The sequence below is a fragment of the Ramlibacter sp. P4_H7 genome (assembly GCF_056400765.1).
In genome coordinates, this window is sequence record NZ_JBFUKP010000002.1 from 332,301 (window position 1) to 387,200 (window position 54,900).

Annotated in this window: 54 protein-coding genes and 1 riboswitch (2 of these 55 running past the window's edge); of the genes, 22 read left to right on the top strand and 32 right to left on the bottom strand. The window is 69.5% G+C overall.

Going from position 1 to position 54,900, the window contains the following annotated elements:
- The 4 genes in view from AC1DSA_RS04795 to AC1DSA_RS04810 are tightly spaced (at most 49 nt apart) and all read left to right on the top strand, a layout consistent with a single transcriptional unit that may run on beyond the window.
- Positions 1-97, top strand: partial view of a 2,5-dihydroxypyridine 5,6-dioxygenase NicX family protein gene (locus AC1DSA_RS04795; protein ID WP_477886580.1) — the 3' portion only. The gene continues 941 nt to the left of window position 1, outside the view; 97 of the gene's 1,038 nt are visible here — the last part of the coding sequence; the start codon falls outside the window, past its left edge; its stop codon occupies positions 95-97.
- A complete protein-coding gene (locus AC1DSA_RS04800; protein WP_477886582.1) occupies positions 94-882 on the top strand; it encodes an alpha/beta fold hydrolase in 789 nt (262 codons plus the stop codon). Before AC1DSA_RS04795 ends, AC1DSA_RS04800 begins: the two co-directional genes overlap by 4 nt.
- A gap of 22 nt (positions 883-904) precedes the next feature.
- On the top strand, positions 905-2,161 hold the full coding sequence (locus AC1DSA_RS04805) for an acyl-CoA dehydrogenase family protein (protein WP_477886584.1): 1,257 nt from the start codon (positions 905-907) through the stop codon (positions 2,159-2,161).
- A gap of 49 nt (positions 2,162-2,210) precedes the next feature.
- Positions 2,211-4,538, top strand: coding sequence for a xanthine dehydrogenase family protein molybdopterin-binding subunit (locus AC1DSA_RS04810; RefSeq protein ID WP_477886586.1), 2,328 nt, complete (start codon positions 2,211-2,213; stop codon positions 4,536-4,538).
- Positions 4,539-4,708: 170 nt separating this feature from the next.
- On the opposite strand, the gene AC1DSA_RS04815 is transcribed toward AC1DSA_RS04810, so the two are convergent.
- Positions 4,709-6,043 carry a D-amino acid dehydrogenase gene (locus AC1DSA_RS04815; protein WP_477886588.1) on the bottom strand — a complete coding sequence of 445 codons (1,335 nt, stop codon included), beginning with the start codon at positions 6,041-6,043 and terminating at the stop codon, positions 4,709-4,711.
- Positions 6,044-6,125: 82 nt separating this feature from the next.
- Between AC1DSA_RS04815 and AC1DSA_RS04820 the strand changes: the two genes are divergently transcribed.
- Positions 6,126-7,040 carry a LysR family transcriptional regulator ArgP gene (locus AC1DSA_RS04820; protein ID WP_477886590.1) on the top strand — a complete coding sequence of 305 codons (915 nt, stop codon included), beginning with the start codon at positions 6,126-6,128 and terminating at the stop codon, positions 7,038-7,040.
- A gap of 3 nt (positions 7,041-7,043) precedes the next feature.
- On the opposite strand, the gene AC1DSA_RS04825 is transcribed toward AC1DSA_RS04820, so the two are convergent.
- The 7 genes from AC1DSA_RS04825 to AC1DSA_RS04855 form a co-directional block, all read right to left on the bottom strand.
- Positions 7,044-7,187 carry a hypothetical protein gene (locus AC1DSA_RS04825; protein WP_477886591.1) on the bottom strand — a complete coding sequence of 48 codons (144 nt, stop codon included), beginning with the start codon at positions 7,185-7,187 and terminating at the stop codon, positions 7,044-7,046.
- Positions 7,188-7,326: 139 nt separating this feature from the next.
- Positions 7,327-8,163, bottom strand: a complete 837-nt coding sequence (locus AC1DSA_RS04830; RefSeq protein ID WP_477886593.1) for a metallophosphoesterase — start codon at positions 8,161-8,163, stop codon at positions 7,327-7,329.
- A 35-nt stretch (positions 8,164-8,198) separates the two neighbouring features.
- Positions 8,199-8,633 (bottom strand): globin family protein, encoded by a 435-nt coding sequence (locus AC1DSA_RS04835; RefSeq protein ID WP_477886595.1) that lies wholly within the window; start codon positions 8,631-8,633, stop codon positions 8,199-8,201.
- 193 nt (positions 8,634-8,826) lie between these two features.
- Positions 8,827-10,179, bottom strand: coding sequence for a sigma 54-interacting transcriptional regulator (locus AC1DSA_RS04840; RefSeq protein WP_477886597.1), 1,353 nt, complete (start codon positions 10,177-10,179; stop codon positions 8,827-8,829).
- Entirely contained in the window at positions 10,179-11,747 is a 1,569-nt protein-coding gene (locus tag AC1DSA_RS04845) for a sensor histidine kinase (RefSeq protein WP_477886599.1), read from the bottom strand. Before AC1DSA_RS04845 ends, AC1DSA_RS04840 begins: the two co-directional genes overlap by 1 nt.
- Before the next feature lie 7 nt (positions 11,748-11,754).
- Positions 11,755-12,735 carry a Bug family tripartite tricarboxylate transporter substrate binding protein gene (locus AC1DSA_RS04850; protein ID WP_477886601.1) on the bottom strand — a complete coding sequence of 327 codons (981 nt, stop codon included), beginning with the start codon at positions 12,733-12,735 and terminating at the stop codon, positions 11,755-11,757.
- Between the two features lie 76 nt (positions 12,736-12,811).
- Positions 12,812-13,777 (bottom strand): LysR family transcriptional regulator, encoded by a 966-nt coding sequence (locus tag AC1DSA_RS04855; RefSeq protein ID WP_477886603.1) that lies wholly within the window; start codon positions 13,775-13,777, stop codon positions 12,812-12,814.
- A 132-nt stretch (positions 13,778-13,909) separates the two neighbouring features.
- Between AC1DSA_RS04855 and AC1DSA_RS04860 the strand changes: the two genes are divergently transcribed.
- Together AC1DSA_RS04860 and AC1DSA_RS04865 are read left to right on the top strand one after the other, a co-directional pair.
- Positions 13,910-14,200, top strand: coding sequence for a hypothetical protein (locus tag AC1DSA_RS04860; protein WP_477886605.1), 291 nt, complete (start codon positions 13,910-13,912; stop codon positions 14,198-14,200).
- Positions 14,201-14,213: 13 nt separating this feature from the next.
- Complete coding sequence (locus tag AC1DSA_RS04865; RefSeq protein WP_477886607.1) at positions 14,214-14,411, top strand: hypothetical protein; 198 nt, start codon at positions 14,214-14,216, stop codon at positions 14,409-14,411.
- Between the two features lie 84 nt (positions 14,412-14,495).
- Here the strand turns inward: AC1DSA_RS04865 and AC1DSA_RS04870 are convergent, their stop codons facing one another.
- The 4 genes from AC1DSA_RS04870 to AC1DSA_RS04885 all read right to left on the bottom strand — a co-directional run bounded on the left by AC1DSA_RS04870 (position 14,496) and on the right by AC1DSA_RS04885 (position 18,448).
- Positions 14,496-16,346: a phosphoenolpyruvate carboxykinase (GTP) gene (locus tag AC1DSA_RS04870; RefSeq protein ID WP_477886609.1), complete on the bottom strand. Its 1,851-nt coding sequence runs from the start codon at positions 16,344-16,346 to the stop codon at positions 14,496-14,498.
- Positions 16,347-16,627: 281 nt separating this feature from the next.
- Positions 16,628-16,780 (bottom strand): hypothetical protein, encoded by a 153-nt coding sequence (locus AC1DSA_RS04875; protein WP_477886611.1) that lies wholly within the window; start codon positions 16,778-16,780, stop codon positions 16,628-16,630.
- Positions 16,781-16,844: 64 nt separating this feature from the next.
- Positions 16,845-17,249 carry a PaaI family thioesterase gene (locus tag AC1DSA_RS04880; protein WP_477886613.1) on the bottom strand — a complete coding sequence of 135 codons (405 nt, stop codon included), beginning with the start codon at positions 17,247-17,249 and terminating at the stop codon, positions 16,845-16,847.
- Positions 17,249-18,448, bottom strand: coding sequence for a threonine ammonia-lyase (locus tag AC1DSA_RS04885; protein ID WP_477886615.1), 1,200 nt, complete (start codon positions 18,446-18,448; stop codon positions 17,249-17,251). Before AC1DSA_RS04885 ends, AC1DSA_RS04880 begins: the two co-directional genes overlap by 1 nt.
- Positions 18,449-18,541: 93 nt before the next feature.
- On the opposite strand from AC1DSA_RS04885, the gene AC1DSA_RS04890 reads away from it, so the two are divergent.
- Positions 18,542-20,842, top strand: coding sequence for an ATP-binding protein (locus tag AC1DSA_RS04890; RefSeq protein ID WP_477886617.1), 2,301 nt, complete (start codon positions 18,542-18,544; stop codon positions 20,840-20,842).
- A 24-nt stretch (positions 20,843-20,866) separates the two neighbouring features.
- Here the strand turns inward: AC1DSA_RS04890 and recQ are convergent, their stop codons facing one another.
- On the bottom strand, positions 20,867-22,726 hold the full coding sequence (recQ, locus tag AC1DSA_RS04895; protein WP_477886619.1) for a DNA helicase RecQ: 1,860 nt from the start codon (positions 22,724-22,726) through the stop codon (positions 20,867-20,869).
- 49 nt (positions 22,727-22,775) lie between these two features.
- Between recQ and AC1DSA_RS04900 the strand changes: the two genes are divergently transcribed.
- Positions 22,776-23,852, top strand: coding sequence for a homocysteine S-methyltransferase family protein (locus tag AC1DSA_RS04900; RefSeq protein WP_477886621.1), 1,077 nt, complete (start codon positions 22,776-22,778; stop codon positions 23,850-23,852).
- 43 nt (positions 23,853-23,895) lie between these two features.
- On the opposite strand, the gene AC1DSA_RS04905 is transcribed toward AC1DSA_RS04900, so the two are convergent.
- Entirely contained in the window at positions 23,896-24,879 is a 984-nt protein-coding gene (locus AC1DSA_RS04905) for a S1C family serine protease (RefSeq protein ID WP_477886623.1), read from the bottom strand.
- A gap of 247 nt (positions 24,880-25,126) precedes the next feature.
- On the opposite strand from AC1DSA_RS04905, the gene AC1DSA_RS04910 reads away from it, so the two are divergent.
- Positions 25,127-25,576: an Lrp/AsnC family transcriptional regulator gene (locus AC1DSA_RS04910; protein ID WP_477886625.1), complete on the top strand. Its 450-nt coding sequence runs from the start codon at positions 25,127-25,129 to the stop codon at positions 25,574-25,576.
- 10 nt (positions 25,577-25,586) lie between these two features.
- Here AC1DSA_RS04910 and AC1DSA_RS04915 read toward each other — a convergent pair whose 3' ends face one another.
- Positions 25,587-26,420 (bottom strand): ChbG/HpnK family deacetylase, encoded by an 834-nt coding sequence (locus AC1DSA_RS04915; RefSeq protein WP_477886627.1) that lies wholly within the window; start codon positions 26,418-26,420, stop codon positions 25,587-25,589.
- A 20-nt stretch (positions 26,421-26,440) separates the two neighbouring features.
- Between AC1DSA_RS04915 and AC1DSA_RS04920 the strand changes: the two genes are divergently transcribed.
- Positions 26,441-26,833 (top strand): GtrA family protein, encoded by a 393-nt coding sequence (locus tag AC1DSA_RS04920; RefSeq protein ID WP_477886629.1) that lies wholly within the window; start codon positions 26,441-26,443, stop codon positions 26,831-26,833.
- Here the strand turns inward: AC1DSA_RS04920 and AC1DSA_RS04925 are convergent.
- Both AC1DSA_RS04925 and AC1DSA_RS04930 read right to left on the bottom strand, forming a co-directional pair.
- A complete protein-coding gene (locus AC1DSA_RS04925) occupies positions 26,778-28,325 on the bottom strand; it encodes an ArnT family glycosyltransferase (RefSeq protein WP_477886631.1) in 1,548 nt (515 codons plus the stop codon). The genes AC1DSA_RS04920 and AC1DSA_RS04925 overlap by 56 nt on opposite strands.
- Complete coding sequence (locus AC1DSA_RS04930; RefSeq protein WP_477886633.1) at positions 28,322-29,347, bottom strand: glycosyltransferase family 2 protein; 1,026 nt, start codon at positions 29,345-29,347, stop codon at positions 28,322-28,324. The genes AC1DSA_RS04925 and AC1DSA_RS04930 overlap by 4 nt, the downstream gene beginning before the upstream one ends.
- 73 nt (positions 29,348-29,420) lie before the next feature.
- Positions 29,421-29,524: riboswitch (S-adenosyl-L-homocysteine riboswitch) on the top strand.
- Here AC1DSA_RS04930 and metH point away from each other — a divergent pair.
- The 3 genes from metH (at position 29,503) to AC1DSA_RS04945 (ending at position 33,837) form a co-directional block, all read left to right on the top strand.
- Positions 29,503-32,265 carry a methionine synthase gene (metH, locus tag AC1DSA_RS04935; RefSeq protein ID WP_477886759.1) on the top strand — a complete coding sequence of 921 codons (2,763 nt, stop codon included), beginning with the start codon at positions 29,503-29,505 and terminating at the stop codon, positions 32,263-32,265. It overlaps the preceding riboswitch by 22 nt.
- Before the next feature lie 80 nt (positions 32,266-32,345).
- Entirely contained in the window at positions 32,346-32,798 is a 453-nt protein-coding gene (locus AC1DSA_RS04940) for a glycine zipper 2TM domain-containing protein (protein WP_477886635.1), read from the top strand.
- Between the two features lie 91 nt (positions 32,799-32,889).
- The gene (locus tag AC1DSA_RS04945; protein ID WP_477886637.1) at positions 32,890-33,837 is read left to right on the top strand and encodes a YihY/virulence factor BrkB family protein; all 948 of its coding nucleotides are present in this window, start codon (positions 32,890-32,892) and stop codon (positions 33,835-33,837) included.
- A 6-nt stretch (positions 33,838-33,843) separates the two neighbouring features.
- On the opposite strand, the gene AC1DSA_RS04950 is transcribed toward AC1DSA_RS04945, so the two are convergent.
- Both AC1DSA_RS04950 and AC1DSA_RS04955 read right to left on the bottom strand, forming a co-directional pair.
- On the bottom strand, positions 33,844-35,031 hold the full coding sequence (locus AC1DSA_RS04950) for an MFS transporter (RefSeq protein ID WP_477886639.1): 1,188 nt from the start codon (positions 35,029-35,031) through the stop codon (positions 33,844-33,846).
- Positions 35,032-35,035: 4 nt separating this feature from the next.
- Positions 35,036-36,577 (bottom strand): YifB family Mg chelatase-like AAA ATPase, encoded by a 1,542-nt coding sequence (locus AC1DSA_RS04955; protein ID WP_477886641.1) that lies wholly within the window; start codon positions 36,575-36,577, stop codon positions 35,036-35,038.
- A gap of 220 nt (positions 36,578-36,797) precedes the next feature.
- On the opposite strand from AC1DSA_RS04955, the gene AC1DSA_RS04960 reads away from it, so the two are divergent.
- From AC1DSA_RS04960 to glcF, 7 genes are all read left to right on the top strand, one after another.
- The gene (locus tag AC1DSA_RS04960; protein WP_477886643.1) at positions 36,798-37,538 is read left to right on the top strand and encodes a TorF family putative porin; all 741 of its coding nucleotides are present in this window, start codon (positions 36,798-36,800) and stop codon (positions 37,536-37,538) included.
- A 21-nt stretch (positions 37,539-37,559) separates the two neighbouring features.
- Positions 37,560-37,898: a P-II family nitrogen regulator gene (glnK, locus tag AC1DSA_RS04965; RefSeq protein WP_477886645.1), complete on the top strand. Its 339-nt coding sequence runs from the start codon at positions 37,560-37,562 to the stop codon at positions 37,896-37,898.
- 30 nt (positions 37,899-37,928) lie between these two features.
- Entirely contained in the window at positions 37,929-39,455 is a 1,527-nt protein-coding gene (locus tag AC1DSA_RS04970; RefSeq protein WP_477886647.1) for an ammonium transporter, read from the top strand.
- A gap of 143 nt (positions 39,456-39,598) precedes the next feature.
- On the top strand, positions 39,599-40,450 hold the full coding sequence (locus AC1DSA_RS04975; protein WP_477886649.1) for an aldose 1-epimerase: 852 nt from the start codon (positions 39,599-39,601) through the stop codon (positions 40,448-40,450).
- Complete coding sequence (locus tag AC1DSA_RS04980) at positions 40,447-41,370, top strand: SMP-30/gluconolactonase/LRE family protein (protein ID WP_477886650.1); 924 nt, start codon at positions 40,447-40,449, stop codon at positions 41,368-41,370. The genes AC1DSA_RS04975 and AC1DSA_RS04980 overlap by 4 nt, the downstream gene beginning before the upstream one ends.
- A 64-nt stretch (positions 41,371-41,434) precedes the next feature.
- On the top strand, positions 41,435-42,523 hold the full coding sequence (glcE, locus tag AC1DSA_RS04985) for a glycolate oxidase subunit GlcE (RefSeq protein WP_477886652.1): 1,089 nt from the start codon (positions 41,435-41,437) through the stop codon (positions 42,521-42,523).
- Positions 42,523-43,746 carry a glycolate oxidase subunit GlcF gene (gene glcF, locus AC1DSA_RS04990; protein ID WP_477886654.1) on the top strand — a complete coding sequence of 408 codons (1,224 nt, stop codon included), beginning with the start codon at positions 42,523-42,525 and terminating at the stop codon, positions 43,744-43,746. The genes glcE and glcF overlap by 1 nt, the downstream gene beginning before the upstream one ends.
- Here the strand turns inward: glcF and AC1DSA_RS04995 are convergent.
- Genes AC1DSA_RS04995 through lplT form a run of 4 tightly spaced genes read right to left on the bottom strand, consistent with a single transcriptional unit; the run spans position 43,743 to position 46,810 of the window.
- Positions 43,743-44,135: a VOC family protein gene (locus AC1DSA_RS04995; protein ID WP_477886656.1), complete on the bottom strand. Its 393-nt coding sequence runs from the start codon at positions 44,133-44,135 to the stop codon at positions 43,743-43,745. The genes glcF and AC1DSA_RS04995 overlap by 4 nt on opposite strands.
- 5 nt (positions 44,136-44,140) lie before the next feature.
- Positions 44,141-44,626: a glutathione peroxidase gene (locus tag AC1DSA_RS05000; protein ID WP_477886658.1), complete on the bottom strand. Its 486-nt coding sequence runs from the start codon at positions 44,624-44,626 to the stop codon at positions 44,141-44,143.
- 5 nt (positions 44,627-44,631) lie between these two features.
- Entirely contained in the window at positions 44,632-45,534 is a 903-nt protein-coding gene (locus AC1DSA_RS05005) for a DMT family transporter (RefSeq protein WP_477886660.1), read from the bottom strand.
- A complete protein-coding gene (gene lplT / locus AC1DSA_RS05010) occupies positions 45,527-46,810 on the bottom strand; it encodes a lysophospholipid transporter LplT (RefSeq protein WP_477886662.1) in 1,284 nt (427 codons plus the stop codon). Before lplT ends, AC1DSA_RS05005 begins: the two co-directional genes overlap by 8 nt.
- A gap of 117 nt (positions 46,811-46,927) precedes the next feature.
- On the opposite strand from lplT, the gene alr reads away from it, so the two are divergent.
- Entirely contained in the window at positions 46,928-48,025 is a 1,098-nt protein-coding gene (gene alr / locus AC1DSA_RS05015; RefSeq protein ID WP_477886664.1) for an alanine racemase, read from the top strand.
- A gap of 9 nt (positions 48,026-48,034) precedes the next feature.
- Here alr and AC1DSA_RS05020 read toward each other — a convergent pair whose 3' ends face one another.
- From AC1DSA_RS05020 to hpaE, 9 genes are all read right to left on the bottom strand, one after another.
- On the bottom strand, positions 48,035-48,238 hold the full coding sequence (locus AC1DSA_RS05020; protein ID WP_477886666.1) for a type II toxin-antitoxin system RelB family antitoxin: 204 nt from the start codon (positions 48,236-48,238) through the stop codon (positions 48,035-48,037).
- Between the two features lie 94 nt (positions 48,239-48,332).
- Positions 48,333-49,247: an EamA family transporter gene (locus AC1DSA_RS05025; RefSeq protein ID WP_477886668.1), complete on the bottom strand. Its 915-nt coding sequence runs from the start codon at positions 49,245-49,247 to the stop codon at positions 48,333-48,335.
- 4 nt (positions 49,248-49,251) lie between these two features.
- Complete coding sequence (locus AC1DSA_RS05030; protein WP_477886670.1) at positions 49,252-50,226, bottom strand: 2-dehydropantoate 2-reductase; 975 nt, start codon at positions 50,224-50,226, stop codon at positions 49,252-49,254.
- A 76-nt stretch (positions 50,227-50,302) separates the two neighbouring features.
- A complete protein-coding gene (locus AC1DSA_RS05035; RefSeq protein ID WP_477886672.1) occupies positions 50,303-51,085 on the bottom strand; it encodes a class II aldolase/adducin family protein in 783 nt (260 codons plus the stop codon).
- A gap of 10 nt (positions 51,086-51,095) precedes the next feature.
- The gene (locus AC1DSA_RS05040; RefSeq protein WP_477886674.1) at positions 51,096-51,914 is read right to left on the bottom strand and encodes an HpcH/HpaI aldolase family protein; all 819 of its coding nucleotides are present in this window, start codon (positions 51,912-51,914) and stop codon (positions 51,096-51,098) included.
- Between the two features lie 12 nt (positions 51,915-51,926).
- Positions 51,927-52,727 carry a 2-oxo-hept-4-ene-1,7-dioate hydratase gene (gene hpaH / locus AC1DSA_RS05045; RefSeq protein ID WP_477886676.1) on the bottom strand — a complete coding sequence of 267 codons (801 nt, stop codon included), beginning with the start codon at positions 52,725-52,727 and terminating at the stop codon, positions 51,927-51,929.
- Positions 52,728-52,731: 4 nt separating this feature from the next.
- Positions 52,732-53,136, bottom strand: coding sequence for a 5-carboxymethyl-2-hydroxymuconate isomerase (locus AC1DSA_RS05050; RefSeq protein ID WP_477886678.1), 405 nt, complete (start codon positions 53,134-53,136; stop codon positions 52,732-52,734).
- A gap of 1 nt (position 53,137) precedes the next feature.
- Complete coding sequence (gene hpaD, locus AC1DSA_RS05055; RefSeq protein ID WP_477886680.1) at positions 53,138-54,064, bottom strand: 3,4-dihydroxyphenylacetate 2,3-dioxygenase; 927 nt, start codon at positions 54,062-54,064, stop codon at positions 53,138-53,140.
- A 2-nt stretch (positions 54,065-54,066) separates the two neighbouring features.
- On the bottom strand, positions 54,067-54,900 hold the 3' portion of the coding sequence (hpaE, locus tag AC1DSA_RS05060) for a 5-carboxymethyl-2-hydroxymuconate semialdehyde dehydrogenase (protein WP_477886682.1). The gene runs 624 nt beyond the window's last position; only the last 834 of its 1,458 coding nucleotides appear in the window; its start codon lies beyond the right edge, outside the window; the stop codon is at positions 54,067-54,069.

Consider the following 54,900-nt stretch of genomic DNA (forward strand, 5'->3'; position numbering starts at 1 on the left):
ACGGCACACCCTGGGCCACTTCGACCTGCCGCTGCGCCACTGCACCATCCGCCTCGACGGCGCCACCGTCGTGGAGGCGGGGCAGCTCCTGGCATGACGTCCGTTCCCGCGTTCACCACGCTCGGCGGCGGACCCACCGTACTGATGCTGCATGGCATCGGCGGCGGCCACCTCGCCTTCGCGCCGCAAGTGGAGACGCTGGCCACGGCCGGCTACCGCGCCGTCGCCTGGGACATGCCCGGCTACGGCCACAGCGCGCCGATCGAGCCCTACACCTTCAAGGGGCTGGCGCAAAGCTGCATCCAGCTGATCGAAAGCCTCAAGTGCGAGCAGGTGATCCTGCTCGGGCACAGCATGGGCGGCATGGTCGCGCAGGAAGTGGTGGCACGCAGGCCCGACCTGGTCAAGCGGCTCGTGCTGTGCGGCACCTCGCCGGCCTTCGGCAAGCCCGATGGCGACTGGCAGCGCGAGTTCATCGCGCAGCGCACGGCGCCCCTGGACGCGGGCCAGAGCATGGTGGACCTCGCCCAGACGCTGGTGCCGCAGATGGTGGGGCCCGGGTCGTTGCCGGAGGGCGTGCGGCTGGCCACGCACTGCATGGGCCTGGTGCCTGCCGCCACCTACCGCCGGGCCCTGGAGTGCATCGTCACCTTCGACCGGCGCGCCAACTTGCCGAACATCCTGGTGCCCACGCTGCTGATCGCCGGCGAGCACGACCGCAACGCGCCGCCGGCCGTGATGAAGAAGATGGCCGATGCGATCGCGCACAGCACCTTCATCGAGATGAAGGGCGTGGGCCACCTGCTGAACCTCGAAGCCCCCGACGACTTCGACGCCCTGCTGCTCAACTTCCTCGACCTGCCCGAACCGCTGCTGCACTGAGCGGCCCACCCAAGGAGACGCCATGGACGCGCTGCCCGGCCTGGACTTCACGCCCGCCGTGGGCGACCACGCCTTCACTGCCAAGCAGCGATCGCTGCTCGCCCTGGCGAACGAACTCGGGCGCACCCACTTCGCGCCGCGTGCCGCACAGTGGGACGAGGAGGCCAGCTTTCCGTTCGCCAACTACGAGGACCTGCGCCGCGCGGGCCTGCTGAAGCTGTGCGTCCCCGAAAGCCATGGCGGCCTCGGCGCGGACTACGCCACCTACATGATGGTCGCCGCGGAGATCGGCCGCTTCTGCGGCGCCACCGCGCTCACCTACAACATGCACATCTGCTCGACGATGTGGACCGGCGTGCTGGCCGACGGCATCCCCATGAACGAGACCCAGCGGGCGGAGCATGCGCAGCGCCGCGAGCTGCACTTCCGCCGCGTCGTGCGGGACGGCGCCCTCTATGCGCAGCCCTTCTCCGAGGGCAGTGCGGCCGCGGCAGGCCGTGCCCCCTTCGGCACGACGGCGCGCAAGGTGGACGGCGGCTGGCTGGTCAACGGCCGCAAGATCTTCGCCTCGCTCTCCGGCGCGGCCGACTACTACGGCGTTCTGTGCACCGAGGACAAGGGCGACCAGCATCCCGACGCGCGCGACACCCTGTACCTGGCGGTGCCGGCCACGAGCGAGGGCTTCGCCATCAGCGGCGACTGGAACCCGCTGGGCATGCGCGGCACGGTCAGCCGCAACCTCACGTTCAAGGACGTGTTCGTCAGCGACGACGAGCAGCTGATGCCGCGCGGCGTCTACTTCAAGGGTGCGCAGACCTGGCCGGCGATGTTCTTCACGCTCGCGCCGACCTACCTGGGGGTGGCCAACGCGGCCTACGACTTCACCGTGCAGTACCTGCGCGGCGAGGTGCCCGGCGAGCCACCGGTCAAGCGGCGCATGTACCCGACCAAGCAGATCGCGGTGGCGCAGATGCGCATCCAGCTGGAGCAGATGCGCAGCATCTTCCTGCGTGCGGTGCTGGAGGCACGGCCGAATCCGTCGAAGGACGAGCGCATGCGCCTCTATGCGGCGCAGTACACGGTGATGGAAGGGGCAAACGACATCGCGCGGCTGGCGATCCGCACCTGCGGCGGCCAGAGCATGATGAAGCACCTGCCGCTGGAGCGGCTGTACCGCGACAGCCGCTGCGGTGCGCTGATGCTGCCGTGGACCGCGGAACTCGTGCTCGACCGCATGGGCCGCGAAACCTTGTACGAGGCCGGCGAGAAGGACGACTGAGGCGCGGGTTGGCTGCAGGCGCGCCGGAAATCGGCGAGACTTGCCCACCATGACCACAGACACCCTGGACAACCCCATGCGCTTCGGCAGCGGCCGGGCCGTCAAGCGCATCGAGGACGAGGGCCTGCTCAAGGGCCTGGGGCAGTACACCGACGACCTGGCACCGGCCGGGCAATTGCGCGCGGTGTTCGTGCGCTCGCCTTATCCGCATGCGCGCATCGTGGCCATCGACAAGGCGAATGCCGAGGCGATCCCGGGCGTGGTCAAGGTCAGCACCGGCGCCGAGCTGGTGCAGGCCGGCGTCCAGCCGATTCCCACCAACCCGGCGTTCAAGCGCGCTGACGGTTCGCCCGCGGCGACGGCGCCGCGGCGGGCGCTGGCGCATGAGCGCGTGCGCTACGTCGGCGAGCCGGTGGCGCTGGTGGTGGCCGAAACGCTGCAGGCGGCGCGCGATGCCGCCGAGGCGGTGTGGGTGGAGTACGAAGAGCTGCCGCACGTGGTGGAGCTGGACGCCGCGATCGCACCCGGCGCGCCCGCTCTCTCCGACGCGCCGGACAACATCGCCGCGGAGATGCGCTTCGGCGATGCGAAGAAGACGGCGGAGGCCTTCGCGGGCGCCGCGCACGTGGTCCAGGTGACCGTCGTCAACCAGCGCGTCGCCGCCGTGTCGATCGAGCCGCGTTCGGTGCTGGCCTGGGTCGCGGAAGACGGCCGCCTGACGCTGCGCATGAGCAGCCAGATGCCTTCCGGCGTGCGCAACTCGCTCGCCAACGACATCCTGGGCATCGGGCGCGACCAGGTGCGTGTGACGGTCGGCGACGTCGGCGGCGGCTTCGGCATGAAGACCGGCATCTATCCGGAAGACGCGGCGGCCGCGTGGGCGGCCTGGACGCTCAAGCGGCCGGTGAAGTGGATCGCGGACCGCAGCGAGGAATTCCTCTCCTCCTTCCACGGCCGCGACCAGAAGGCGCAGGCCGAACTGGCGCTCGATGCCACCGGCCGCATCCTGGCGCTGCGCCTGCGCACGCTGGCCAACGTGGGTGCCTACGCGACGGCCACCGGCATGACCATCCCGATGGTGGTGGGCCCCTGGGTGCAGACCAGCGTGTACGACGTGCCGCTGATCGACTTCCAGATCCGCTGCGTGCTGACCAACACCGCGTCGACGGCCGCCTACCGCGGTGCCGGCCGGCCGGAGGCGATTTTCATCATGGAGCGGCTGATGGACGAGGCGGCGCGCCAGACCGGCATCGACCGCATCCAGCTGCGCCGGCGCAACTTCGTGCGGCCCGAACAGATGCCCTACAAGAACGCGATGGGACAGGTCTACGACGTGGGCGAGTTCGAGAAGATCATGGACGAGGGCCTGGACCTCGCCGACTGGAGCGGCTTCGAGCAGCGCTACGCGCAGAGCAAGGCCAACGGCAAGCTGCGCGGGCTGGGCATCGCGACCTTCCTGGAGTGGACCAGCGGGATGGCCTTCGAGGAACGGGTGACGGTGGAGGTGAAGGCCGACGGCATGATCGAAGTCTTCTCGGCCGTGAACCAGATGGGGCAGGGCATCGCGACCACGCTCGCGCAGCTGGTGGTGGACGTGTTCGGAGTGCCCATCGACAAGGTGCGGGTGGTGCTGGGCGATACCGACCGCGGGGACGGATTCGGCAGCGCGGGCTCGCGTTCGCTGTTCGCCGGCGGCTCGGCGCTGCATCGCGGATCCGAAGAGACACTGGAGACCGCGCGCAATCTCGCGGCCCGTTCGCTGGAAGCCTCGGCGGACGACCTGGAGTACACGGCCGCGCGGTTCTCGGTGAAGGGCACGGATGTCGGCATCAGCCTGTTCGAGCTGGCCGCGCAGCAGCCGGGCCAGCACATCTTCACCGAGCACACGAGTGCGGTCGCCGGGCCGAGCTGGCCCAACGGCTGCCATGTCAGCGAGGTCGAGATCGACCCGCAGACCGGCAGCGTGCAGGTGGTGCGCTACGCCAGCGTCAACGACATCGGCCGCGTGGTGAATCCCATGATCGTTCGCGGCCAGCTCGACGGCGGCGCCGTGCAGGGCATCGGCCAGGCGCTGATGGAACACATGGCCTACGACCGCGAAAGCGGGCAGCCGGTCAGCGGCAGCCTGATGGACTATGCGGCGCCGCGCTCCGATGTCATGGCCTGCGAGTTCGTGACGGAAATGAACGAGACCGTGCCCTGCAAGAACAATCCGCTGGGGGCCAAGGGCGTGGGTGAACTCGGCACCATCGGCGCCGCGCCGAGCGTGGTGAACGCGGTGGCCGATGCGCTGGCGCGCGCAGGTCGCAAGGACGCCGCGCGTCAGCTGCAGATGCCGCTGACGCCGGCGAAGGTGTGGGAGCTGTTGAACGGCTGAGCACCGCCGCGCTGGGGTTCGCCTTCGGGCTCACCGCCAGCCTACGGGGGCGCAGCGGTCCGACGGGGCCCAGCGGTCCGATGGGGCGCAGCGGTCCGACGGTCTGCGTAGGCTGGCGGTGAGCGGCGAAGCCCGAACCCCAGCAACGGCTAGCCCGCGCTCCCAGTTCCTCACCGCAGCGACAGCTCGCCCTCGGCCGCATACCCTGGCCGCGCCGGCTCGAAGCCGTAGAACCGGAATTCCATGCGCGGCTGCCGGCCGCTGATCAGCTCGGCCATCGCCTTACCCGACCCCGCGCCATGCGTCCAGCCCAGCGTGCCGTGACCGGCGTTGACCCACAGCCCCTGCACGCGCGTGCGGCCGATGTAGGGGATGTTGGTCGGCGTCGCGGGACGCAGGCCGGTCCAGAACTGGGGATTGCCGCCTTCTTCCGGCAAGCGCGTGTCGCACACGCCCGGCAGCACCTTCTCGATGCGCTGCGCCAGCATGCGGCAGCGGTCCTGCGCCAGCCTTGAATCCAGCGTCGCGTCGTAGCCGGACAGCTCGATCGTGCCCGCCACCCGCAGCTCGTCCCCCAGCCGGCTCATCGCGACCTTCACTTCGTCGTCGATGCTGCTCACGAAGGGCGCATCCGCCGGCTTCTTCAGCTTGAAGGTGGCGCTGTAGCCCTTGCCGGGATAGATCGGCAGGTCCACGCCCACCTGGCGCAGCAGCGGCGCGGTGTAGGAGCCGCAGGCGACGACGACGTCGTCGGCGACCAGGCGCTGCACGATGCCGGTCGCGCGATCGCGGACGCGCACGGCCTCGATGGCACGGCCGGAAGTCTCCAGCCGCTCGACGTCGTGGCCGAACAGGAACTGCACGCCGCGCGCGGCGCACAGCTGCGCCAGCTTCTGGGTGAACACGCGGGCATCGCCGCTTTCGTCGCTGGCGGTGTAGGTGCCGCCGACGATGCGGTCGAAGTTGCGGAAGGACGGTTCGATGGCCAGCAGCTCCTCGCGGCTCACGACCTTGCGGTCCACGCCGTACTTCTGCATCAGCTCGGCGGCGACGCCGGCATCGTCGAAGGCCTTGGTGTCGGTGTAGAAGTGGGCGATGCCACGCTCGAGCCGGTGGTAGTCGATGCCCGTGGCAGCCACCACGTCCTTCAGCGCCGCGTGGCTGTACGCGCCCAGGGCGACAAGCTGCTGCACGTTGCGTTCGAAGGCCGCGTCGTTGCACTGGGCCAGGAACTGCAGGCCCCAGCGCCATTGCTGCCAGTCCAGCTGCGGCCGGAACAGCAGCGGCGCGTCGTTGCGGAACATCCACTTGAGCATCTTGGCTGGCGCGTGCCGGTTGGCCCAGGGCTCGCAATAACTCACCGAAATCTGCGCCGCGTTGGCGAAGCTCGTCTCCAGGGCGGCGTCCGGCTGGCGGTCCACCACGATGACTTCGTGGCCGCGTTCGCTGAGGTGCCACGCGGTGCTGATGCCGATGATGCCGGCGCCGAGGACGAGGGTTTTCATAGGCAGGCAGTGTCGCGCCGGTGGACGATTTTCAAAAGCCGAATTAAATTAACAGCCCCCGGATCAGAAACGCTTATCGACCATGTCCAGCTTCGACCCCGCCGCCCTGGAAGCACTCGCCGCGATCGTGGAAGAGGGGGGCTTCGAGCGCGCGGCGCAGCGCCTGCACATCACGCAGTCCGCGGTGTCGCAACGACTGCGTGCGCTGGAAGCCCAGGTGGGCACGGTACTGATCGTGCGCAGCCGGCCGCTGAAGCCGACGTCCGCCGGCCACCTGCTGCTCAAGCATACGAAGCAGCTGAGATTGCTGCAGACCGACCTGGAGCGCGACCTGCGCGACCTGGCGCCCAGCTCCACCAGCGGTGCGCGCGACGAGGACCGCATCCCGCTGGCGATCAACGCGGACAGCATCGCCACCTGGGCGCTACCCGCGCTCAATCCGCTGGCGACCCAGGGTCTGCCGCTGGAGATCGTCACCGACGACCAGGACTTCACGCACGAGTGGCTGCGCGAAGGGCACGTGCTGGGCTGCGTCACCACGGTGAAGCAGGCGCTGCGCGGCTGCAAGGTGGTGCCGCTGGGAGCGATGAACTACATCGCGGTGGCCGAGGCAGGCTATGCGCGCGAACACCTGCCGCAAGGCCTCACGGCGCACAACTTTCGCGGCGTCCCTTTCATTTCGTTCAACCGCAAGGACGACATGCAGGCGGAGTTCGTGGGCAAGGCGTTCCGGCTGCAGCGCGTGTCGCTGCACCAGATCTTCGTGCCGAGCTCGGAGGGCCAGGTGCGCGCGGTGCTGGCGGGATGGGGCGCGAGCGTCGTGCCGGAACTGCTCACGCGCGGGTTGATCGAGCAGGGCCGCTTGGTCAACGTGGCGCCGAAGGCCGTGGTGCCGGTGCAGCTGTACTGGCACTGCTGGAACCTCGCGTCCGCCATGCTGGACCAGCTGACGGCGGCATTGACACAGGCAGCCGGCAAGGCGCTGAGCCCCGCCTGAGTTTCAGCGCGGCGTGCCCGCGCCCTGCGGGGCAAAGACTTCGTGGTCGAAGGAAATGCCCATGCCGTCCGGATTCGCAAGCGCCAGCAGGACTGCTGCCAGAACGGCGGCGATCCAGGCGAGGGTCTGGGCCCATAGCGGCTTCATTGCGAACTCCCTGCGCACACGAAGTGCGCTTGAATGGAAGTGTGCGCCGCCAACGCGAAGACTGCGCGTCGCGGATGTAAAGTCCCTGACGTAAATGTGCTGGTGTGCTGACGCCAACCTGAAGGCGCGTACCTTCGAATCAATCGCGCGCGTGCGCCGTGGCGAGATCCAGCACCAGGTCTTCGCGAAAACCGTCCTGCTCTCCCTTGCGTGCATAGCCGAGCGTGTTGGCGACCACGCGGCAACCGGCCTCCACGTAATCGTGCTGGCAATGCAGGTGACCGTGCAGCCACCACTGCGCCTGCGCGAGCAGGTCCTCCATCGAATTGCAGAAGCCGGCGGTGGCCGGTGTCAGGCCGTAACGCGGATCGGCGCTGCGCAGGCTCGGCGCGAAGTGCGTCACGACCACCGTGGTGCCGTCGAACGGATGCGCCAGCGCCGCGCGCAGCCACGCCTGGCACACGAGTGCCTGCTCGCGCCAGCCTTCCGCGAGCATCAGTTCCCCATGGCGTTGGGCGGCCGCTTTTTCCAGGTAGAAGTTCGCCGCGCGAAACGCCTTCTGCCTTTGCTTAAGCAGTTCATCTAGGGTCGGCTCGGGCTCGCCCGGTCGCAGCAGCAAGGCATCGAAGTCGGCCCACAGCGTGGTGCCGACGAAGCGGACCCTGCCAAACACGCGCTCCTCGCGCTCCAGCCAGGTGATGCCCAGCCGTTCGCAGGTTTCGCGCAGGCGCGCATGCGTCTCGTCGAAGTCGAGCAGGTCGTACTCGTGGTTGCCGGGAACGTAGAGCACCGGCACCGGCCAGCCATGGCGCGGCGAAAAGCGCGCGAGGCCGAAGTCGGCGTCCTGCAACTGGCTGCGGCGCTGGTAGGACCCGATGTCCCCCGCCAGCACGAGCAGTTCGGCGCCCGGGGCGGGGCGGGGGACGAAGGCGGGTTGGCCTTCCAGGTGCAGGTCGGACATCAGCTGGATCTTCACCGCCCTATGGTACGGGGCGATCCGCGATCGTGGGTTCAGGCGATCGCCGTCGCCTGCTGGGCTTCCATTGCGCCGGACTGCATCACGTGCGACAGCAGGCCGTAGGCGGCCGCCCAGGCGTCGTGTGTTTCCGGCGTGAAGTCGTCGGCCAGGCCTTGCTTCAGCGTCCACAGCAGCGCACCGCCGACGGTGGCGTAGTGCTCTGTCTTCACGCCGTAGCCGGCATGGCGCGCACCCAGCTGGCGCACGACGGGCGTCAACGCCTCCAGGTTGCGCAGTCCGGCGACGGCCGCGCCGATCATGGACATCAGCATCTGGCCCTGCCTGGCCAGGTCGCCGCCCCGGAACATGGGACGCAGCGCGGGGTCCATCTGGAACAGGCGCTCGTAGAACAGCGCCGCGGCGGTGGCGGCGATCGGCTTGACCTTGGCGAAGCTTTGCTGGACCAGGGCGATCTGTTGCGGGCTCATGGAGGCACTCCTCGGGTGGTGGTCTCCCTGCTTCTCAAGTCCCGTGCCAGCGTGGCCCGCCATGCAGATCAAGGACTTGCGCGCGCAGCGGGCACGGCCCCTGTCGGTGCATCCCGACACGAATGCGGCGCGAGGGCGCGTTTCGCTCGCGCCGGGCTGTCGGTGCGTCCCGACAGGTGCGCCCGTGCGGATGTCACGAACCGGGCTTGAAGGCCGCCGGCTCCAGCTGGTGACGGCCGAGCAGGGCGTAGAAGTCGGTGCGGTTGCGATGCGCGAGCCGCGCGGCCTGGCTCACGTTGCCCGCCGTCATCTTCAGCAGCTGGACCAGGTAGTCGCGCTCGAACAGCCGGCGCGCCTCGTCCAGCGGCAGCATCTCGCCGGCGTGGTGCGCCAGCGCGCCCTGCACCAGCGCGGCCGACACCAGCGGCGCCGTCGACAGCACCACGCACTTCTCCACCACGTTCTGCAGCTGCCGGACGTTGCCGGGCCAGGAGGCAGCGACCAGCAGCTCCATCGCTCCCGGCGCGAATCCCGCCACCGGGCGCGCATACCGCTGGGCCAGGCTGGCCACGAAGTGCTGCGCAAGCAGCGGGACGTCTTCGCGCCGCTCGGCCAGGGCCGGCAGTTCCAGGCCCACCACGTGCAGCCGGTAGAACAGGTCCTCGCGGAAGCGGCCGGCCGCCACCTCGTCCTGCAACTTGCGGTGCGAGGCGGAGATCACGCGCACGTCGGTCTTGAGGGCGCGGTCGCCGCCGACCGGACGCACCTCGCCCTCCTGCAGCACGCGCAGCAGCTTCACCTGCGCCGGCAGCGGCAGGTCGGCCACCTCGTCCAGGAACAGCGTCCCGCCGCGCGCCTCGGCAAAGAGGCCGGCGCGGTCGCGCATCGCGCCGGTGAAGGCGCCCTTCACGTGGCCGAACAGCTCGGACTCCACCAGGTTCTCGGGGATCGCACCGCAGTTGACCGCCACCAGCGGGCGCAATGCGCGCGGGCTTGCCGCATGGATCGCGCGCGCCAGCAGTTCCTTGCCGGACCCGCTCGGTCCCTGGATCACGACGGCAGCGTCGCTTTGCGCCACCAGGCGCGCCTCGGCCAGCACCTGCTCCATGCGGGGGCTGCGGGTGAGGATCGCCTCGCGCCACGCCTCGCCCGGCACCTCGCCCGGCATGTCCGCGCCCAGCGCCTGCGCCGCCGCGAGCGCGCGCCGCACCTCGGCCATCAGCTCCTGCGCCTCGAAGGGCTTGGGCAGGTAGCCGAACACGCCCTTTTGCAGCGCGCGCACCGCATCGGGAATCGTGCCGTGCGCCGTGAGGATCAGCACCGGCAGCAGCGGATGGCGCCGGTGCACGGCGTCGAAGAGCTGCAGGCCGTCCATGCCGCCCATGCGCAGGTCCGTGATCAGCAGCTGCGGCAGCGCCTGGTCCAGCTGGGCCAGCGCTGCCTCGCCGCTGGCGGCGGCGATCGCCTCGTGGCCCTCCTCGCGCAGGCGCAGCGAGAGCAGGCGCAGCAGCGCGGGATCGTCGTCGACGATGAGGATGCGGGCCATCAGCCGGCCCTCGGTGCGTGCAGGTCCACGCGGAACAGCGTTCCCCGCCCCGGCGCGCTGTCCACGGCGATGGTCCCCCGGTGCAGGTCCACACACTGCTTGACCACGTGCAAGCCGATGCCGGTTCCCGGCACGTTGCCCACGTTGGCGCCGCGGTGGAAGCTCTGGAACAGGCTGGACCGGTCGGCGTCCGGGATGCCGATGCCTTCGTCCTGCACCTGCAGGTGCAGCCGCTCGCCCTCGACATGCGCGCGGCAGTGAACCGGCCGGTCGGCCGGCGAGTACTTCAGCGCATTGCTCAGCAGATTGACCAGGATGTGGCGCACCAGCTGCGCGTCGAGCAGGCGCTCGTGCTCGACACGGCTGCAGTCCACGGCGATGCGCGAGGCCTGCCGGCCCGCCTGCTCCATCTCGCTGGCCACCTGCGCCAGCAGCGCGGGCACGGCGGCGGGCCGCGGCTGGAACACGAAGCTGCCGGACTCCAGCTTGCTCGTCATCAGCACCTGCTCGATCATCCCGTTCATGCGGTGCACGGCGCCCTTGATGAGCCCCAGGATCTCGTGCTGCTCCGACATCGGCAATCGGTCGCCGTAGTCTTCGATCAACTCGACCGACGACAGGATGGCCGACAGGGGCGTGCGGAACTCGTGCGAGGCCACGGCGACGAAGCGCGACTTCATCTCCGACAGCTCGCGTTCGCGCTCCAGCGCGTGGCGCATGTCGTCCTCCGCCTGCCGGCGCTGCGTCACGTCGGTGAGGAAATTGAGCGTGGCCGGCGCACCCTGCCACTCCAGCAGCACCGCGGAAATCTCCAGCCAGCGCGGGCTGCCGTCGCGATGGATCACGCGGAACTGGTAATGGTTCTCCACCGCCTCACCGCGCATGCGGCGCAGGTGGTTGTTGATGACGCGCTCCCGGTCCTCGGGATGGATGAACTCGACGAAAGGCCGCGACAGCGCCGTGGCTTCGTCCTGGCCGGAGAGCGCCAGGGCGCGCGGGTTGGCGTAAAGGATGCGGCCGTTGGCGCTGACCAGGATGCCCTCGTCCACGTTCTCCACCACCTTGCGGTACTTGGCTTCGGACTCCTCCAGCGCGCGCGCGGCGGCCTTGCGGCGCGAGATGTCGCGCACGAACGAGCTGAACGTCAGGCCCGCGACCGTCTGCACCGGCCACACCGACAGTTCCACGTCGAAGCGTTCGCCGTCGCGGCGCACGGCCTGGGTCTCGACGCGCCGGTTCAGGATGTGGGCCGCGCCGCCGCCGAGGTAGCGCTGCAGTCCGGCCGTGTGGGCCGCGTGCTGGTCGCGCGGCACGATCAGCTCGGTGAGCGGCCGCCCGAGCGCCTCCTGCCGGCCGTAGCCGAACATGCGCTCCGCCGCGTGGTTCCAGTCGATCACCGCGCTGGCGGTGTCGATGGTGATCACCGCATCGCTCGCCGTGGCGAGCAGGGCCTGCAGCCGCGCGGTCGCGTCGGCCAGGCCGCGCTCCGCGTCCGCGCGGCGGGCGATCTCGGCGCGCAACTGCGCCTCGATGCTCGCGCCCGGCGGGACGGAGGTGGGCCGGTCCACGGCAGGGTCAGAGCTTGACGCCGGCGCCCTTCACGGTGGGCGCCAGCTGGGCCACCTGCTCCTTCACGAAGCCGGCGAAGGCCTGCTGGCTCACGGGCGACGCCGAGATGCCCAGTTCCACCATCTTCCGCTTGATCTCCGCGCCGGCGAGGATCTCGTTGACGGCGGTGTTCAGCCGGGTGACCACATCGGCCGGCATCTTCGCGGGCCCGGACAGGCCGAAGAAGTTGTCCAGCACCAGCTTGCGGTGGCCGGTCTCCACGACGCTGGGCACGTCCGGCGCCAGCGGCGAACGGTTGGCCGAGGTCACGGCCAGCGGCACGATCTGGCCGGCCTTGAAGTAGGGCACGAAGGCCGTGATGACGTCGATGCCCACCGGCACGATGCCGGCGATCAGGTCCGTGGTCATGGGCGCGCCGCCGCGGTAAGGCACGTGCACCATGTTCAGGGCCAGCTCCTTCTTCATCAGCTCGCCGTAGATGTGGCCGATGGAGGCGGGGCCGCCGGAGCCGAAGTCGAGCCGGCCCGCCTTCTTGGCCATGGCTTCCAGGTCGTTCAGGTTCTTGAGGCCTGATTTCGGATTGGCCATCACGACGCAGGGTGCCGTGCCGATCATCGCGATGTGCGTGAAGTCGTCCACCGGGTTGTACGGCTGCTTCTCCAGCGCGAACGGGCCGATCGAGATCGGCGTGGAGTTCGACAGCATCAGGGTGTAGCCGTCGGCCGGCGCCTGCGCCACGACCAGTCCGCCGACGCTGCCACCGGCGCCCGGCCGGTTGTCCACCACCACCGGCTGCCCCAGCTTGCCCGTGAGCTGCTCGCCCAGCAGGCGGGCGACGATGTCGCTGGCGCCGCCGGCCGGGAAGGTGACCACGAGCTTGATCGGCCTGTCGGGCCAGGCGGCGAAGGCGGGCAGCGCGGTGCTCGCGGCGCCGGCGGACACCACCTGCAGGAAACGGCGGCGGGTGGGACGGGGGGTGCGGGTCATGAAGGCTCCTTCGGTTTCGGCAAAGGCCGGCGGCGGACGGCACGCAAGCAACATGCCCGCGATGCGGACGAAAGCGCTAGCGTACGCCAGCGCCGAAGCCTTTCCTAGCCGCGGTCGCGACGACCTGCCGCAGCCATGCGTGCTCGGGTCGCTGTGCCTGCCTGCGATGCCAAAGCGCGTCGACGTGCACCGGCGGCACATCGAACGGCAGGTCGCGCTGCTCCAGCTGCGCCGAGCGGCCGGTGGCGCTGATGAAGTGCCGTGGCAGGACCGTCAGCAGGTCCGAGTTCTCCACCACCAGGCCCGCCGTGAAGAACTGGTTGACCGTGAGCACCACCCGCCGATGCCGGCCGCGGGAGGCGAGCGCCTCGTCGATGAATCCGAAGGGGCGGCCCGAGAAGCTCACGAGCATGTGGCGAGCGTCGCAGAAGCGGTCCAGCGTCAGCGGCTTCTTCGCCAGCGCATGGCCCTTGCGCATGACGCAAACGTACTGGCCGTCGTACAGGCGCTCGTGCTGGAAGCCGGGCAGGCTGCCCCCTTGCGCCTGCGCGGTCAGGTCGGCCAGCACCGCAGGGAAGAAGCCCAGCGCCAGGTCCACCGTGCCCTCGTCCAGCAGGCGGCGCGGGTCGCGCGTGGTGAGCGGCACCATGCGGATGGAGATGCCGGGTGCATCGCGCTCCAGGATCTCGACCAGCCCGGGCACGACTTCCGCGGCCGTGGCGTCGGCCATGGCCAGGGTGAAGGAGTTGGTGGCCTGCGCCGCCACGAAGTCCCGGGGCGCCAGCGAGCTTTCCAGCTGGCGCAGGGCGTCGCTCACCGCCGGCCACAGCCCCAGGGCCCGGGGCGTCGGCTCCACGCCGTAGCCGCTGCGCACCACCAGCCGGTCGCCCAGGGCGTCGCGCAGCCGGGCCAGGGCGTTGCTCACGGCCGGCTGGGTCATGGCCAGGTTGCGGGCGGCACGGGTCAGGTTGCGTTCGGCCATGACCTGGTCGAACACCCGCAGCAGGTTCAGGTCCAGGGTCCGGAAGTTGGTGTCTTTCATATGATCCGTGAATGATATGAATCACTATTCAAAAGTAGGAACATATCAGTGATAACCCTAATATGTGGCTCACGCATCGGGCAATCACGCCGTGCGACCGGCGCCACAAGCGCCAGAAGGGAAAGAAACAAAATGGCTCGCTTCGTCCACATCGACTACCCGGTTCAGCATGGGGGTGTCACCCGCGTCACGCGGGGCCTGGAAGCCCTTCGCAGTTTCAACCTCGTCCGCGGTGGCCTCCACGCGCTGGCCGTCATCGGCGCCCCGCTCACCCGCGCCCTGACCACCTGGGCCGCTGCCCGCAAGCAGCGCGCCGACGACGAGAAGCTGTGGAACCTCGCGCTCACCGACGCGCGCATCATGGCCGACCTGTCCCGCGCCATGAGCCAGGACGCCCTGCGCGACGCGCGCGGGTACTACTGAAAGGACTGACGTCGTGGGAGCGACTCTTCATTCCTCTCTGGTCAGCCAGATCGTGCAGCACCTGCCCCGGCCGCTCCTGAGCGTGCTGGACCGCTGGTCGCAAGGCGTGGCGCGCCGCCGCTGGCAACAGCGACAGCGCAAATGGCTGCAGCGCAAGGCCGCCCTGGCCGAAAGCCAGGCCGCGTACCACTTGAAGCCCTGGCGGGATTAAGCCCACCCGCCGCGGGCAACAAAAAAGCCACCGCGAGGTGGCTTTTTCTTTGGAACGGTCCCCGGTGCGCCGGGGACGCCGGCTTCAGCTGGCCAGGCGCTTCTCGATCCGCGCCTTGGTCTGCTTCAGCTCGACCGGAAGGCGGTGCTCCAGCTGCTGGAACAGCTCGTGGTGCAGTTCCAGTTCCTTTTCCCAGGCGGGCAGGTCGATGTCGATCACCTGGCGGAACTGCTCCTGGGTGAAAGGCAGGCCTTCCCAGTTGAGTTCCTGGTAGCTCGGGCTGATGCCGAAGGCGTGCTTGTCGCCGGCCACCTTGCCCTCGATGCGGTCGATCATCCACTTGAGCACTCGCATGTTCTCGCCGTAGCCCGGCCAGACGAACTTGCCGTCCTCGCCCTTGCGGAACCAGTTGGTCGTGAAGATCTTGGGCAGGCGGGCGCCGGAGGCTTCCAGCTTGCGGCCCAGGTTCAGCCAGTGCTGGAAGTAGTCGCTCATGTTGTAGCCGGTGAAGGGCAGCATGGCGAAGGGGTCGCGGCGCACGACGCCGACCTGGCCGACGATGGCGGCCGTGGTCTCGGAGCCCATGGTCGCGGCCATGTAGACGCCTTCGACCCAGTCGTTCGCCTCGGTCACCAGCGGCACGGTGGTGGAACGGCGGCCGCCGAAGATGAAGGCGTCGATCGGCACGCCGGCCGGATCGTCCCAGGCGGGATCGAGCGCCGGGTTGTTGGTGGCGGCCACCGTGAAGCGGGAGTTCGGGTGCGCGGCCTTGGTCCCGGTTTCCTTGGCGATCTGGGGCGTCCAGTCCTTGCCCTGCCAGTCGATGGCGTGGGCCGGCGGCTCGCTCATGCCTTCCCACCACACGTCGCCGTCGTCGGTCAGCGCGACGTTGGTGAAGATCACGTCCTTGTCCAGGCTGGCCATGCAGTTCGGGTTGGTCAGCGTGTTGGTGCCGGGGGCGACGCCGAAGTAGCCGGCTTCCGGGTTGATCGCGTACAGGCGGCCGTCGGCATTGGGCTTGATCCAGGCGATGTCGTCGCCGATGGTGGTGACCTTCCAGCCGTCGAAGCCCTTGGGCGGGATCAGCATCGCGAAGTTGGTCTTGCCGCAGGCCGAGGGGAACGCGGCGGCGACGTGATACTTCTTGCCCTCGGGCGAGGTCACGCCCAGGATGAGCATGTGCTCGGCCAGCCAGCCCTGCTCGCGGCCCATGTTGGAGGCGATGCGCAGCGCGAAGCACTTCTTGCCCAGCAGTGCGTTGCCGCCGTAGCCGGAGCCATAGGACCAGATCTCGCGCGTCTCGGGGTAGTGGACGATGTACTTGGTCTTGTTGTTCGGCCAGGCGACGTCCTTCTGGCCCGGCTCCAGCGGCGCGCCGACGGTGTGCAGGCAGGGCACGAACTCGCCGTTGACGCCCAGCACCTCGTGCACCGCCTTGCCCATGCGGGTCATGATCCGCATGTTGACCGCCACGTACGGGCTGTCGGACAGCTCGATGCCGATGTGGGCGATGGGCGAACCGAGCGGGCCCATGGAGAACGGCACGACGTACATGGTGCGGCCGCGCATGCAGCCGTCGAACAGCGGCTGCAGCGTCTGGCGCATCTCGGCCGGCTCGACCCAGTTGTTGGTGGGGCCGGCGTCTTCCTTCTTGCGCGAGCAGATGAAGGTGCGGTCTTCCACGCGGGCCACGTCGCCCGGATCCGACCAGGCGAGGTAGGAGCCGGGGCGCTTGGCCGGGTTCAGCTTCTTGAAGGTGCCCTTGTCCACCAGCAGCTGGCACAGGCGGTCGTATTCCTCCTTGCTGCCGTCGCACCAATAGACATCGTCCGGTTTGCACAGCGCCACCATGTCGGCGACCCAGGCGATCAGCTTGGCGTTCTTGACGAAAGAGGGGGCCTTCAGGTTCAGGCCCTGCATGACGGGAGAGTTCATCCTCGTAGCTCCAAAGTTGAAAAGCGTGTTTCCAAAAGGAGCAGGGGCCGCCGCTGTGCGCCCTTTCAAAACAGGCTTTGGCTCAGTCGGCTGCGGGTCGTCCACCGCTGGGTCGGCTGTGAGGGGCCCATTTTAGGGAGCGGCGCTGGGGCCGAGCGCTTGTCCGATCGCGATTCCATGCAAAGGATGCATGGGTTTATGCCGACGCCACCGTCGAGCTGAAAAGCGAGAAGCCCCGCGGCATCGCTGCCGGGGGCTTCTTGTCGGGACGGGCTGGCGGGTCAGGCCATGTAGATGGCGATGAAGGCCAGCAGGAACATCAGCGCCGCGCCGACCATGGGCAGCACGATCGGAATGGCCGGGACCACCGCTTCGACGGCGTCCTGCGGTTCGAAGTCGTGGCCATGCTTGGCCGGCTCGTTCGGGCTCGTCATGATTTCCTCTGGATCTCGTGGAATCCTGCAATTCTAACTGGCGGGCCGAGGCCGGCTTGCCGGTTCAGAGCAGGGCGTAGGTCGTGCTGGCCCGGCAGGCGCTCTTGCCATCGACGGCGCCGCGGATGTCGATCTCGCCGAAGGCCAGGGCCTTGCCCGCCCGGACGATGCGCGCCTGCACCAGCGCGTCCTGGCCGGACAGCGGCTTGAGGAAGCTGGTGTTCATCTGCACCGTGGTGCAGGGGCGAAAGCCGCCGAACTGGTTGATGAGGGCCAGCACCATGGCCGTGTCGGCCGCGGCCATCATCGCCTGGCCGCACAGCATGCCGCCGACCCGCGACAGACTGGGGTCCTGCGGCAGGCGCAGGGTCACGCTGTCGCCGTCGAAGGCCTCGACCCGCAAGCCGAGCGCCTGCACCCACGGCGCGAAGTACTCGGGCAGCGCGCCCTGCAGGGTGGCCTGGTCCATCATTGTTCCTCCGCCTCGAAATCGGCCGCCCGCAGCGCCTCCAGCAGCGACTGCACGTGGGCCCGCCCGCGCGTCTGCACCACCAGTTCGATCTCCACGTTCTGCGCCGCCAGGATGGTGAAGGCGCGCTGGTGGTGGACCTCGTCGATGTTGGCGCCCGCCTCGCTCACCACCGCCGTGATCCGGGCCAGCGAGCCCGGCACGTCCCGGGCGCACACCCGCAGCCGGGCGAGTCGGCCGGCTCGCACCATCCCGCGGTGGATGATGGCGGCCAGCAGCATGGGATCGATGTTGCCGCCGCCCAGCACCAGCCCGGCCTTGCAGCCGGCAAAGCGCTCCGGATCCTTGTTCAGGGCGGCCAGTGGCGCCGCCCCGGCGCCCTCGACCAGGGTCTTTTCGATCTCCAGCAGCATCACGATCGCCTGCTCGACGTCGCCCTCGTCGACCAGCACGATGTCGTCGACGTAGCGTTCCACGAGGGCCTGGGTGAGGTGGCCGGGCCGGCCGACGGCGATGCCTTCGGCGATCGTCGAGCCGCCCTGGGGCAGGGCCAGGTGCTTGACCGCGTTGTACATGTTGGGAAAGCGCAGCGTCTGCACCCCGATCACCCGGATCCCCGGCTTCAGCGCCTTGGCCGCGGCCGCGATCCCGCCGATCAGGCCGCCGCCGCCGATCGCCACCACCAGCGTGTCCAGCTGCGGCACCGCTTCCAGCATCTCCAGCGCCACCGTGCCCTGGCCGGCGATGATCGCCTCGTCGTCGTAGGGGTGCACGAAGATCAGCTGCCGCTCCTGCGCGAGTTCCAGCGCATGGCTGCGCGACTCCTCCAGGGTGTCGCCGTGCAGCACCACCTCGGCGCCGAATTCGCGGGTGCGTTCCACCTTCACCATGGGGGTGAAGCGCGGCATGACGATCACGGCGTGGATGCCCAGGCGCTGTGCGTGGTACGCCACACCCTGGGCATGGTTGCCCGCGCTCATGGCGATGACGCCACGCTGCCGCTCGTCCTGGCTGAGCTGTGTCAGCTTGTTGCAGGCGCCCCGCTCCTTGAAGGAGGCGGTGAACTGCAGGTTCTCGAACTTCAGGAACACCTGGCAGCCGGTCACCTGGGACAGCATGCGCGATTCCACGCAGGGCGTCGTCAGGATCTGCCCGTGCAGGCGCGCGGCGGCTTGGCGGATGTCGGGCAGGCCAATCATGCGGCCATTGTGCCGGGAGACCCGGATGGGCGGCTTCCATGTAGCATCATCCCGCGCTATCCGCTATCGTAAGGCGCACCCCCCGGAGGTTGATTGGCCAAGCGTTCGCTCGATCTGCAGCTGCTGCCCTCACCAGGACTGAAGGACGCGCCCGTCCTGGACCTGATGTGCTCGCACTTCGTGCTGACGCTTGCCGCCAAGCAGGGCGCGAAGTTCAACGTGCGCCGCGACCTCAACGGCCTGCTGTCGCTGGCCGGCCGCCACCTGGTGTGGCCCGCGCCCTCGCTGGAGCGCCTGCGCGAATTCCTGGGTCGCCGCTGCAAGGACAACGAGTTCTGGCGCGGCCACGAGCTGCTGTCCCCGCGTGAATTCCTCGATCGGCATGGCGTCTGGCGCGGCCCCTATGAAGAAGGCACGCTCTTCTTCTACCTGGACGAATACGCCAAGGACCAGCCCAAGGACCTGCTGTCGGTCCTCGCCGTCACCGGCGACTGGCTGACGCATGCGCTGAAGAAGCACTCCACGCTGGTGGAGAAGAACATCGACGCGCTGGCCAGCCTGCTGCAGTTGAACAAGGCCGAACGGGCGCTGCTGCTGTACGGAACCCTGGCCCGCTACCAGCGCGACCTGCGCAGCCTGCTGGTGGAGTTCAAGGTGAACAACGCGCCGGAGGCCTATGCCGCCATCGCCGAGGTCGCGGGCGTCAACGCCGCCGACGTGGGCGAGGCGCTGCGCGCCGGCTCGCGGCTGGAGCGCATCGGCCTGGTCGAGAACCTGATCTCCGAGCACAACATCACCGACCTGGCCGACCTGATGAAGGTCAGCGAGAAGCTGCCGCCGGTGCTGATGCGCGAGTACCGCGACCAGAACGAGCTGATGGCGGTGTTCACGCGGCCCTCCGCCAAGAGCACGCTGGTGCTGGACGACTTCTCCTTCGTGGCCGAGGACGCACGGGTGCTGTGCGCGCTGCTGCGCAACGCGATCGACCGCAAGGAGCCCGGTGTGAACGTGCTGCTGTACGGGCCGCCCGGCACCGGCAAGACCGAGCTGGCCAAGGTGGTGGCCCAGGCTGCCGGGCTGGAATTGTTCGAGGTGGAATACGCCGACCGCGACGGCAACTCGCTGTCGGGCCGCGACCGCTACCGCTCGCTGCAGATCGCGCAGGTGTTCCTGAAAGGCAGCGCGCAGGCGGCGCTGCTGTTCGACGAGGTCGAGGACGTGTTCCCGCCGATCTCCAGCGAGGCCGCCCAGCTGATGGCGCGGGCCGAACAGGTGGTGGCGCCGCCCTCCGGCAGCGTCAGCGGCAAGGCCTGGGTGAACCAGATCCTGGAGTCCAACCCGGTCCCCACCGTCTGGATCACCAACCGCATCGAGCAGATCGATCCGGCGTTCCGGCGCCGCTTCGCCTACCACCTGGAGCTGAAGTCGCCGCCGCCCGGTGCGCGCGAGCAGATCGTGCTCAAGACGCTGGAAGGCGTCGAGGTGTCGCCGGGGTTCATCGCCAAGCTCACCGAGCGCAAGGGCCTGACGCCGGCGCAGATCCGCACCGCCGTGCGCTTCTCCGCGCTGGCTGCTGCCGAAGGCGTCGGCCCGGAAGAGCTGATCGAGCGCCAGCTGCGCAACGCCGACCGCGCGCTCGGCACCCGCGGCGGCGAGTCGGGCGCCCGGCGCAGCGTCACCACGTACGACCTCGACATGCTGAACGTGGAGTCGCGCTTCGAGGTGCCGCGCATCGTCGAGGCGCTGAAGGCGCGCGGCCACGGCACGCTGTGCTTCTACGGGGCGCCCGGCACCGGCAAGACGGCGCTGGCGGAGCACATCGCACGCAGCCTCGACCAGCCGCTGCTGATCAAGCAGGCCAGCGACCTCATGAGCAAGTTCGTCGGCGAGACCGAGCAGAACATGGCCGCCATGTTCCGCGAGGCGGAGGCCGAGAAGGCCGTGCTGCTGCTGGACGAGGCGGACAGCTTCCTGCAGGACCGGCGCGGCGCGCAGCGCACCTACGAGGTCACCGAGGTGAACGAGATGCTGCAGGGCATGGAGCGCTTCGCCGGCATCTTCGTCTGCACCACCAACCTGATGGACCGCATCGACCAGGCGGCGCTGCGGCGCTTCGCCTTCAAGATCCGGTTCAAGCAGCTCACGGCCGTCCAGCGCGAAAAGATGTTCGTCACCGAGGCCCTGGCCGGCGAGTCGGGGCGACTGTCGGCGGAAATGGCCGCGCGGCTCGCCAAGCTGGAGCACCTGTGCCCCGGGGACTTCGCCGCCGTCAAGCGCCAGGTGGAGATTCTGGCGACCGAGCTCGCGGCCGAGGAATTCCTCGAGCAGCTGGAGGCCGAGCACCGCATCAAGCCGGAGGTGCGCGAGGCACGGCCGATCGGCTTCCTGCCCTGAGCTCCGTCGAATTGCTGCGCGGCCCTAGGCCATCGCCTGCAGCACGTCCATCACCTGCGGCCCGTAGGTCTCCAGCTTCTTCGCGCCGATCCCGCTGACGCCTTCCAGGTCGCGCAGCGAGCGCGGGCCCATGGCGGCGATCGCCGCCAGCGTCGCGTCGTGGAAGATCACGTAGGCCGGCAGGTTGTGCGCGCGCGCCACCTCCGCCCGCCACGCCTTGAGCGCCGCGAAGCGCTGCTGGGCGCCGGAGTCGAGTCCGGCGGCCACCGCGGGTGTCCCCTTGCTGCCGCGGTCCCGCCGCGCGCGGCCCGCCGGCTGGTTGATGGACTCGCGCAGCAGGACCTGCCGCTCGTCCTTCAGCACCGCCCTTGATCCGTCGGTGAGATGCAGCGTGTTGAAGGCGGAAGCGTCCACCGCCAGCGCGCCGGTGGCGATCAGCTGGCGCAGCACGCCGCGCAGCTGCTGCTCCGAGAAGTGCGCGCCGATGCCGAAGGTGGACAGCTGCGCGTGCCGGAACTGGGTCACCTTTTCGGTGATCTTGCCGCGCAGGATGTCCATCACGTGGCCGGTGCCGAAGTGCAGGCCGCTCGCCTGCTGCACGCGGTAGATGGTGGACAGCAGCATGCGCGCGGCTTCGGTGCCGTCCCACACCGCCGGCGGATTCAGGCAGTTGTCGCAGTTGCCGCAGGGCTCGGAGTGCTCGCCGAAGTAGGACAGCAGGCGCACGCGCCGGCAGTCGATCGCCTCGGCCAGCGCCAGCAGCGCATCGAGCTTGCCGCGCAGCACCTGCTTGAATTCCTCGGCCGCGGGGCTCTCGTCGATCATGCGGCGCTGGTTCACCACGTCCTGCAGGCCGTAGGTCATCCAGGCGTCCGAGGGCAGGCCGTCGCGGCCGGCGCGGCCGGTCTCCTGGTAGTAGCCCTCGATGTTCTTGGGCAGGTCCAGGTGCGCCACGAAGCGCACGTCCGGCTTGTCGATGCCCATGCCGAAGGCGATGGTGGCGGTCATGATCACGCCGTCGTCGCGCAGGAAGCGGTCCTGGTTGCGCTGGCGGACCTCCACGTCGAGCCCCGCGTGGTAGGGCAGGGCGTCCATGCCTTCCCGGCACAGGACTTCCGCGATCTCCTCCACCCGCTTGCGCGACTGGCAGTACACGATGCCCGCTTCGCCGGCGTGCTCGTTTTCGATGAATCGCAGCAGCTGCAGCGTCGGGTCCTTCTTCTCGACGATGCCGTAGCGGATGTTCGGCCGGTCGAAGCTGCTCACGAACTGGCGCGCCTCTTCCAGCTGCAGGTGCTGCACGATGTCCGCGCGCGTCGTGGCGTCGGCGGTGGCGGTGAGCGCGATGCGCGGCACCTCCGGAAAGCGCTCGTGGAACACGGCGAGCGCGCGGTACTCCGGCCGGAAGTCGTGGCCCCACTGGCTCACGCAGTGCGCCTCGTCGATCGCGAACAGCGCGAGCTGCCGCTTCTGGTACAGGCTGTCAAGCAGCGAGAGGAAGCGCGGCGTGGCGACGCGCTCGGGCGCCGCATAGAGCAGCGTGATCTCCCCGCGCAGCAGGCGTCTTTCGACGGCGTTCGCTTCCTCGCCGCTCAAGGTGGAGTTGAGGAAGGCCGCGGCCACGCCCAGCTCGTCCAGCGCACCGACCTGGTCGTGCATCAGCGCGATCAGGGGCGAGACGACGATGGTGATGCCCTGGCCCGCCTGCTGGCGCGCCAGCGCCGGGATCTGGTAGCACAGCGACTTGCCGCCGCCAGTGGGCATGAGCACCAGGGCGTCGCCGCCTTCGATGACGTGGCCGATGATCTCGGCCTGTGCGCCGCGGAAGGCGCCGTAACCGAAAACGTTCTTGAGGAGAGTGAGTGCGTTGCCCAAGCGCGCCATTGTCCCGGAGTCTGAAGGCCCAACGCGGCTTCCCTACAATTGGCCGACCATGAAACCTGTGATCTATACCCGTGGCCAGGCCCTGCCGGAACTGCTGAAGCAGCGCATCCTGATCCTGGACGGCGCCATGGGAACCATGATCCAGCGCTTCAAGCTCACCGAAGACGATTTCCGCGGCAATGGCGCGGCGGCCCCCGAGGCGATCCGCGGCCGGCTCAAGGACCATCCCAAGGACCTGAAGAACAACAGCGACCTGCTGGTGCTCACGCGGCCCGACGTGATCCGCGACATCCACGAGGGTTACCTGGCCGCCGGCGCCGACCTCATCGAGACCAACACCTTCGGCGCCAACCGCATCGCCCAGGACGACTACGCGCTGGGCGATTACGCGCGCGACATGAACCTCGCGGCGGCCAGCCTGGCGCGCGCGGCGGCCGACAAGTTCTCCACGCCGGACCGGCCGCGCTTCGTGGCCGGCGCCCTCGGCCCGACGCCGCGCACCGCCAGCATCAGCCCCGACGTGAACGACCCGGGCGCGCGCAACGTCGACTTCGAGCAGCTGCGCGCGGCCTACCACGAGCAGGTGGAGGCCCTGCTGGAAGGCGGCGTCGACCTGCTGCTGGTGGAAACCATCTTCGACACGCTCAACGCCAAGGCCGCGCTGTTCGCGATCGACGAGGTATTCGCGCAAACCGGGCAACGCGTCCCCCTGGTGATCAGCGGCACCGTGACCGACGCGTCCGGCCGCATCCTCAGCGGCCAGACCGTCACCGCGTTCTGGCACAGCGTGCGGCATGCGCAGCCGCTGGCGATCGGCCTGAACTGCGCGCTGGGCGCGGCGCTGATGCGCCCCTATATCCAGGAACTGCACAAGGTGGCGGCCGACACCTTCATCAGCTGCTACCCCAACGCGGGCCTCCCCAACCCGATGAGCGAGACCGGGTTCGACGAGAAGCCGGAAGACACCTCGCGGCTGCTGCGCGAGTTCGCGGCCGAGGGCCTGGTGAACATCGTCGGCGGCTGCTGCGGCACGACGCCGGAGCACATCGCGGCGATCCGGCGAGAGGTGGAGCCGCTGCCGGCGCGCCCTTTGCAGCGCGCGTTCTTCTACAAGGAAGCGGCCTAGACCGGCCTTCCCCGTCCTTCCCTTGGCAGGAGGACCGGGCCGGTCAGCCCTCGCTGGCTTCCAGCGGCCGCACCGTGAGGTACAGCTGCTGCGTGCCGCCCGGACGCAGCAGCTTCACCACCGAATCGCGGCCGACGCGCTCCGGCCGCAGCGCCTGGTACAGCGCGTCGACCGACGCGATGTCCTGCCCGTCCATGCCCAGCAGCAAATCGCCCGGCCGCAGACCGGCATGGTCGGCCGGACTGCCTGCTTCCACCGACAGCACGTGGACGGCGTGCGTCTGCTGCAGTCCGAGCGACACGACGATGCGCCGGTCCAGCACCATCGTGCTGCCGCCCACGCCGAGATAACCGCGCCGCACGCGGCCGTGCCGCAAGAGTTCCGGTATCACCACCGTGGCGATGTCCACCGCCACCGCGAAGCAGATCGCCTGCGCCTGCGCGATGATGGCCGTGTTCACGCCGATCACTTCGCCGCGCGCATTGAGCAGCGGTCCTCCGGAGTTGCCCGGGTTGAGCGCCGCGTCGGTCTGGATCACGTCGGGGATCAGGCGGCCGGTGGAAGCGCGCATGCTGCGTCCGAGCGCACTGACGATGCCGGCGGTGACGGTGTGCTCGAAGCCGAGCGGGTTGCCGATGGCCACCGCGATCTCGCCGCGGCGCACGTCGGCAGAGCGTCCCAGCGCCGCCGGCATCAGGGCGCCCTGCGACAGGCCGTCCACCTGCAATAGTGCGAGGTCCGTGTGCGGATCGTCGCCAACCCAGCGCGCCACGAAGCGGCGGCCGTCGCTGAAGGAAGCGTGGAAGCGGCGCGACGCGTCGGGCCGCTGGGCGCGGCCGGCGCGCACCACATGCGAATTGGTCAGCAGGTAGCCGTCGGCGGTGAACAGGAAACCGGAGCCGCTGCCGGCCGGCTTGTCGTGACGGTCGAGCACCTGCACGGCGGCCACGCTGGGGCCGACCTGCTCGGCGACCTGCGTCACCGTCCGTGAATAGCTGTCGAGGAGGTCGAGATCGCGTGCACCCATGGCTGGCTCCAAGGGCCACAGATGGGGCGCGGGCGCGGCAAAACAAGCGTCGGCGCGAGCCGGCGGGGCGGCACGTCGGGCGGTAACCCGCCGGCCCCTCGCCGTGGGACTTGGCCGGTAAGCGGTCGGCCCACAACCCATACTGTGCGCGGCGGAAGCCGGAAAGTCTTGCTGTTTTTCGGGTGTTTTGCGAAGTTGGCAGAAAAGTCATCTGCCAACGCAGGGTGTCGCAGATAACATGGAGCCCATGGACGCCATCGACCGGAAAATTCTCCAGGTTCTCCAGCAGGACGCCCGCGCCAGCCTGCAGCAGATCGGACAGACCGTGGGCCTGTCGGCCTCGCCCTGCTGGGAGCGCATCAAGAAGATGGAGCTGGCCGGCGTGATCGAGGGTTACACCGTGCGGCTGAACCCGCAGGCGCTGGACCTCAACGACACGGTGCTGGTGCAGGTGACGCTGGACAGCCACTCCGACAACACGCTGGACAAGTTCGGCGAAACGCTGGCGGCGATTCCCGAGGTGATCGAGGCCTACCTGGTCTCCGGCGAATACGACTACCTGCTGCGCGTGGCGGTGCGCGACACCCGCGACTACGAACGCTTGCTGCGCGAGCGCCTGTACAAGATCAAGGGCATCCGCCACAGCAAGTCGAGCTTCGTGCTGCGGACGCTGAAGAAGGCGGACCTGCCGCTGTGAACGACGCCCTTCAGGACAGCGCCATGCGGCTCAGGGGCTGCACGCGCACGCCGGCGTCGCGCAGCATCGCGCCCAGCTCGGGACTGGCCAGCACCTGGTACTCGGCGATGCGCGCAGGCGCGATCGCATCGCCCGGCGCCGTGGCGGTGGCGGGATGGCACATCCACAGGTCGCCTGGGCTGGCATCGCGCAGCCAGCCGCGCACCAGCGCAAGATAGCGCCGCCCGTCCGCGTCAAAATCCCACACTCCCAGCAAATGCCTGTTCTGTACCCACCCCTCCGCGCGGGCCAGCCGCCGCAAGCCGCCGGCGCCCAGGGCCGCGATCAGCCGCGGCTTGCCGCCGGACCAACCCGTTCCGGCGGGTGCTTCGGTGTTGCGCAGCCAGGGCCGCGCGCCGCGGTAGCGGGCGGCGAGCGCCGCCAGCAGTTCCTCGCGGATCCCGGGCAGCTGGTGGATGTGGCGATGGCCGTCCACGTGCGCGGGAGCGCGGCCCATTCCCTGCTCGAAGGCATCGAGCTGTGCCTCGATCTCGCGCCGCACGGCGGCGCGCAGCCGCGGGAGCATCGCCGCGCCCAGCAGCCACTGCGGCAGCGGGCGGCGCACGGCGGGATCCAGCGGGTGCTCGGTGAGGTCCAGGTGCAGGCCCACGTCCACGGCTTCCGGCGACAGCCCGCGCAGGGCGGACAGGCCTTCGGCCCAGGCCGGAGCACCCACCATGGCGCTGATCGCGCTCACGCGGCCGGCGCCTGCCAGCGCAATGGCGGCCACGTTCACGCCGGCGTGCAGGCCGTAGTCGTCGACGCAGACGGCCAGCGGCAGTTCGCGCGGTGTGGGGGGCGTCACCTCAGCGCTCCTCTCGTCGCATGACGGCGCTGCGCCGCATCGCGTTCTTCATCGCAGTGGGCTGCGCGGCGGGGGCCGTGCATTTCGCCACCGTGGTGCTGCTGGTCGAGGGGCTGGCTGCCGCCCCCCTGCTCGCCAACGTGGGCGGCTGGCTGCTGGCGTTCGTCGTGTCCTTCACGGGCCAGTGGCGACTGACCTTCCGCAGCCACGACACGCCGTGGAGCGTGGCACTGCCGCGGTACTTTTTCCTGTCGCTCTCCGGCTTCCTGTTGAACGAGGCCGGATACGCCCTGCTGCTGCACTGGACGGCGCTGCCGTATGACCTTGCGCTCGGCCTGGTGCTGGTGGGTGTGGCCGTCATGACCTATCTGCTGGGGTCGAAGTGGGCCTTCCGCCGCAACCCGGCGCCGTGAAGCCCGGCACGCGCCAGAGCACCAGGTCCCGCTGCACCGCCACGACGGTGGCGGACTGCAGCACGGCATAGCGCTCACCCATGTCGCGGTGACCCACCGCCCACCAGGGCGCCACCTCGCAGGAGACGGCCGGCACGTCGGAACGCAGGCGCAGCAGGCGGCGCGCCTGCTGCGGATCGAACACGCCGGCATCGGCGAGCTCCTTGCGCCAGTTGTCGCGCGTCGTCAGGGTCGCATCGTTCCAGTCCTCCACGACCTCCACCGGGCCCTGCCAGCGGGCGTAGAAGGGCAGGTCGAAGTAGTAGGCATGCAGGAACACCAGCCGCTCGCCCGGCGAAGCGAGCGGCCGCAGCGCCTGGCCCAGTTCGCGCGCGGACTGCCGCGGCAGCAATGCGGCCGCCGTCACGCCGATCATGCAGGCGCTGACGGCAGTGATGGCGCCGGCGCGCCACCAGCGTTGCGCGCGCAGGCTCCCGGCCTGGCCGGCGAAGGCCTGCGCCACCAGCAGCGCCAGCGGTGGCGTCGCCGGCAGGATGTACCCGATCAGCTTGGAGGCGGGCAGGGAGAAGAAGACCAGCACGACACCCAGCCACAGCCATCCCAGTTGCACGAGCGGCCGGGCCTGCGGCTCGAAGGGGCGCCGGGCATGACGGGACAGCAGCCAGGCGGACCAGGGCAGCGCCAGCAAGGCCAGCACCACGCCCAGGAACCAGAACGGCTGCTGGTTGTTGAAGCCGCCCTGGGCGTAGCGCGAGAAATGCTGCACCACGAAGAAGTAGTGGGCGAAGCCGGGAAAGTGCAGCTGCATGGCGACGAACCACGGCGCACCGATGGCCAGGAACAGCAGGATGCCGGGCAGCCACAGCAGGCGCCACAGCACCCGCCACTGCCGGCGCAGCAGCAACCAGCCGACGATGACCAGGGCCGGCAGCACGATGCCGATCAGCCCTTTGGCCAACAGGCCCAGCGCGACGAAGGTGTAGCCCACCGCCAGGCCGCTGTGGGAACGCTGGCCGGCCTCCTCGCTCAGGGCCGCGTGGGCGAAGCCGAGCACCGCCGCCGTGATGCAGCCGGCCACCAGCATGTCGAGGTTGGCGAACTGTCCGCCGAGGTAGAACAGCGGCTGCGTCGCCAGCGCCAGCAGCGACCAGCGCGCGGGCCGCTCGCCCTGCCAGCGGCGCAGGAACAGGTACAAGGCCGTCATGGCCGCGATCGCGCCCAGCAGCGGCGCGGCGCGCGCCGCCCACTCCGACGGCCCCCACAGCGACAGCGAGCCGGCGGTGATCCAGTAGAACAGCGGCGGCTTGTGGAAGTAGGGCAGGCCGTCCAGCCGCGGCACCAGCCAGTCGCCGGAGCCGAGCATGTTCCAGGCCACGCCGACGTAGCGGCCTTCGTCCGGGATCGCCAGCGGTCGGGCCCAGGCCGTGGCGACCAGCCAGGCGATGGCGGCGAGCAGCGGAACCCAGGGGTGCCGTGACAGCGGACGGGTCACGGCGTGGTCCGCTGCGCCAGGCCCTGGCCGCTTTCGCGCTTGACCAGGTAGAGCGGCCGCTCCTTCACCTCTTCGTACACCCGCGCCAGGTACTCGCCGATGACGCCCAGGAAGATCATCTGCGCACCGAAGAAGAACGCGAGCAGCACCACGATGGTGGTCCAGCCGGACACAGGGTGACCGTACAGCATGTAGTCGAGCACGAGGACGCCGCCATAGGCGAACGAGGCCAGCGCCAGCAGCATGCCGAGGGGCGCGACCACCCGCAGCGGCCAGTTGGCGAAGGCGGTCAGCCCGTCGAGGGACAGGCGCAGCAGTCGTCCGACATTGAACTGGCTGCGGCCGTGCGCACGCGGCGCCGGCACGTAGGGCAGCGCCACCGCGTCGAACCCGATCCAGGCGTACAGGCCCTTCATGAAGCGGTTGCGCTCCGGCAGCGACAGCAGCGCGTCGACGGCCCGGCGATCGAGCAGGCGGAAGTCACCGGCGCCCTCCGGCACCTTGACCCGGTCGAAGCGGTTCAGAAGCTGGTAGAACCAGTGCGTGCCGATCCGCTTGAACAGCGATTCGTCGGCCCGGTGGATGCGCTGCGCATACACCACGTCGGCGCCCTGGCGCCAGTTGCTGACCATGTCGGCGATGAGGGCCGGCGGATGCTGGAGGTCGGCGTCCATCATCACCACCACCTGACCTTGGGCTGACTTCAGGCCGGCGGTGAGCGCCGCTTCCTTGCCGAAGTTGCGGGACAGTTCGATGGCGCGGAAGCCGGGCAGTTCGCTCCAGTCGCGCATCACGGCGGCCGTCCGGTCGGAGCTGCCGTCGTCGACGAGGATCACTTCCCACCCATCGGCCAGGCGCGGCAGCAGCTGCACCAGCTGGGGCAGCAGCAGGTCGAGATTGCGCGCCTCGTTGTGGCAGGGAACGATGCACGAGAGGCTGGCAGGGCGTGGCCGGCCGGCGGGTGGTGTCGCGCGCAGCACCTGCTGGAGGGCTGCCGGCAATGGCTCTCGAACGGTCTGCATGGAACACCTCCTGTCAGACGGAGTGTCGACACGGGACCTTAAGCTCGACTTAAGCACCCCCTTACAATGGCACCTGCTCAAGGAGCGCTGCAGCGTGGGAGCCCAGCGTCGGAACGATGTCCCGGCGCGCAGGCTTCCCGTCAGGCTTGAGATGGATCCCAACCGCGCTCACCCGGACCGCCAACGAGGTGAGTGAGATGCAGCCCCAAGAAGTCCCCCCCATGAAGCTCTCCGGCCTGGAGCCCGTCTCCATCGGCCCTGGGTCCCTGTTCGTCAACATCGGCGAACGCACCAACGTCACCGGCTCGAAGGCCTTCGCGCGGATGATCCTGGCCGGCGAGTTCGAGCATGCGCTGGCCGTGGCGCGGCAGCAAGTCGAAAACGGCGCACAAGTGATCGACATCAACATGGACGAGGCCATGCTGGACAGCAAGGCCGCCATGGTGCGCTTCCTGAACCTGATCGCCAGCGAGCCGGACATCGCCCGGGTGCCGATCATGATCGACTCCTCCAAGTGGGAGGTGATCGAGGCCGGCCTGCGCTGCATCCAGGGCAAGGGCATCGTCAACTCGATCTCGATGAAGGAAGGCGAGGCCGAATTCCGGCGCCAGGCCACGCTGGTGCGGCGCTACGGCGCGGCGGCGGTGGTGATGGCCTTCGACGAAAAGGGCCAGGCCGACACCTACCAGCGCAAGACCGAGATCTGCGAACGCGCGTACCGCCTGCTGGTGGACGAAGTGGGCTTCCCGCCGGAAGACATCATCTTCGATCCCAACATCTTCGCGATCGCGACGGGCATCGAGGAGCACAACAACTACGCCGTCGATTTCATCGAGGCGACGAAATGGATCAAGGCGAACCTGCCGGGCGCGAAGGTGTCGGGCGGGGTCTCCAACGTCAGCTTCTCCTTCCGCGGCAACGACCCGGTGCGCGAGGCGATCCACACCGTGTTCCTGTACCACGCGATCCAGGCGGGCATGGACATGGGCATCGTCAACGCCGGCATGGTCGGCGTGTACGACGAGGTCGAGCCGCAGCTGCGCGAGCGCGTGGAGGACGTGGTGCTGAACCGCCGTCCCGACGCGGGCGAGCGCCTGGTGGAGATCGCCGAACAGGCCAAGGGCGCCGCCCGCGACGACGGCAAGAAGAACGAATGGCGCGCGCTGGCCGTGGAACAGCGCCTGTCGCACGCGCTGGTGCACGGCATCACCGACCACATCGTGGCCGACACGGAGGAGATGTACCAGAAGGTGCTTGCGAACAAGGGCCGGCCGCTGCACGTCATCGAAGGCCCGCTCATGGACGGCATGAACATCGTGGGCGACCTGTTCGGCGCCGGCAAGATGTTCCTGCCGCAGGTGGTGAAGTCCGCGCGCGTGATGAAGCAGGCGGTGGCGCATCTCATCCCCTACATCGAGGAAGAGAAGAAGCAGCAGGAAGCGGCCGGCGAGGACGTGCGCGCCAAGGGCAAGATCGTCATCGCGACGGTGAAGGGCGACGTGCACGACATCGGCAAGAACATCGTCACGGTGGTCCTGCAGTGCAACAACTTCGAGGTCGTCAACATGGGCGTGATGGTCCCCTGCCACGAGATCCTGGCGAAGGCCAAGGTCGAGGGCGCGGACATCGTCGGCCTGTCGGGGCTGATCACGCCTTCGCTGGAGGAGATGCAGTACGTCGCCAGCGAGATGCAGAAGGACGCGCACTTCCGAGTCAAGAAGATCCCGCTGCTGATCGGCGGCGCCACCACCAGCCGCGTGCACACGGCCGTCAAGATCGCACCGCACTACGAAGGCCCGGTGGTCTACGTGCCGGATGCGTCGCGCAGCGTGAGCGTCGCGCAGAGCCTGCTGTCGGACCAGGCGACCAGGTACATCGCCGACATCAACGCCGACTACAAGAAGGTGCGCGAGCTGCACGCCAGCAAGAAGCAGGTGCCCCTGTGGCCGCTGGCCAAGGCGCGCGCCAACAAGACGCCGGTGGACTGGACCCACTACACGCCGCCCAAGCCCAAGTTCATCGGCCGCCGCGTCTTCAAGAACTACGACCTGGCGGAACTGGCGCGCTTCATCGATTGGGGCCCGTTCTTCCAGACCTGGGACCTGGCTGGGCGCTTCCCGGACATCCTGAAGGACGAGGTCGTCGGCGCCGAAGCGGTGCGCGTCCTGTCCGACGGCCAGCGCATGCTCAAGCGCCTCACCGAAAACCGGTGGCTCACGGCCAATGCGGTGATGGGCTTCTGGCCGGCCAACACCGTCAACGACGACGACATCCAGCTGTACGCGGACGAGGGCCGCACGCAGCCGATGCTGACCTGGTACGGCCTGCGCCAGCAGGCGGAGAAGCAGGCCATCGACGGCGTGATGCGCCCGAGCCGCTGCCTGGCGGATTTCGTCGCGCCCAAGGGCGTGCGCGACGACTATGTCGGCGTGTTCGCGGTCACCGCGGGCCTGGGTGTCGACAAGAAGGAGCAGTACTTCCTGGCCGACCACGACGACTATTCCGCGATCATGCTGAAGGCGCTGGCCGACCGGCTCGCCGAAGCCCTGGCGGAAGCACTGCACGAACGCGTGCGCAAGGACCTGTGGGGCTACGCGGCCGACGAGACGCTGTCCAACGAGCAGCTGATCGGCGAGAAGTACCGCGGCATCCGCCCGGCGCCGGGCTACCCCGCGTGCCCGGACCACAGCGTCAAGCGCGACATGTTCGCGCTGCTGCACCCGGAGGAGATCGGCATGGGACTCACCGAAAGCATGGCGATGTCGCCGGCGGCCAGCGTGAGCGGCTTCTACCTGAGCCATCCGGACAGCCAGTACTTCAACGTCGGGCGGATCGGCGAGGACCAGCTCGTGGACCAGGTGCAACGCCGCGGGGCCGACCGCGCCGAGCTGCAACGTTTGCTTGCACCCAATCTGTGATGGTTTCCACGAAAGCCGGCGGAGCTTGTGCTCCGCGGTGCCGGCTCGGCCGTTCAATGACGGTTCAGAAGGAGAAACCCATGAAGAAGTTCGTCGTTGCGACCCTGATTTCCATCGCTGCCGCCGGCGCCATCGCCGACAACCCGCACGGCCTGCCCCCGGGCATCGCCAAGAAGATGCATGCATCCGAGTGCCGTGACTGCGGCACCGTGCAGGCCGTCAAGCTGGAAAAGCGCAAGGGTGAGGGCGGCGCGGTCGGCATCGTCGGCGGTGCGGTGGCCGGCGGCCTGATCGGCAACCAGTTCGGCAAGGGCGACGGCAAGACCCTCGCCACCGTGGGCGGCGCCGTCGCCGGCGGCTTCGTCGGCAATGAGGTGCAGAAGCGCGTGACGACCAAGGATGTCTGGATCACGCAGGTCAAGATGCGCGATGGTTCCCTGCGCACCTTCGAGCACGAGGCGCAGCCCGGCTGGAAGACCGGGCAGGTGGTGAAGGTGCAGGGCACGACGGTCAGCATCGTCGCCGGTTCCTGAGTCGGCCCCGGCTGGGCGTAGTCAGCCTCCTACTGCTGACGCAAAGCCGCGCCGATAGGCGCGGCCGCCCCGCCCCGCCATGCTCTGCGGCATGGCGCTCACCGACCACATCCCCGAAAGACTCAGGCGCGCAGTCCGCCCGGCCTATCCGCTGGCGCGCGCGCTCGACCTCTGGAGCGGCGCCGGCGGCATGCGCATGAGCGCCGCCATGTCGTTCTACGGCGTCCTGAGTCTCGCGCCCTTGCTGCTGGCCATCGTCGGCATCCTCGGGTGGTGGATCGACCGGCAGGTGCTGGAGCAGGGGCTGCTCACGCAGTTCGGCACCATCATCGGCCCGCAGGGGGCCGCCGTTGTGAAGCAGGCACTGGCGAGCGCGAAGGCGCCCTCGGAAGGGATCGCGGCCAGCATCGCGGGCTTCACCGTGCTGCTGTTCGGCGCCACCGGCGTGTTCGGCGAACTGCAGAACGCATTCGAACTGCTGTGGGCGCACGGGCGCGCCGTGCCCGCCAAATCCAGCTGGCGGCACACTGCGTCGCTGCGTCTGCGCGGCATCGGCTACATCCTGGTGTTCGGATTCCTGCTGCTGGTCACGCTGGTCGTGTCCACGCTGCTGAACCTGTTCTCGGGCTGGGCCGGCCAGTGGTTGCCGCTGGAGATCGCGGCGCGGGTGCTCAACGAGGTGCTCGGTTTCGTGGTGTGCACCGCCTTGTTCGCCGGCCTGATGCGGCTGTCCGGAGGGCCCAAGCCCAAGCTGCGCTTCCTGGTGTTCGGCGCGGCGATCGGCGCCATCCTCTTCACCATCGGCCGGCAGCTGATGGCCTTGTACCTGTCGAGCGCGGCGGTGGTGTCCGCCTATGGCGCGGCGGGTTCCCTGATCGTGCTGCTGATGTGGATCTACTTCTCTTCCGCCGTGCTGCTGTTCGGAGCGGGCTGCGCACGGGCGCTGCAGGAACACGTCGCCGCGCAGCATGGCGAGCCGGAGCCGCCAAGCCTGGAGCGGCGCAAAGGCGAGCGGCGGCGCGTGCAGGCCGCGCACTGATGCGCGTCAGCGGGGGCGCAGCGACCGGCGCTGCGCCAGCGCGAGCGCGAGTGCCGAGACGATGCCAACGACCAGCAGCAAGGCCAGCCCCCAGCGGTAACCGACGTCCCGGTTCCACAGCAGGCCCAGCAGCAGCGGCGCGATGGCGCGCGCGATGGCCTGCGGCAGGCCGAGCGCGCCGTTCAGCGATGCGACGTGGTCGCGACTCACGTACTGGGCGATCGCGGTGCCCTTGACGATGGTCAGCATGCCGTTGCCCAGGCCGTAGAGCACGACGAAGGCCAGGCCCGCTGCGGGCGACGCTGCGCCCGCGATCAGCGCCGCCAGCGCCAGCGGGATCAGCACGGGGATGCAGCGGTTGGCCACGTGCAGGTCGAAGCGATGCTCGAAGAAATAGAGCAACAGCCGGCCCAGCACCTGCATCACGCCGATGGTGGCGGGGATCGCGATCACCCAGGCCTCGCGCAGGCCGCTCTCGCGCAGCAGGCTGATCAGGTGGGGCGGGATCGCGGCGGTGATGCCCATCATGCCCACCACGAACACGCCGATCAGCAGGAAGGGTGCGCTGCGCAGCAAGGTGGCGGGGGAATGCTCGCTGCTCGCCTGCATCGCGCGGGCGGCCGGAGCGCCGCGCAGGCAGATCGCGTGCAGCGGCACGCACACCAGCAGGTGCACGCCGGCCAGCACCAGCAGCGCCTGGCGCCAGCCGAAGGCGGCGATCAGCCACGCCGACAGCGGAATGAACACGCTGCTGGCCAGGCCGCCCAGGAAGGTCATCGTGATGATCGCGCGGCGGAAGTCCTGCGGAAAGCGCCGCGTCACCACGGCGAACACCGGCGTGTACAGCGTCGCGGCGAGCGCGGCCCCGAGCAGTGCCCAGGCCGCATAGAAAGCGGCCACCGAATGGATGTGCGCGTGGAAGGCGAGTGCCGCGGCGACCAGCAGCGAGCCGCCGGTCATGACGGCGCGCTCATGGCCGCGATCGATCCAGCGGCCCACCGGAAAGGCGAACACGCCCTCCGCCAGCAGCGCCAGGCTGAAGGCCAGCGAGGACTGCGCGCGGGACAGGCCGAGTTCGCGCTCCACCGGCTCCAGCAGCAGGGCGAAGGTGTAGAAGACGCTGCCCCAGGTGATCAGCTGGGCCAGTGACAGCCACAGCACCAGCCGCCGATCGTGTCCCCCTGGGTCGTGCATCCGGCTAGTGTAGGGAAGCCGACAGGGCCCGCCGGTACTGCACCGCCTCCGCCACGTGCACGGCTTCGACCGCCGGCGTGCCTGCGAGGTCGGCCACCGTGCGCGCCATCTTGAGCACCCGGTGCGTGGAGCGGGCGCTCCAGGCGAGCCGGGCCGCGGCCAGCCGCAGGAAGTCCGTGGCGGCGGTCGAGAGCGCCGCGTGCAGGTCGATTTCCTCGCCGTGCAGCGCGTGGTTGGCCTTGCCCTGGCGCTGCAGGGCCCGGTCGCGCGCGGCCACGGCCCGCGCCTGCACGGCGGCGGTCGGCTCTCCGGCCGGCGCGTCCAGCAGTTCCGCGGGGCCGAGCGCCGGCACTTCCACGTGCAGGTCGATGCGATCGAGCAGGGGGCCGCTCAACCGGCCCTGGTAGCGCGCCACCTGGTCCGGCGTGCAGCGGCAGGCGCGTCCCGACCCCAGCCAGCCGCAGGGACAGGGATTCATGGCGGCCACCAGCTGGAAGCGGGCCGGGAATTCGCTGCGCCGCGCGGCCCGGGCGATCGTGATGCGGCCGGTCTCCAGCGGCTCGCGCAGCGCCTCCAGCGCGCTGCGGGGAAACTCCGGCAGTTCGTCGAGGAAGAGCACCCCGTGGTGCGCCAGCGAGATTTCGCCCGGCCGCGGCGGCGACCCGCCGCCCACCAGCGCCACCGCGCTGGCCGAGTGATGCGGGGCGCAGGTCGGTCGCTGCGACCAGTGCTGCAGGCTGAAGCGGCCGGCCAGGCTGGCCACCGCCGCGCTTTCCAGCGCCTCGGGCACCGTCATCGCCGGCAGCAGCCCGGCGAACCGCTGCGCCAGCATGGACTTGCCGGATCCGGGCGGACCCACCAGCAGCAGGCTATGGCCGCCTGCGGCGGCGATCTCCAGCGCCCGGCGTGCGCCGGCCTGGCCCTTCACGTCGGCCAGGTCCGGGTAGGGAGCGCAGGCGCCAGGTGCCTGCGAAGCCAGCCGGGTCCAGCCGGGGTCGTCGGTCGCGGGATGCTCCTGTCCCGCTGCTTCGGGAAGGAAGTGGCGCACCACGTCCAGGAGGTGGCGGGCCCGCACCACGTGCGCGCCGGGCACCAGTGCGGCCTCCTCGGCGCTGGACGGCGGCAGCACCAGGCGGGTGGCGACGCCGCCCGCCTGCAGGGCGAGGCTGGTCGCGAGCGCGCCGCGCACCGGGCGCAGTTCGCCGGACAGGGACAGCTCGCCCGCGAACTCGTGGCCCGCCAGCCGGGCCGCATCGATCTGTCCGCTGGCGGCCAGGATGCCCAGGGCGATCGGAAGGTCGAAGCGCCCCGAGTCCTTGGGCAGGTCCGCCGGCGCCAGATTGACGGTGATCCTCTTGTTGTGGGGGAACTCCAGGCCCGCGTTGAGCAGGGCCGAGCGGACCCGCTCCCGGGCCTCCTTCACCTCCGTGTCCACCAGCCCGACCAGCATGAAGGTCGGCAGGCCGTTGGCCAGGTGCACTTCGACGGTGACGGACGCCGCGTCCAGGCCCACCAGGGCGCGGCTTTGCACCAAACACAGGCTCACGGCGTCACTCCTCCCTCTTCGGGTGCATGGCGGGACTTCATGCGCGCAAATCGCCCACCGCGGCACCGCGATGGTGCGAAGCCAGGGGCCCGGGCCAGGCCAGGACCCGTTCAACGGCGGCACTGCATCACGCGCGGACCGGCGTTCCCGTGCAACTGGTGGATGGCACGCCTCCTGCTAATGACCCCTGCAGGAACAAAACCTAACGGAGAAACTTGGAATGAAATCGAAACTTGCCGTGCTGGTGTCTGCTCTCGCCGCTTCGGGCGCGCTGATGGCGCAGACCAAGGCCCCGGAGCCCGACTACACGATGTCCGTGAACGTCGGCGCGGTCACCGACTACCGCTACCGCGGTATTTCCCAGAGCCGCCTCAAGCCGGCGATCCAGGGCGGTGCCGACTTCGCGCACAAGAGCGGCTTCTATATCGGCACCTGGGCCTCCTCCATCAAGTGGATCAAGGACGGCGGCGGCGACGCCAACGCCGAAGTCGACCTGTATGGCGGCTACAAGTTCACGGCCGGCGACTTCGGCCTGGACGTCGGTCTGCTGCGCTACCTGTATCCCGGCTCCAGCCTGCCCATCAACCCGGACACCACCGAGGTCTACCTCGCTGGCACCTTCGGCCCCGCCACGCTGAAGTATTCCCACGCCGTGACCAACCTGTTCGGCTTCAACGACAGCAAGAACAGCTACTACCTGGACCTGAACGCCACCTTCGAGACCGGCTTCTGGGGCCTGACCTTCACCCCCCACATCGGCTACCAGCGGGTCGCCCACAACTCCGACTTCTCGTACACCGACTGGTCGCTCGGCCTGGGCAAGGACTTCGGCAACGGCTTCAGCGTCTCGCTGGCCTACGTCGACACCAACACCGACGTCTACCGCGGGCCGGCGCCTGACTCGAAGAACCTGGGCAAGGCGACCGCAGTGCTGGGCGCGAAGTACACGTATTCGTTCTGACGTCCTCCCCTGGAGAAGAGCATGAAACTCGTCACCGCCATCATCAAACCCTTCAAGCTCGACGAAGTGCGCGAGGCCCTCTCGGCCATCGGCGTGCAGGGCATCACCGTCACCGAGGTCAAGGGCTTCGGCCGCCAGAAGGGCCACACCGAGCTGTACCGTGGCGCGGAATACGTCGTCGACTTCCTGCCCAAGGTGAAGATCGAGGCGGCGGTCTCCGACGAGTTGGTGGACCGCGTCATCGAATCCGTCGAGGGCGCAGCCCGCACCGGGAAGATCGGTGACGGGAAGATCTTCGTGTACGACCTGGAGCAAGTCGTCCGCATCCGCACCGGCGAGACCGGCAAGGAAGCGCTCTAAGCATTTCAATTCAATCAAGAGAGCACTGACATGAGGAAACTTCTCGCTTCCCTGGCCGTCGGGCTGGGGCTCCTGATCGGCAGCGCCGCCGCTGTCGCCCAGGCGCCCGCCACCACGGCTGCACCCGCGGCTGCTGCCGAAGCGGCGCCCGCTGCTGCCGCGGCGCCTGCCCCGGCCGCCGCGGCGGCTCCTGCCGCTGCAACCGCTGCCGCACCCGCGGCCGCCGCCTCCGCCGCCCCGGCGCCGACCCCCAACAAGGGCGACACCGCGTGGATGACGGTGGCCACCCTGCTCGTCCTGATGATGACCGTGCCGGGCCTGGCGCTGTTCTACGGCGGCCTGGTCCGCAGCAAGAACATGCTGTCGGTGCTGATGCAGGTCTTCGTGGTGACCTGCCTGATCTACCTGCTGTGGGCCGTCTACGGCTACAGCGTGGCATTCACGGCCGGCAACCCGTTCATGGGCGGCTTCAGCAAGATCTTCCTGTCCGGCATCACCCCCGACTCGGCAGCCGCGACCTTCAGCAAGGGCGTCGTGATTCCCGAGCTGAGCTTCGTGACCTTCCAGGCCACCTTCGCGGCCATCACCTGCGCGCTGATCGTCGGCGCCTTCGCCGAGCGCATCAAGTTCTCCGCGGTGCTGCTGTTCTGCGCCCTGTGGTTCACGTTCAGCTACCTGCCGATCGCCCACATGGTGTGGTACTGGGACGGCCCGGATGCGATCACCGACGCCAAGACGCTCGAGACCGTGACGGCCGCCGGCGGCTGGCTGTGGGCCAAGGGCGCGCTGGACTTCGCGGGCGGCACCGTGGTGCACATCAACGCCGGTGTCGCCGGCCTGGTGGGCGCCTACGTGGTCGGCAAGCGCATCGGCTACGGCAAGGAATCCCTCACGCCGCACAGCCTGACCCTGACCATGGTCGGCGCCGCGCTGCTGTGGGTGGGCTGGTTCGGCTTCAACGCCGGCTCCAACTTGGAAGCCACCGGTACCGCCAGCCTGGCCTTCGCCAACACGCTGTTCGCCACCGCCGCCGCCACGCTGTCCTGGATCGCCGGCGAGGCGCTGTCCAAGGGCAAGGCCTCCATGCTGGGTGCCGCTTCCGGCGCCGTCGCCGGCCTGGTGGCGATCACCCCCGCCTGCGGCTTCGTCGGCGTGATGGGCGCCATCGTGATCGGCCTGCTGGCCGGCGTGATCTGCCTGTGGGGCGTCAACGGCCTCAAGCGCATGCTGGGTGCGGACGACGCGCTCGACGTGTTCGGCGTGCACGGCGTCGGCGGCATCCTGGGTGCCCTGCTGACCGGCGTGTTCGCCTCGCCGTCCCTGGGTGGCACCGGCATCTACGACTACGTGGCCAACAAGGTCAGCCCCGACTACTCCATCGGCGGCCAGGTCTGGATCCAGTTCCAGGGCGTGCTGACCACCATCGTCTGGTCCGGCGTGGTGGCCTTCATCGCCTACAAGGTCGTCGACCTGCTGATCGGCCTGCGCGTCACCGAAGAGGAAGAGCGCGAAGGCCTGGACATCAGCAGCCACGGCGAGACCGCGTACAACCGGTAAACAGTCTCGGAAGCGGCGCGCGGAGGCACGCCGCGCGCCGCAAGGCAAGCAAGATCTCCTTTGGATGTTCGGCCCGCTTCGGCGGGCCGCTTTTTTTGCGGCGCCGCGCCTGCGGGCACAATGGCTTTCCCAGGAGGCAAGCCATGATCGAACTGCGCGCCGGCCGGCTGCGTTGCGAGCTGTACCCGCAACTCGGGGGCTGCATCGCCGGCCTGTGGCTTGACGATCAGCCGGTGCTGCGCTCCACGCCGGCCGCGCAGCTCACCTCGGCCCGGGCGTCCGGCTGCTATCCGCTGGTGCCGTTTTCCAACCGCATCGGCCACGCCAGCCTGGTGTGGCAAGGCACGCAGCATCCGCTGGTGCGCAGCGATGCCGATGAGCCGCATGCGATCCATGGCATCGGCTGGCAGCGCCCCTGGAGCGTGCTGGACAGCGACGACGCATCGGCCATGCTCGCGTGCGAACACCGGGCCGATTCCGCCTGGCCCTTCGCCTTCGACTGTTCCAACACCCTGCGCCTGTCGCCCGCCGGCCTGGACATGACGCTGGCCGTCACCAACCAGTCGGCCCAGCCCGCGCCCATGGGCCTGGGCTGGCACCCCAATTTCGTCAGGCGAGCGGGAGCGCGCGTCGCCTTTCGCGCAACCGGCCGCTGGGGCATGGGCACCGACAAGCTGCCCACGCGGTGGGAAGCCTCGGTCGGGCTCGATGCGCCGTGCGACGGTCTCGCGGTGGACCACTGCTACGACGGCTGGGACGGCAGCGCGCTGCTGACCGACCCCGTGATGCGCGTGACGGTGCAGTCGGGGCTCACGCGGCTGGTGGCGTTCTGCTCGCCGGAGCGCGACTACGTGTCCATCGAGCCGGTCAGCCACGTCAACAACGCGGCACAGCTGCACGCGGCCGGCATGGATGCCGAACACCTGGGCCTGGTGGTGTTGCAGCCGGGCGAGTCGATGCTGGCGCAGATGCGCATCGGGGTGGAGGCGGCGTGAAGTGGGAGGTCGCGGTGGCGCGGCCCGACGCGCTGGGCGAGTCACCGTTCTGGCATCCGCACGAGCAGCGCCTGTACTGGGTCGACATTCCCGCGAAGACAGTCCGGCGCTGGGACCCGGCCACCGGGCAGGCCGATGACTGGGTGCTGCCGCAGGAGGCGGGCTGCATCGCGCCGGCCACTGGCGGCGGCCTGGTGTTGGCCCTGAGGGACGGCGTCTACCGCGCGCGCAGCTGGGGCGGGGTGCTGCAGCCGCTGGTGCGCTTCGGGCACGGCGCCACGACCCGCTTCAACGACGGCAAGGCGGATCCGCTCGGGCGCTTCTGGGCGGGGACCTACTACGAGCCCAAGGACGCGCGCAAGGCCGACCTCTACAGCTTCGACTGCCGGCCCGACAACGGCAGCGACGGCGACATCCTCGTGCAGCTGAAGGCGCACAACGCCACCGCTGCCAACGGCATCGCCTGGTCGCCTGATCGCCACACGCTGTACTGGAGCGACACCGCGCAGCACGCGATCTACGCCTGGGACTGGGAGGCGCACGCCAACGTGCTGCGCCACCACCGCGTGTTCCGGCAATTCGCCGCCAAGCCGGCGGGGTGGCAGCCAGGCCAGGCCGGTTACGGCGGCCGTCCCGACGGCGCCGCGGTGGACGCGGCAGGCCACTACTGGGTCGCCATGTTCGAGGGCGGGCGGCTGTTGCGGCTGGCGCCTTCGGGCGACCTGGTGGCGGAGTACCCGGTGCCGGCGCTCTGTCCCACCATGCCCTGCTTCGGCGGCGAGGACGGACGAACGCTGTACCTCACCACCGCCCGGCACGGCCGGGCGCCCGGGGAGCTGCAGGCGCTGCCGCATTCCGGCTGCGTGCTGCGTGCGCGGGTGGACGTGCCGGGGCTGCCCACCAATTTCTTCATCGACTGAGGCGGAAAAATTTCAGGCGACCGGCGGCGCGAAGCCCGTGCGGCCGCACTTAACATCCCCAGCCATGGATCCCGCCCTCGCCCGCATCGTCGACCGCATCCGCTCCGCCGCGGCGCAGGGCCAGACCCTGCGCATCCGCGGCGGCGGCACCAAGGATTTCTACGGCGAGCAGCTGCAGGGGGAGCCGCTCGAAACCGGCGAGCTGCGCGGCATCGTGAACTACGAGCCCAGCGAGCTGGTGGTGACGGTGCGTGCCGGCACGCCGCTGGCGGAGCTGGAACAGGCCCTGGCCGCCTGCGGGCAGAGCCTGCCGTTCGAGCCGCCGCACTTCGGCGCCGACGCGACGGTCGGCGGCATGGTGGCCACCGGCCTGGCCGGCCCGGCCCGGGCCAGCGTCGGATCGGTGCGCGATTACGTGCTGGGGCTGCAGATGGTCAACGGCCGCGGCGAAGAACTGGTGTTCGGCGGCCAGGTGATGAAGAACGTGGCCGGCTACGACGTGTCGCGCCTGATGGCGGGGGCCATGGGCACGCTGGGGCTCCTCACCGAGCTGAGCCTGAAGGTGCTGCCGGTGCCGCCGGCGCAGGCGACGCTGCGCTTTGCCTGCAGCCAGGCCGAGGCCCTGCAGCGCCTGAACGCCTGGGGAGGCCAGCCGCTGCCGTTGAATGCCAGCTGCTGGTCGCCCGAGAACGGAGCCGGCACCCTCACCCTGCGCTTGCGGGGCGCCGTGGCTGCGGTCGACTCGGCCTGCCGCAGCCTGGGCGGCGAACGCCTGGACGAAGCGCAAGCCGCGGCCGCATGGAATGACTTGCGCGAGCAGCGCAGCGCCTGGTTCGCCGGCGGTGGCGACCGCGACCTGTGGCGCCTTTCCGTGCCGCAGACCGCCCCCGTGCTGGACCTGCCGGAGTCGCCGCTGGTGGAATGGCATGGCGCCCAGCGCTGGGTGCGCATCGCCTCGGACTACGCGGGCCGCGTGCGCGAGGCCGCGGTGCGGGCCGGCGGCCATGCGACGCTGTTCCGCACGACGCGCGCGGACGCGCAGGGGCGCATGACGCCGCTGGCGCCCGCCCTGGCCAACCTGCACGAACAGCTGAAGAAGCAGTTCGACCCGGCGGGCATCTTCAACCGCGGCCGCCTCTACCGGCAGTTTTGATGCAGACCCATCTTTCCCCGGAGTTCCAAGGCACGCCCGAAGGCCTGGAGGCCGAAGCCATCCTGCGCAAGTGCGTGCACTGCGGTTTCTGCACGGCAACCTGTCCGACCTACCAGCTGCTGGGCGACGAGCTCGATGGGCCGCGCGGGCGCATCTACCTGATGAAGCAGGTGCTGGAAGGCGAGCAGCCCACCCGCAAGACGCAGCTGCACCTGGACCGCTGCCTCACCTGCCGCAACTGCGAGAGCACCTGCCCGAGCGGCGTGGACTACGGCCGGCTGGTGGACATCGGCCGCGGCATCGTCGAGCGCAAGGTGCCGCGCGACGCGCCGGCCCGCGCGCTGCGCTGGACGCTGGGCGAAGGCCTCACGTCGCCCCTGTTCGGCCCGGCGATGAAGGTCGGCCAGGCGGTTCGCGGCCTGCTGCCCGCGCGCCTGCGCGAGAAGGTGCCCGCGAAGCAGGAGGCCGGCGCCTGGCCGACGCGCACGCATGCGCGCAAGGTGCTGATGCTGGCCGGATGCGTGCAGCCGTCGATGATGCCCAACATCAACACGGCGACCGCGCGCGTGCTCGATGCGGCGGGCATCCAGACGCTGGTGGCGCAGGAGGCCGGCTGCTGCGGCGCGGTGAAGTTCCACCTCAACGACCACGAGGGCGGCCGCGCGCAGATGCGCCGCAACATCGACGCCTGGTGGCCCCACGTGGAACGCGGCGAGGTGGAGGCGATCGTCATGAACGCCTCCGGCTGCGGCGTCACCGTGCGCGAGTACGGCCATCACCTGCAGCACGATGCCGCCTACGCGGACAAGGCGCGGCGCATCAGCGCGCTCACCCGCGACCTGAGCGAACTGCTGCCGGCGCTGGTGCCGGCCCTGAAGGACAAGGTGCGCGCCCGGCCGGGCGTGTTCGCCTACCACCCGCCTTGCTCGCTGCAGCACGGCCAGCAGTTGCGCGGCGGGGTCGAGCAGGGCATGGCGGCGCTGGGCTTCCAGTTGCGCGTGGCCCTCAATGAGTCGCACCTGTGCTGCGGTTCCGCCGGTACCTACTCGGTGCTGCAACCCGACATCGCGCACACGCTGCGCGACCGCAAGCTGGGCCACCTGTCCGTGCTGGAACCGCAGGCAATCCTGTCGGCCAACATCGGCTGCATCCAGCACCTGCAAAGCGGCACCGCGACGCCGGTGCGGCACTGGGTGGAGGTGCTGGACGCGGCGCTGGCCTAGGCAGCCGGCGCTCGGGCGTAGCTCACCGTGAGCATCTCCCACTGATGGCCGTCGGGCTCGTTCCAGTAGACCATGCGGCCGCCGTAGTCGGTGTTGATCCGGTGGTCGACCGGCCCGCGCACGTTGCTGCGAAAGGCGATGGAACTCGCCCGTAGCCGCGCCAGGATGGCGTCGAAGCGCGCCTCATCCACGCGGAAGCAGAAGTGGTAGACGGGGAAGTCCTCGTCGGTGCCGATGAAGTCCAGGGTCAGGCCGTCGTTGACGTAGACCGGCGAGAACGGGCCGATGCCGCTGGCGGACCAGTGCACATCCAGCAACTCGCCCAGCAACCGCGCCGATTCCGCCGGGTGCCGCGACGGCACGATGGCGTGGTCGAGTTCGACCGCCATGGCGTTCAGCCCGCGAGCGCGGCCTCGACGTCCTTCGCCAGCTTCTCCGGCGCGTCCTGCGGCGCGTAGCGCTTGAGGACGCTGCCGTCCTTGCCGACCAGGAACTTGGTGAAGTTCCACTTGATCGCCTTCGAGCCGAGCAGGCCCGGCGCCTCCGCCGTGAGCCACCGGTACAGGGGATGCGCCTGCGGCCCGTTGACGTCGACCTTGGCCATCATCGGGAAGCTCACGCCGTAGTTCACCTGGCAGAAGCTGGCGATCTCCTCGTTGCTGCCCGGGTCCTGCGCGCCGAACTGGTTGCAGGGAAAGCCGAGCACCACCAGTCCACGGTCGGCGTAGCGCTTGTGCAGTTCCTCCAGCCCGGCGAACTGCGGCGTGAAGCCGCAGGCGCTGGCGGTGTTGACGATCAGCATCGGCTTGCCGCGGAACTGCGCCAAGGGCACGCTCTGCCCGCCGATCTGCTGCGCTTCGAAGTCGTAGATGGTGGCCATGCGGCCTATTGTGCGCCGGCCGTCCGCAAGCCGCGCGGCCACGCGGACCAGGCGGCCGCCGCGACGATCATCCCGCCGCCCAGCAGGGTGCGCGTGCCCAGTTCGGCCGCGCCCAGCGCTACGGACGACAGGCTGGCGAACACCACTTCCGACAGCATCACCAGTGCCGTGGTGTGCGAGGGCAGGCGCGAGGCGCCGTACTGCAGGGCGAGGTTGGCCGCCAGGAAGCCGGAGGCCAGCACCAGGGCGATCAGCCAGCCGCGCGGGCCGAGTTCCGGCAACGCGGCCACGGTGCCCTGCGCAACGCCAACCAGGGCCACGCCGCCGGCAAGCACCATGCCGCCGCCGAACATCGCCAGCACGCGGGAGCCGGGTGTCACGAAGTCCAGCCGGCGCAGCAGCACGTTGGTGAGCGCGAAGCTGAAGCCGCCCATCAAGGCCAGCCATTCGGCCAGGGCCCGCGGCCACGGCAGGCCGGTGCCCGCGGTGTCGAGCACGGTCGCCACGCCGGCCAGCGCCAGCAGCAGCCGGCCGATCCCGGCTGCCGACGGCCGTTCGCCCAGCACCAGCCACGCGAGCAGCACGGCCCACGCCGGCATCAGGTAGAACAGCAGGACCACCCGGACCACGTCGCCGATGGTGACCGCCCAGTTGAAGCCCACGTTGGTCAGGCCCGCCGCCAGCGCCAGCAGCCACAGCGCCGGTGTGCGCAGCAGCTCCGGCAGCGCCCGGCGCTGCAGCACGACGAAGCCGACGAAGGCCAGCAGGTAAATCAGGGCGGTGGACCACAGGGGGTGCACGCCTTCCTGCTGCAGCGCGCGGAACGGCCACCAGGACACGCCCCACACGAACGCGTTCACCACCAGCGCCAGGACCGGCGCCAGCGGCCTGCCCCGGCCTTCAGCCATGCACGTTGTCGTGCCGGGCGACCTGCAGCAGGTGGTCGACCTCGTCCTTGTGCTCGATGCAGTTGCGCGCGTGCCAGCGCTTGATCAGCCACATCACGCCGGCGACCAGCAGGCCGAAGGCGGTGATCGCGCCGAAGGACGAGAGGCCCAGGCCGGCGGACAGGCTGTAGAACGCGCCCAGGCCCAGGATGCAGGCTTGTTCGTTGAAGTTCTGCACCGCGATCGAACGGCCGGCGCCCATGAGGTTGTGGCCGCGGTGCTGCAGCAGCGCGTTCATCGGCACGACCAGGTAGCCGCCCAGCGCGCCGAGCAGGATCAGGAAGGGCGCCGCCACCCACGCGTTGTGGATGAAGTTCATGCAGATGACCAGCACGCCCATGGCGATGCCCAGCGGCATGACGGTGGTGGCCTTGTCCAGGCGCATCCGCATGGACGCCGCGATGGCGCCCGCGGCGGTGCCGAACGCGACCACGCCGCTGAGCGACGAGGCCTGGGTGGTGGAGTAGCCGAGCGCCGCGGCGCTCCAGGCCAGGATGATGTAGCGCAGGTTGCCGCTGACGCCCCAGAACAGGGTGGTGGTGGCGAGCGAGATCTGCCCGAGCCGGTCCTGCCAGAGGCGGCTGTTGCAGCTCCAGAAGTCCGGCACCAGCTCGAGCATGTTGCGCGGCAGCGGCCGCATCTCCACCTCGGTGCGCGGGATGCGCGTGTTGAACCAGGCCGCCAGCGCGTAGACGAAGATCAGCACCGAGATCGCCGCTTCCGGCGGCGTGTCGATGCCGGTCTCGATCATCGGGAAGTCCATCGCCAGCATCCGCGAGGCGAGCACGGTGCCCACCAGCTGGCCGCCCAGCAGGATGCCCAGGATGATGGAGGCGATGGTCAGGCCCTCGATCCAGCCGTTGGCCTTGACCAGCTGGGAAGGCGGCAGCAGTTCGGTAAGGATGCCGTACTTGGCGGGCGAGTAGGCCGCCGCGCCCAGGCCGACGATCGCATAGGACAGCAGCGGGTGCGTGCCGAACAGCATCATGAGGCAGCCGATCACCTTGATCGCATTGCTCACGAACATCACCTGGCCCTTGGGTCGCGAGTCGGCGAAGGCCCCCACGAAGGGCGCGAGCACCACATAGAAGAGCGCGAACATCGGCACCAAGGCAGCAGCCTGCCACGCCGGGGCTTTGGCTGACTTGAGCAGTTCCACGGCGGCTATGAACAGCGCGTTGTCGGCAAGCGACGAGAAGAACTGCGCCGCCATGATGGTGTAGAAACCGCGCTTCATGCGTGCGTGAGTGGCCCTGGACCCAGGGTGCGGGCCTTTGAACTTTCTGCTGTCTCCAAGCGACACGGGTTATATCACGGCAGGTAATGACAGAATGGCGGCAGAAAGCTGCCGTTCATGCCCCGTCCCATTCTTGCCACCATCCATGCCGAGTCCCTGCGCCACAACCTGGCGCGCATGCGGCAGGCGGCGCCGGACGCGAAGGTCTGGGCGGTGGTCAAGGCCAATGCCTACGGCCACGGGATCGAGCGGGTGTACGACGCGCTGCGCGGCGCCGACGGTTTCGCCCTGCTGGACCTGCAGGAGGCCGAGCGGATCCGAGCCCTGGGCTGGCGCGGGCCGGTCCTGCTGCTGGAAGGCGCCTTCGAGCCGCGCGACCTGGAACTGTGCTCGCGCCTGAACCTCTGGCACGCCGTGCACTGCGACGAGCAGATCGACTGGCTGGCCGCCCACAAGACCCAGGTGCCGCACCGCGTCTTCCTCAAGATGAACTCCGGCATGAACCGGCTGGGCTTCGGTCCCCAGCGCCTGCGGGCCGCCTGGACCCGGCTCGATGCGCTGCCGCAGGTGGAAGAAATCTCCCTGATGACCCACTTCAGCGATGCGGACGGTCCGCGCGGCATCGCCCACCAGCTGGAAGTCTTCGAGCAGGCGACCCGCGACCTGCCGGGCGAGCGCTCGCTGAGCAACAGCGCCGCCACCCTGCGCCACGCCGGTGACCCGCGGGTGCGCGCCGACTGGGTCCGGCCCGGCATCGCCGTGTACGGCAGCGCGCCCGATTTCCCGCAGCACGACGTGGCGCACTGGGAGCTGCAGCCGACCATGACCCTGGCCACGCGCGTGCTCGCGGTGCAGCAGCTGCAGCGGGGCGATTCGGTCGGCTACGGCTCCAGCTTCACCGCCGAGGCGCCGCTGCGCATCGGCGTGGTGGCCTGCGGCTATGCGGACGGCTACCCGCGCCACTGCACCACGGGCACGCCGGTGCTGGTGGACGGCGTGCGCACCCGGCTGGTCGGGCGGGTCAGCATGGACATGATCGCGGTCGACCTCACGCCCGTGCCGCAAGCCGGCTTCGGCAGCGAGGTGACGATGTGGGGCCGCGCCGGCAACGGCGCCGTGCTGCCGATCGACGAAGTGGCGGCCAGCGGCGGAACGCTCAGCTACGAGCTGATGTGCGCGCTGGCGCAGCGGGTGCCGGTGGTGCTGGCGGACTGAGCGTCCGGCTCAGAGGCCCAGGTCGACGCCGGGCTCGGCACCGTAGGGCGTGATCTCGTCGCCGTGCTGCCGGCCGCCCTGCAGGTAATAGTCCTCGATCGCATCGATGTGCTGGAAGACGGCTTCGCGCGCCAGCTGCCCGGTGCTGCGGCCGGTCTCCCGGGCCAGGGCTTCCAGGCGCTGTCGGATCTCCGGTGACGGGTGGCTGGCCATGCGAACTCCTCGTTGGAGCAGCCATTCTGGAGGCCCCCGCGGTGCAGCCGCAAGCGCAGGTGCGCCATCGCAACGCCCGGAAGCTTGCGCGGCATCAACGTTTGCGCAGGCCGAGCACCATCACCGCCCCCACCACCAGCAGCGCGCCCCCGACCTGCACCGGGGCGATGGCCTGGCCGAGCACCAGCCAGGCCAGCACCAGCGCGAACACCGGCTCCACGTTCATGATGGCCGAATTGCCCACCACGCCCAGGCGGGGCAACACCGTGAACATGATGGTGAAGGCCGTGCCGTACAGGAAGGTGAGCGCCGCCAGCCCGCCCCAGCCCGCGGGCGCCGTGGGCAGGTGGAAGCCGCCTTGCGACACGACCATGGTCAGCGCCACCAGCCCGGCGATGCTCATCGTCGTGGCGGTGCGCACGCGGCCGTCGACGTCGCCCGCTTCGTGCTGCGTCAGCACCAGCGCGAGGCCGAAGGTGCCGGCGGCCGCCAGCGCGAAGCCGACGCCGGCGCCGATGCGCGCCCACTGGCCCGAGGCGCCCAGGCCCGAGGCGGCGCCGAACACGTCCAGCGCCAGCGCCAGCCCGACCAGGATCACCGGCATGGCCACCAGCATCGCCTGCTCAGGATGCTTGCGGTAGACCACGAAGGACCATAGCGCCGTCCAGATCGGATAGGTGTTGAAGGCCAGCAGCGCCAGCGCCACCGGCAGCCGCGCGACGGCCGAATAGAGGCACAGGCTCTGGATGCCGATCAGCAGGCCGATCACCGGCAGCATGCGCCGGTGCCGTGGCGTGAAACGCGGCCGCACGCCCTGCGACGCGAGCAGGGCGATGATCACCAGGGCGGTCACGGTGCTGCGGAACACGACCGCGGTGGCGACGTCCACGCCGTTGTTGAAGGCGATGCGCGCGGCCACGTGGTTGGCGCCCATCATCAGGGCGATCAGCAGCAGCGTGGCAAACGCCGCGCCGCTGATGGCTCGCGCCGGCGCCGGGATGGCCGCCATCGCGTCAGTACAGGCCGTGCACGCGCGCGTGCAGGCGGGACAGGCCCAGCAGGGCGTCGGTGAACGGCGTGGGCACGCCAGTCATCGCGCCCATTTCCTTCACCACGGTGACCAGCGCGTCGATCTCGACCGCCTTGCCGGCCTCCACGTCCTGCAGCATCGAGGTCTTGAAGGCGCCGAGTTTGCGCGTGACCTGGTGCCGGTCCTCCGGCTGCTGGGCGATCGGGATGCCGACGCGCGCCCCGATCTCGCGCGCCTCCAGCATCACGGCGGAGATGAAGCCGCGCACCAGCTCGTCGTTGAGGATCAGGTCGGTGGTCGCGCCGGTCATGGCGCTCACCGGGTTGACCGTCATGTTGCCCCACAGCTTGTACCAGGCGTCCTTCTGGATCTGCTCGGACAGGACGGTCTCGAAGGCGGCCTTCTCCAGCAGCGCGGCCAGGTCCCGCACGCGCGGCGACTGCACGCCGGAGGGCTCGCCGATGATCAGCTTGTTGCCGAAGTGGTGCTGCACGAAGCCGGGCTCCCTGAGCGCGCAACTCGCGTGGACCACGCAGCCGACGATGTGCTGCGCCGGCACCGCCTCCGCGATGGCGCCGTCGGGATCGACGGACTTCAGCCGCGTGCCGGCATAGGGGCCGCCGAAGCCGTGGAAGAACCACCAGGGCACGCCGTTCATGGCGGTCAGCACGATCGTGTCCGGCCCCAGCAAGGGCGCGATGGCCTTCGCCACCTCGGCCATCGCCGGCGCCTTCACGGCCACCACCACCAGGTCCTGCACGCCCAGTTCGGCCGGGGAGGCGCTGGCCTGCACCTTCGCCGCCAGCGTCTCGCCGCCTTCCTGCAGGCGCAATCCGTTCGCCCGCAGGCTGGCGAGCGTCGCGCCGCGCGCGACCACGCTCACGTCGCAGCCCGCGCGGGCCAGCTTGACGCCCAGCCAGCCGCCGATGGCGCCGGCGCCGTAGATGCAGGCCTTCATGCCGGACTCCGCCGCGCCGCTTCACGCAGGCCGGCCAGTGGGAGCTCGCCGTGGACCTGGCCGCCAGCGTGGAAGCTCATGTCTTGTAGGCGGTGCCGCAGCGCTGTTCCATCAGCCGCGTCATCGCGTCGAACACGTCCTGCCCGGCGCCGAAGCGCTGGTCGAACTGGAAGGAGTCGTACGTCGTCTTCTTCGCCACGGTTTCCGGGATCGGGATCGCGCGGCCCAGGCCCGCCTGCGTGACCTGCACATCGCAGGCGCGCTGCAGCGTCCACAGGCGCACGAAGGTGAGGGGCAGGGTCGAGCCCGCGGCCAGCAGGCCGTGGTTGCGCAGGATCATCAGCGGCCGCTTGCCCATGCTGGCCAGCAGGCGCGGCGCCTCGTCGGCATGGATGGTGATGCCCTCGAAGTCGTGGTACGCCACCAGGTCGTGCAGCTGCGCCGAATAGAAGTTGTTCTGCGCCAGCCCGCCTTCGGTGCAGGCCACCGCCAGGCCGTTGGTGGTGTGCGTGTGCATCACGCAGTGCGCATCCGGCACGTTCTCGTGGATGGCCGCGTGGATCGTGAAGCCCGCGGGATTGACCGGCCAGGGATTCGCCGCATCCAGCTTGTTGCCCTGCACGTCGATCTTCAGCAGGTTGCTCGCCGTGACCTCGGAATAGTGCAGGCCGAACGGATTGATCAGGAACTGCTTCTCGCCGTGCGCCACGCTGTCCGGCAGCCGCACGGTGATGTGGTTGTAGATCATCTCCGTCCAGCCGAGCATGTCGAAGATGCGGTAGGCGGCGGCGAGCTGCACGCGCGCCTCCCACTCGTCCGGGTGCATGTCGGTTGCGCGGGCTTGCAGCACGGCGTTCATCGCGGCGTCCTCAATAGTTCTGCGGCTTGGCGGCCGGCGGCGGCTGCACGGTGGCGCCCTTGAATTTGGCGGCCAGTCCGCTGGTGGCCTTGACCATCAGGTTGCTGTCGGTGCCGAGCGCGATGAAGGTCGCGCCCATCTCGACGTGCTTGCGCGCCAGCGTCTCGTCCAGCGTCAGGATGCCCACCGCCTTGCCGGCCTTCTGGATGCGCTGGAAGGCGTCGGCGATGATGTCCTGCATCTCGGGATGCCAGGGGTCGCCCACGTGCCCGAAGGCCGCCGACAGGTCGGCCGGGCCGATGAAGACGCCGTCCACGCCCTCGACCGCGGCGATGGCGTCCAGGTTCTGGATGGCCGCGCGCGTCTCCGCCTGCACCAGCAGGCAGACCTCGCGGTTGGCATCCTTGGCGTAGCCCGGATTGCGGCCCCAGCCGGAGGCGCGCGTGGCCGCCATGCCCCGAATGCCGTCCGGGGGATAGCGCATGCAGCGCACCAGTTCGCGCGCCTGCTCCGGCGTGTCGACCATGGGCACCAGCAGGGTCTGGATGCCCAGGTCCAGGTACTGCTTGATCAGCGCCTGGCCGGCGTAGCCGTGGCCCATGGCCACGCGGGCGATCGCGTTCACGCCGGGATAGGCGGCGATCACCTGCGCCTGCTGCAGCAGGTTCAACGGGTCGTTGGGCGAGTGCTCCGCGTCCAGCAGCAGCCAGTCGAAGCCGGCGGCCGCGCAGATCTCGGTGTTGAGGGGGCCCAACAGGCTGACCCACAGCCCGTACTGGGTGCGCTTCTCGGCGATCGCCTTCTTGAACGCGTTGACCGGTGTCTGCATGGTGTGTCCCCTCTACGTGAACGTGAACTGGAAGCGGCCGAGCGGGCCGTAGTCGGCATCGAAGACATCGCCCTTCTTCGCGATGGCGGGCCGGGTGAAGGAGCCGGCCAGCACGACCTCGCCGGCCTCCAGGCCCTCGCCCCAGGGCGCGAGCTTGTGGGCCAGCCAGGCGATGCCGACGGCGGGATGACCCTGCACGCCCGCGGCCAGGCCCGTTTCCTCGACGACCCCATTCTGGCGCAGGATGGCGCCCACCCAGGGCAGGTCCACTTCGCGCGGGGACACCTTGCGCCCGCCCAGGATGATGCCGGCGTTCGCGGCGTTGTCGCTGATGGTGTCGAACACCTTGCGCATGGCCTTGGTGTGGCGGTCGAACTGCTCGATGCGGGCGTCGATGATCTCGATGGCGGGCTGCACGTACTCCGTTGCATCGAGCACGTCCTCGACGCTCACCTGCGCGCCCTGCAGCCTGCGTTTCAGGATGAAGGCCAGTTCCACCTCCACCCGCGGCGCGATGAAGCGCCCGGCGGGGATGTCCCCGGGCTCGAAGAACATGTCGTCCAGCAGCGTGCCGTAGTCGGGCTCGTCGATCTGGCTGGACAGTTGCATGGCGCGCGAGGTGAGGCCGATCTTGTGCCCGCGCACCTGGCGGCCCTCGGCGATCTTCATCGCCACCCAGGCGCGCGACACGGCATAGCCGTCCTCGATCGTCATGCCGGGATGGCGCTTGGAGAAATGCTCCACCTGCACGCGTGTCTTCTCGCTCTCGTGCAGTTCGGCGGCGAGCTTCTTGATGGTGGCCTGGTCGAACATGGAACTACTTGTTGAACAGCGGATGCAGCGTGCTGTGCTTGCCGTCGTACACCTGGCCGGCGCTCTCGTCGATCTGCAGCGTGATGCCGATCAGTTCGCTGGAGAAGATGGGCGCGAAGTGCGCCTTGACCTTGTCCATCAGCCGGTCGCCGGCCGCCTGCTTGACCGCGTCGCTGCGGCCGGCGCCCATGCGCACGTTGATGTAGACGAAGGCGTAGTCGCCTTGGCCGTCGGCCACCGCGTAGTGCGCGGCCGGATAGGCCAGCACGCGGGTGCCGCCGGTGGGGAACACCTGCTTGCCCGCCTCGTCGAGGATGGTGAGCATCTCGTCGGCCAGCGTGCGGCACAGGCGCGGCATGTCGGTCCTGGCCTCGACATTGGGTGTGTAGAGGATCACGCAGTGCGGCATGTCAGAGGCGCTGGTTGATGTTGCTGTAGCCTTCGGCCGACGAGGCCTGCGCGCGCGGGATCGCGTCGCCGCCCACGGGCGTCACCGGGAAGATGGCGTTGATCTGCCCCGTGCCGGAAGCGCCGAAGTAGGGCGTGACCACTTCGGCCTTGCCCGTGTAGTCGGACCAGCCCAGCGCACCCAGCAGCATGGCCGTGTCGTGCATGAAGCCTTCGCCGTGGCCCTTGGCCGCGTACTCGGGCAGCATGCCGCAGAAGGCCTTCCATTCCCCCGCCTGCCACATGCGCACCACCTCGTGGTCCAGCGTTTCCAGGAAGGGGCTCCAGACCTTGAACGCGAACTCGGGCGCGAGCCCGTTCTGCGCGAAGCGGTGCGACAGCGAGCCGCTCGCGAAGAAGGCGACGGTGCCGTCGTAGTGGTCCTCCACGGCACGGCGCATCGCCCAGCCCAGGCGCGCGCTGTCATTGAGGTAATGCGCCTGGCACAGGGCCGACACGGAGATCACCTTGAAATGCTGGTCCGTGTTCATGTAGCGCATGGGCACCAGCGTTCCGTACTCGGGCGCGAGCGTGGTGCGGTCGTGCGCCAGCGTCTCCACGCCGAAGTCGTTGCTGACCTCGGCCAGCAGCTTGCCCAGCTTCGGATTGCCGGGGAACTCGTAGGCCATGTTGCTGATGAAGTGCGGCAGCTCGTTGCTGGTGTACAGGCCCTGGAAGTGGGCGCCGCAGTTCACGTGGTAGTTGGCGTTGACCAGCCAGTGCGTGTCGAACACCACGATGGTGTCGACACCCAGTTCGCGGCAGCGCCGGCCGATTTCGACATGGCCGTCGATCGCGTCCTGCCGCGAGCCCTGGCGCGCGCCGGGCAGCTCGCTCAGGTACATCGAGGGGACGTGGGTGATCTTGGCGGCGAGAGCGAGCTTGCCCATGGTCAGACTCCCCAGTGGGGGATGTGATGGGTTCCCAGCGAGACCGCGATGTTCTTCGGCTCCAGGAACACCTCGTAGCTCCAGGTGCCGCCTTCCCGCCCGGTGCCCGAGGCCTTGGTGCCGCCAAAGGGCTGGCGCAGGTCGCGCACGTTCTGGCTGTTGACGAAGCACATGCCGGCCTCGATCGCCGCCGCCACGCGGTGCGCCCGGCCGATGTTCTCGGTGAACACGTAGCTGGAGAGTCCGTAGGGGATGTCGTTGGCGATGCGGATCGCGTCGGCCTCGTCCTCGAAGGGGATCAGGCAGGCCACCGGCCCGAAGATCTCGTCCTGCGCGATCTTCATGCGGTTGTCGACGTCGGCGAACACCGTGGGCAGCACGTAGTTGCCCTTCTTCACGCGATCCGGCAGCAGCGGCGCGTCCAGTCCGCCGCACAGCAGCGTCGCGCCTTCCTGCTGTCCCAGCTCGATGTAGCCTCGTACCTTGGCCAGGTGGCCTTGCGAGATCATGGGACCGATGATGGTCTTCTCCTCCAGCGGATCGCCGACGGTGATCTTCTTCGCACGCGCCGCGAATCGCTCCACGAACTTCGCGTAGATGGACTTCTGCACCAGGATGCGGCTGCCGGCCGTGCAGCGTTCGCCGTTGTTGGAGAAGATCATGAAGACGGCGGCGTCGAGCGCGCGCTCGAAGTCGGCGTCGTCGAACACAACGAAGGGCGACTTGCCGCCCAGCTCCATGCTGAACTTCTTCAGGCCCGCTTCCTTGACGATGCGGTTGCCGGTGGCCGTCGACCCGGTGAAGGAGATCGCGCGCACGTCCGGGTGCCGCACCAG

Coding starts and splice junctions, on each gene's coding strand:
- AC1DSA_RS04930 (WP_477886633.1), bottom strand. CDS start 29,347: ATGCAGACCGTTCGAGAGCCATTGCCGGCAGCCCTCCAGCAGGTGCTG.
- AC1DSA_RS04950 (WP_477886639.1), bottom strand. CDS start 35,031: ATGCACGACCCAGGGGGACACGATCGGCGGCTGGTGCTGTGGCTGTCA.
- lplT (WP_477886662.1), bottom strand. CDS start 46,810: ATGAAGCGCGGTTTCTACACCATCATGGCGGCGCAGTTCTTCTCGTCG.
- AC1DSA_RS05030 (WP_477886670.1), bottom strand. CDS start 50,226: ATGAAGGCCTGCATCTACGGCGCCGGCGCCATCGGCGGCTGGCTGGGC.
- AC1DSA_RS04805 (WP_477886584.1), top strand. CDS start 905: ATGGACGCGCTGCCCGGCCTGGACTTCACGCCCGCCGTGGGCGACCAC.
- glcF (WP_477886654.1), top strand. CDS start 42,523: ATGCAGACCCATCTTTCCCCGGAGTTCCAAGGCACGCCCGAAGGCCTG.
- AC1DSA_RS04960 (WP_477886643.1), top strand. CDS start 36,798: ATGAAATCGAAACTTGCCGTGCTGGTGTCTGCTCTCGCCGCTTCGGGC.
- glnK (WP_477886645.1), top strand. CDS start 37,560: ATGAAACTCGTCACCGCCATCATCAAACCCTTCAAGCTCGACGAAGTG.
- AC1DSA_RS04945 (WP_477886637.1), top strand. CDS start 32,890: ATGGCGCTCACCGACCACATCCCCGAAAGACTCAGGCGCGCAGTCCGC.
- AC1DSA_RS04870 (WP_477886609.1), bottom strand. CDS start 16,346: ATGAACTCTCCCGTCATGCAGGGCCTGAACCTGAAGGCCCCCTCTTTC.
- hpaH (WP_477886676.1), bottom strand. CDS start 52,727: ATGTTCGACCAGGCCACCATCAAGAAGCTCGCCGCCGAACTGCACGAG.
- AC1DSA_RS05040 (WP_477886674.1), bottom strand. CDS start 51,914: ATGCAGACACCGGTCAACGCGTTCAAGAAGGCGATCGCCGAGAAGCGC.
- AC1DSA_RS04975 (WP_477886649.1), top strand. CDS start 39,599: ATGATCGAACTGCGCGCCGGCCGGCTGCGTTGCGAGCTGTACCCGCAA.
- alr (WP_477886664.1), top strand. CDS start 46,928: ATGCCCCGTCCCATTCTTGCCACCATCCATGCCGAGTCCCTGCGCCAC.
- AC1DSA_RS05020 (WP_477886666.1), bottom strand. CDS start 48,238: ATGGCCAGCCACCCGTCACCGGAGATCCGACAGCGCCTGGAAGCCCTG.
- AC1DSA_RS04905 (WP_477886623.1), bottom strand. CDS start 24,879: ATGGGTGCACGCGATCTCGACCTCCTCGACAGCTATTCACGGACGGTG.
- AC1DSA_RS05005 (WP_477886660.1), bottom strand. CDS start 45,534: ATGGCTGAAGGCCGGGGCAGGCCGCTGGCGCCGGTCCTGGCGCTGGTG.
- recQ (WP_477886619.1), bottom strand. CDS start 22,726: ATGGCGCGCTTGGGCAACGCACTCACTCTCCTCAAGAACGTTTTCGGT.
- AC1DSA_RS04860 (WP_477886605.1), top strand. CDS start 13,910: ATGGCTCGCTTCGTCCACATCGACTACCCGGTTCAGCATGGGGGTGTC.
- AC1DSA_RS04940 (WP_477886635.1), top strand. CDS start 32,346: ATGAAGAAGTTCGTCGTTGCGACCCTGATTTCCATCGCTGCCGCCGGC.
- AC1DSA_RS04850 (WP_477886601.1), bottom strand. CDS start 12,735: ATGACCCGCACCCCCCGTCCCACCCGCCGCCGTTTCCTGCAGGTGGTG.
- AC1DSA_RS04835 (WP_477886595.1), bottom strand. CDS start 8,633: ATGAGCCCGCAACAGATCGCCCTGGTCCAGCAAAGCTTCGCCAAGGTC.
- AC1DSA_RS04920 (WP_477886629.1), top strand. CDS start 26,441: ATGACGGCGCTGCGCCGCATCGCGTTCTTCATCGCAGTGGGCTGCGCG.
- AC1DSA_RS04810 (WP_477886586.1), top strand. CDS start 2,211: ATGACCACAGACACCCTGGACAACCCCATGCGCTTCGGCAGCGGCCGG.
- AC1DSA_RS05035 (WP_477886672.1), bottom strand. CDS start 51,085: ATGAACGCCGTGCTGCAAGCCCGCGCAACCGACATGCACCCGGACGAG.
- AC1DSA_RS04840 (WP_477886597.1), bottom strand. CDS start 10,179: ATGGCCCGCATCCTCATCGTCGACGACGATCCCGCGCTGCTGCGCCTG.
- AC1DSA_RS04910 (WP_477886625.1), top strand. CDS start 25,127: ATGGACGCCATCGACCGGAAAATTCTCCAGGTTCTCCAGCAGGACGCC.
- AC1DSA_RS04825 (WP_477886591.1), bottom strand. CDS start 7,187: ATGAAGCCGCTATGGGCCCAGACCCTCGCCTGGATCGCCGCCGTTCTG.
- AC1DSA_RS05050 (WP_477886678.1), bottom strand. CDS start 53,136: ATGCCGCACTGCGTGATCCTCTACACACCCAATGTCGAGGCCAGGACC.
- hpaD (WP_477886680.1), bottom strand. CDS start 54,064: ATGGGCAAGCTCGCTCTCGCCGCCAAGATCACCCACGTCCCCTCGATG.
- AC1DSA_RS04995 (WP_477886656.1), bottom strand. CDS start 44,135: ATGGCGGTCGAACTCGACCACGCCATCGTGCCGTCGCGGCACCCGGCG.
- AC1DSA_RS04820 (WP_477886590.1), top strand. CDS start 6,126: ATGTCCAGCTTCGACCCCGCCGCCCTGGAAGCACTCGCCGCGATCGTG.
- AC1DSA_RS04875 (WP_477886611.1), bottom strand. CDS start 16,780: ATGACGAGCCCGAACGAGCCGGCCAAGCATGGCCACGACTTCGAACCG.
- AC1DSA_RS04815 (WP_477886588.1), bottom strand. CDS start 6,043: ATGAAAACCCTCGTCCTCGGCGCCGGCATCATCGGCATCAGCACCGCG.
- AC1DSA_RS04880 (WP_477886613.1), bottom strand. CDS start 17,249: ATGGACCAGGCCACCCTGCAGGGCGCGCTGCCCGAGTACTTCGCGCCG.
- AC1DSA_RS04885 (WP_477886615.1), bottom strand. CDS start 18,448: ATGATTGGCCTGCCCGACATCCGCCAAGCCGCCGCGCGCCTGCACGGG.
- AC1DSA_RS04800 (WP_477886582.1), top strand. CDS start 94: ATGACGTCCGTTCCCGCGTTCACCACGCTCGGCGGCGGACCCACCGTA.
- AC1DSA_RS05000 (WP_477886658.1), bottom strand. CDS start 44,626: ATGGCCACCATCTACGACTTCGAAGCGCAGCAGATCGGCGGGCAGAGC.
- glcE (WP_477886652.1), top strand. CDS start 41,435: ATGGATCCCGCCCTCGCCCGCATCGTCGACCGCATCCGCTCCGCCGCG.
- AC1DSA_RS04900 (WP_477886621.1), top strand. CDS start 22,776: ATGAAACCTGTGATCTATACCCGTGGCCAGGCCCTGCCGGAACTGCTG.
- AC1DSA_RS04855 (WP_477886603.1), bottom strand. CDS start 13,777: ATGAAAGACACCAACTTCCGGACCCTGGACCTGAACCTGCTGCGGGTG.
- AC1DSA_RS05025 (WP_477886668.1), bottom strand. CDS start 49,247: ATGGCGGCCATCCCGGCGCCGGCGCGAGCCATCAGCGGCGCGGCGTTT.
- AC1DSA_RS04970 (WP_477886647.1), top strand. CDS start 37,929: ATGAGGAAACTTCTCGCTTCCCTGGCCGTCGGGCTGGGGCTCCTGATC.